Raw genomic sequence first — 57671 nt, forward strand, 5'->3', positions numbered from 1 at the left:
TCGTCCGCGATGATCAGGTCCGGCTCCAGGGCCAGCGCCATCGCGATCATGATGCGCTGGCGCATGCCGCCGGAGAACTGGTGCGGGTAGTCGCCCACGCGCTGCGCGGCGGCGGGGATGCGCACCCGCTCCATCAGCTCGATGGCCTTGGCCTTCGCCTCCTTGCGGGAGGCGCCCCGGTGCACCCGGAACATCTCGCCCAGCTGGTAGCCGACGCTCAGCACCGGGTTCAGCGAGGACAGCGCGTCCTGGAAGATCATCGCGATCTTCTGCCCGCGGATCTTCCGGCGCTCCTCGTTGGACATCTTCAGCATGTCCTGGCCCCGGAAGAGGATCTCGCCGGAGGCGACCCGGCCCGGGGGCATGTCGAGGATGCCCATGATGGTCTGGGCGGTGACGGACTTGCCGGAGCCGGACTCGCCGAGGACGGCGAGCGTCTCACCGGCGGCGACGCTGTAGTTCACGCCGTTGACGGCCTTGGCCACGCCGTCCCGGGTCTTGAACTCGACGTGCAGGTCGCGGACTTCGAGCAGCGGGGTGCCGGGGACCAGTCGGTCCTGGGCCACGGCGGTCTTCTCGGTCGCAGTGGTCATGGTGCGTGCCACCTCTCTCAGCGCAGCTTGGGGTCGAGGGCGTCACGCACCGCGTCGCCGAGCATGATGAACGCCAGCACCGTGATGCTGAGCATGCCCGCGGGGAAGAACAGTGCGAACGGGGCGGTACGGATCACCTTCTGGGCCGAGTTGATGTCGATGCCCCAGGAGATGGTCGGGTCCTGCAGACCGATGCCGAGGAAGCTCAGCGTCGCCTCGGTGGCGATGTAGCCGCCCAGCGCGATGGTCGCGACCACGATCACCGGGGCGATCGCGTTCGGCAGGATGTGCTTGAGCATGATCCGGCCGGTGCCGGCGCCGAGCGCCTTGGCGGCGGTCACGTAGTCGGCCTGCTTCACCGTGATGACCGAGCCGCGCATGACGCGGGTCATCTGGGTCCAGCCGAGCGCGACCAGCGCGAAGACCACGCTCCAGATGGTGCGCGAGGTGAAGGCGTTGAGCACGACGAGGGCGCCGAGCAGCAGCGGGATGCCGAAGACCATGTCGGTGACCCGGGAGATGATCGTGTCGACCCAGCCGCCGAAGTACCCGGCGAACATGCCCGCCAGCCCGCCGAGGATGGTGACACCGGCGGTCACGCAGATACCGACCACGACGGAGGCCCGGGCGCCGTACATCATCCGGGCGTAGATCGAGCGGCCCTGGACGTCGTAGCCGAACCAGTCGGGCTGGAAGAAGTGCGAGTAGTTCGGCTTGCCCAGGTAGTGCAGGCGCAGGTCGCCGGCGCGCGGGTCCACGGAGGTGAACAGCCCGGGAGCGATCGCGATCACGATCAGCAGCAGGATCAGCAGCGCCGAGACGATGAAGATCGGGCGGCGACGCAGGTCGTGCCAGGCGTCCAGCCCGAGGCTGCGGGCCTTCTCCTGCTTGGCCTCGACGGCCTCAGGCGCCCGCTGCGCGGGGATCTCGGTCTTGGTGTTGGTCAGGTCAGGCATACCGGATCCTCGGGTCCAGGACCGCGTAGAGCAGGTCGACGATCAGGCTGGCGGCGAGGTAGACGAGTACCAGGACGACGACGATGCCGGAGACGGTCGCGCCCTCGCTGCGGTTGATGGCGAGGTACAGCGCGTTGCCGATGCCCTTGACGTTGAAGATGCCCTCGGTGACGATCGCTCCGCCCATCAGGGCACCCAGGTCGGTACCGAGGAAGGTGACCACCGGGATCATCGAGTTGCGCATCAGGTGCGTGCCGATCACCTTGCGCTTCGGCAGGCCCTTGGCCACCGCGGTGCGCATGTAGTCGGCCTTGATGTTCTCGGCTATCGAGGTGCGGGTGAGCCTCGCGACGTACGCCAGCGAGAGCGAGCCGAGCACCATGGCGGGAAGCACCAACTCGCCGAGGTTCTCGGAGTGTTGGACGGTCGGCGTGACCCAGTCGAGCTGAGTGGCGAACACGTTCTGGAAGACGAAGCCCAGCACCGGCACGGGGATGGAGATCAACAGCAGCGTGAGGATCAAGGTGCCCTTGTCGAACGCCTTGCCTCGGCGCAGGCCTGCGAACAGCCCGATCGTCACACCGAGCACGATCTCGATGGCGAACGCCAGCAGCGCGAGCCGCGTCGTCACGGGGAGCGCCTCGGAGATCACGTCGGTCACCTTGCGGCCGGACATGGTCAGGCCGAAGTTGCCGGTGAACAGGTCACCCATGTAGTTCAGGTACTGCTGGCCGAGGCTCACGTCGAGCCCCATCCGATGCTTGAACGCGGCAAGCTGTGCCGGGTCCGGCGCCTTGTCGCCCCACATCGCCGCGACCGGGTCTCCGGGGAGCATGCGCGTCATCCAGAAGATGATCGTCACCGTACCCAGGAAGACCGGGATCATTTGGAGCAGTCGCCTCGCGACAAAGCGCCCCATCATGCCTCCATCCAATGCTCTGCCGGGCCGTCATCCCGTCACAGAGGTTCTATGGCGTGACAAGGCCGGTGCCGGTCCGCCCTTGTGGGGCGGAGGGCACCGGCCGTGTCGGTTCAAGCCGCGCGGTGCCGGCCTGATTACTTCTGCTTGACCTCGACCTGGGTGAAGACCGGGTCACCGAACGAGTCGAACTTCACGTTCTGGACGTTGTTCGAGTAGCCCGAGGTGGTCTTGTAGTACCAGAGCGGGATCGCCGGCATGTCCTTGGCCAGCTGGGCCTCGGCCTGCTGGTACAGCTCGGCGGTCTTCTCGACCGTGGTGGCCTTGTCGGCCTCGGCGGCGAGCTTGTCGAACTCCGGGCTGGAGTAGCTGCCGTCGTTGGCGGCGGCACCGGTGCCGTAGACGTCGCGCAGGAAGTTGGCGTTCAGCGGGTAGTCCTGCACCCAGCCGGTCCGCATCATGCTGTCGACCTGCTTCTTCTTGATCAGGTCGCGCGAGGTCTTGAAGTCGGGCTTCGGGTCGCCGAGGCACTCGACGCCGGTGGCCTGGCGGATGGAGTTGCAGACCGCGTCCACCCACTCCTTGTGGCCGCCGTCGGAGTTGTAGACGATGGTGATCTTGTTGCCGGGGACGCCGCCGCCCTCGGTGATCAGCTGCTTCGCCTTCGCCGGGTCGTACTTGCAGGCGTCGCCGCAGGTGCCGGCCTTGTAGCCCATGGCGCCCGGGGCGACCCAGCTGTCGGCCGGCTGGCGGGAGCCGTTCAGCACGGTCTTGGTGATGGTGTCGCGGTCGATCGCCATCGACAGGCCCTGGCGGACCTTGGCCTTGTCGACCGGCTTCCAGCCGTCCTGGTACAGGGCGAAGGAGATGTTCTGGATCGCGCCCTGGGCCTGGTCGACGGCCCGGCTGCCCAGGTCCGTCTTGTAGGAGGCGAGGTCGCTCGGGTCGACCTGGTCCAGCACGTCGACGTTGTCGGACACCAGGTCCTTGTACGCCGCCTCGGGCTGGGTGTAGTTCTTGAAGACGATGCCGCCGTTCTTCGGCTTGTCGAGGCCCGCGTACTTGTCGTACGCGGCGACGGTGATCGCCTTGTTGTGCTCCCACGAGACGAACTTGTAGGGGCCGTTGCCGACCGGGTTCTCGCCGTACTTCTTCGGGTCGGTGAAGAACGCCTTCGGCAGCGGCGAGAAGGCCGTGTAGCCGAGCTTGTACTGGAAGTACGAGACCGGGCCGGTCAGCTGGATGGTGAAGTGGGTGTCGTCGACGACCTTCAGACCGGACATGGTCTCGGCCTTGGCGTCACCGGTCTCCGGGTGGACGTCGGTGTAACCGGCGATGTCGGAGAACCAGTCGGAGTTGATCTGGCCGTTCTTGGTGTTGGCCGACCAGTTCCAGGCGTCCACGAACGAGGCCGCGGTGACCGGGGTGCCGTCGTGGAAGGTCCAGCCGGACTTCAGGGTGACGGTGTAGTTGGTGGCGTCGGTGGTCTCGATCTTCTCGGCCACCTGGTTGCGCAGCTTGCCGTCGGTCGGGTCGTAGTCCACGAGGCCCTTGAACAGCTGCTTGATGATGCGGCCGCCACCGACCTCCATGGCGTTGGCCGGCTGCAGCGGGTTCTGCGGCTCGCTGCTCTGGTAGCTGAACGTGCCGGCGGCGTTGACGGCGCCGTTGCCGGCGTCCCCACCACTCCCGCCGCTGCTGCCACAAGCGGTAGCTGCGAGGGCGACCGCGACTGCTGCGACGACCCACTTGGCCTGGCTGGCACCGCGCATGGGTGTGCCTCCTGAATCAGTGTTTCAAACGAGAGCGCACCGAGGGAGTTGGCCGGCGATGACCGCCGTGGCCGAACGGTGCTTTCCTCGCCCGAGGTTTCGGCGCGCACCCCTGCGCGTAACCCTTGACCCGAGCTCGACTGAACCCACTATCGGTCACACACGGATACGAACATGACCACTAGGGATCTCAATTTGGTCACATGGGTAGCCAACCGGTTTCGACAATCGGACATTTGCGACATACGCAGACAGGGTCGAAACGGACAGTCGGCATACATGACGGTCTGTCACGTTCGGATACCGAACGACCGGCCCGGGCACGGCTACGCGCGTCGACAGCAGAGCGTGAAAAAGCGCCGACCGGCCGCTCGTCCCGGAGGACGGACGGCCGGTCGGCGCCGGCTGGAATCAGTTCTTCTTGGCGCGCGAGGCCGTGCGGCCGCGCTCCTTCTGGTCCAGGACGACCTTGCGGATCCGGACGGTCTCCGGGGTCACCTCGATGCACTCGTCCTCGCGGCAGAACTCCAGGGACTGCTCCAGCGAGAGCTTGCGCGGCGGCACCAGGTTCTCGGTGGTGTCCGAGGAAGCCGCACGCATGTTGGTGAGCTTCTTCTCCTTGGTGATGTTGATGTCCATGTCGTCCTGGCGCGAGTTCTCGCCGACGATCATGCCCTCGTACACCTCGGTCGTGGGCTCCACGAACAGCGTGCCGCGCTCCTGGATGCCCATCATGGCGAACGGCGTCACGACGCCCGCCCGGTCGGCCACCAGCGAGCCGTTGTTGCGCATCCGCAGCTCGCCGAACCACGGCTCGTGGCCCTCGAAGATGGAGTGCGCGATGCCGGTGCCGCGGGTGTCCGTGAGGAACTGGGTGCGGAAGCCGATCAGGCCGCGCGAGGGCACGATGAACTCCATGCGGACCCAGCCGGAGCCGTGGTTCGTCATGGTCTCCATGCGGCCCTTGCGGGTCGCCATCAGCTGGGTGATCGCGCCGAGGTACTCCTCGGGGCTGTCGATGGTCATCCGCTCGACCGGCTCGTGGGTCTTGCCGTTGATGACCTTGGTGACCACCTGCGGCTTGCCGACGGTCAGCTCGAACAGCTCCCGGCGCATGGTCTCGACCAGGATCGCCAGCGCCAGCTCGCCACGGCCCTGGACCTCCCAGGCGTCCGGACGCTCGGTCGGCAGCACGCGCAGCGAGACGTTGCCGATCAGCTCGCGGTCCAGACGGTCCTTCACCATCCGGGCGGTGACCTTGTGGCCCTTGCCGCCCTTGCCGACCAGCGGCGAGGTGTTGGTGCCGATGACCATCGAGATGGCCGGCTCGTCCACGGTGATCAGCGGCAGCGCGACCGGGTTCTCCAGGTCGGCCAGGGTCTCACCGATCATGATGTCGGGGATGCCCGCGACGGCGCAGATGTCGCCGGGGCCGGCCACCTCGGCCGGCTTGCGGGTGAGCGCCTCGGTCATCAGCAGCTCGGTGATCTTGACCTGCTGGACCGAGCCGTCCCGCTTCATCCACGCGACCTGCTGGCCCTTGCGCAGCTCGCCCTGCTCGACGCGGCAGAGCGCGATGCGGCCGAGGAAGTTGTCGGCGTCCAGGTTGGTGACGTGGGCCTGGAGCGGCGCGTCCTCGTCGTAGGTCGGGGCCGGGACGTGCGCCAGGATGGTGGAGAAGAACGGCTCCAGCGAGTCGCTGTCGGCCGGGACGGTGCCGTCCTCGGGCTTGGTCATCGAGGCGACGCCGTCACGCGCACAGGCGTAGACGATCGGGAACTCGATCTGCTCCTCGGTGGCGTCCAGGTCCAGGAAGAGGTCGTAGGTCTCGTTGATGACCTCGTCGATCCGGGCGTCCGGACGGTCGGTCTTGTTGATGCACAGGATGACCGGGAGCTTCGCGGTCAGGGCCTTGCGCAGCACGAAGCGGGTCTGCGGCAGCGGGCCCTCGGAGGCGTCGACCAGCAGCACGACCGCGTCCACCATCGACAGACCGCGCTCGACCTCGCCACCGAAGTCGGCGTGGCCCGGGGTGTCGATGATGTTGATCGTGATCGGGGCGCCACCCTCCTTGGGGTGGTACTTGACGGCCGTGTTCTTCGCGAGAATGGTGATGCCCTTCTCGCGCTCCAGGTCGTTCGAGTCCATCATTCGGTCGTCGAGGTGCTGGTGGGCGGCGAAGGCGCCGGCCTGCTTCAGCATGGCGTCGACCAGGGTGGTCTTGCCGTGGTCGACGTGGGCGACGATGGCAACGTTGCGGATGTCATTGCGCGTGGGCATGCGGAGCGAACTCTCCCGAAATCGTGGGTTACGGCGCCCCGGCTGCGACCCTGCGACCTGACGACCCCTGTTGATCGCTGCCGCCGTACCGCCTGCTACTACCGGTCCACCTGCCGGGCACGACATGCCACGGCTTCCTCCTATCGTACGGGGAACCCCCCACGCGAGCCGAAACGGAGGGGTCCGGCGGGGTCAAGATCACAACTTGGCCGCCTCCTCTTCACCTCGAACCGCCCGGGCGGCAGGCTGGTGCGACCGTCCCCCGGCCCCGGAGTCACCCTTGCTGTTCACCCTGCTCGGAACCGTCTGCGCGCTCTCCGCACTGCTCGCCCTGCCCTCCCTGGCCGGCCGGCTCGGCGGCCTCGCCGTCCCCGGCATCACGCTGGGAGCGGGCCCGGTCCTGTGGGACGGTCTGCTGGGGCACCGCCAGGTCACGGTGCGGATGCTGCCGCTGGGCGTCAGCACCTCCACCCTGCCGCTGCCCGTGCGCCTGCTGGGGCCGCGGCTGTACCTGGCCCACCTCGCGGCGTTCGCCGCCACCCTGGCCGCCGGTGCCGGGGCGGCCGCCGCCGGCGGGGACGGCGGCTTCCGGTTCGCCGTCGGCCTGCTCCCGATCTACCTGCTGCTCGTCCTCGGCCAGGCCCGCCACCCGCTCACCACCGGCTGGGTGCTGTTCCTGATGCCGTTCCGCTCCGCCCTCCTGGGCCGGCTGACCGTCCACCCGGCCGAGCTGGCGGCCGGCGCGGCGCTGGACCGCGGCGACGCGGCCCGGGCCGCCGCCCTGCTCGCCGCGCGGCCCGCCGGCACCCCCGACGGCCTGCACGGCCACCGGATCCGGGCCGGCGTCGCGCTCGCCCGGGGCGACTACGCACAGGCCGCCCGGGAGGCCGTCGCGGCGTGCGAAGCGGTCGCGGACCCGAAGGCCGCAGTCTCGGTCCGGATGCTGCTGGCCGCCGCGCTGACCGGCGCCGCGGAGAGCGGCGAACTGCCGGCCGCCGAGTACCTGCCCCGGCTGCGCGACACCGCCGCCCGGGTCCGCGAGGGCCATCGCGCCGCCCTGCCGTACTTCCCGCTGGCCGCCGAACTGGCCCTGGCCGAGGGCCGCCGCGACGCGGCCGTCCGGGCCGCCCGCAAGGCCGCCGGCCTCGCCTTCAACCCGTTCTGGCGGGCCCAGGCCGAGTGCACCCACGCCGCCGCCCTCGCCTCCGTCGGTCGGACGGACGAGGCGAGGGCGGCGCTGGAGCGGGCCCGCACGGCGATGCCCGCGCTGGCCCGGATCGCCGTGGTCGCCGGCCGGATGGAGCTCCTCGTGGTCACCGAGGCCCGGCCGGTCAGCCCTTGAGGAAGCCCACGTCCTGGTAGCGGGGGCTGCCGAAGCCGTACGCCCCGGCGCCGGCCACGGTGTTGCGGACCGCGACCAGGTCGGGCCGCTGGTAGAGCGGGACGGAGTGCACCAGCTGCCAGATCCGGGCGTCGGCCTTCTGCAGCAGGTCGCGCTGGGCGGCCGGGTCCAGCTCGGCGGCGGCCCTGTCGAGCAGCTGGTCGATCTCCTCGCTGCCGGCCCTGGCGTAGTTCAGGCCGACCACCGGCAGTCCGTCCGGGCCGGGCCGCGGCTTGGCGTACAGCGCGCGGTCCTCGCCGCCCGGGTAGCCGGTGGCCGGCCAGGAGAACAGGGCCAGGTCGAAGTCGCCGGTGGCCAGGTGCTGCGTCACGAAGGTGTCCGGGGCGACCGCCTGCGGCTTGACCGCGATGCCGGCCGCGGTGAGCTCGGCTGCCAGCTCGTCGGCGGTCCGGCGGGCGGTGGCCGAGCCGTCCGGGATCAGCAGGGCCAGGCTCAGCTCCTTGCCGTCCTTGCTGCGGGTGGCGCCGTTCGCCTTCCAGCCCGCCTGGTCGAGCAGGTCGGCGGCGGGGGTGTCGCCGAGGGCGGAGCTGTTGTCCCGGTAGCCGTCCTGGTCGGCCATCAGCAGGTGGTTGCCGAGCGCGGCGGCCTTGAGGCCGAGCGGGCCGAGCGCCGCGGTGGCGGTCTTCTGCCGGTCCACCGAGCGGGCCACGGCGCGGCGCACCGCCGGGTCGGCCAGGGCGCCGCGGGAGGAGTTCAGGGTGAGCTGGGTGAAGGCGGCGGCCGCCGCCCGGTGCAGGGTGAGGCCGGGCAGCGCCTCGGCCCGCTTGAGGGCCTGGGCCGACGCCTCGGCGGCGGCCGCCGCGTCCGGCGGCGCGGCGGCGCCGGCCCCGGCGGCCGGCACGGCGTGGTCGACGGAGGCGGTCAGCGCGGCGACGTCCAGCCGGTCCTGGTCCAGCGCGTCCAGCCGGTCGGCGGCCGGGACGGCCAGGAAGTCCAGCTCCTCGGCCTTGGCCGGCTCCCCCCACCAGTGCGGGTTGCGGGCCAGCGCGACCTTGCCGCCGGCCGCGTCGTACCCCGCCACGGTGAACGGGCCCGCCGAGGTGCGGAAGGTGTCGGCCAGCGGCTGGTTGAAGGCCTCCGGGGTGCCCGTGACGGCCGCCGGGTACAGCGGGCTGAACAGGGCCCGCCAGGCGGCGTACGGCTGCGTCAGGACGACCTTGACCTCGTGCGGGTCGGCGCCCTGGGTCACCGACTCGATTCCGGCGTACCCGGCCGGGTGGTCGCTGTGGTAGGCCGGGTCGGTGCCGGAGAGCGCCTTCCACTGGGCGGTGAAGTCGGCGGCGGAGACCGGCGTGCCGTCGCTCCACACCGCCCTGGGGTTGAGCCGGTAGGTGACGGTCTGCGGGTGCTGCCCCGGCGGGGTGGACTCGGCGGACACCAGGTAGTCCGGGTCGGCGGTGGCCCGGGCGTGCGCGTCGAGCCGGAACAGGCTCGGCAGCAGGGCGCGGGCCACCAGCGCGGAGTCCGCGGTGGCCTCGGGCTGGTGGACGTTCAGGGTGGTCGGCACGGCGTCGACGGCCCACCGCAGGGTGCCGCCGTCCCGGACGGTCGACCGGTCGGTGCCGCCGAGGTCGGCGGCGGCGGTTGAGGGTGCGGGGTCGTCCGAGCACGCGGCCGTGGTACCGGCCAGCAGCAGGGCGATGGCCACCGCGACCACCTGGTTGGCGCGCATGCGCTCCTCCGTCGATAGTCGGCCGACCCGAACACACGGGTGGGATGACCACTGAAGGACACGCGCGGGCCCGCCACCCCCGCGACACGGCGGGGCGGCGGCGACAAGCACCCGCCCGGGCTAGAGCGAGAGCTCGAACCAGACGATCTTGCCCTTGGGCGTCCGGCGGCTGCCCCAACGCTCCGCCAGCAGGCTGACCAGCTGCAGGCCGCGGCCGCCCTCGTCGGTCTCCTGGGCCCGGCGCTGCCGGGGCTGGGAGTAGCCGTCGTCCCAGACCTCGCAGACCATCGTGCGGTCCCGCAGCAGCCGGAGCCGGATGTCGCCGCGGCCGTGCCGCAGCGCGTTGGTGACCAGCTCGCTGACCAGCAGTTCGGTGGTGTCGACCAGCTCGTCCAGGCCGCGGGTGAGCAGCCAGCGGCAGGCCAGCTCGCGGGCCTTGGCGACGGAGGTGAGCTCGGGCGGCAGCTTCCAGTCGCCGACCGAGTCCTCCGCCAGCGGCACGACCTTGGCCATCAGCAGGGCGATGTCGTCCTCGCCGTGGTGGGGGTTGAGCTCCTCCAGCACCTCGTCGCAGAGCTGCTCCAGCTCGCGGGAACCGTTGTCCAGGGCCTCCCGGAAGGCCCGCAGGCCCTCGTCCAGCTGGTGCTTGCGGGACTCCACCAGGCCGTCGGTGTAGAGGCCGAGCACGGTGCCCTCGGTGAGGGTCACCTCGACCTCCTCGAAGGGCTCGCCGCCGACGCCCAGCGGCAGGCCCGGCGGGACCTCGACCATCCGGGCCGGCTCGCCCGGGGCGAGCAGGGCCGGCGGCAGGTGGCCCGCGTTGGCGAAGACGCAGCGCTGCTTGACCGCGTCGTAGACGGCGTACACGCAGGTGGCCAGGTAGACCTCGGAGATCTCCTCGCCGGACTGGGTGTCGTCGCCCAGGCCCCGGGCGATCTCGTCCAGGGCGGAGAGCACCTCGGCCGGGTCTAGGTCGAGCATGGCGAGGGTGCGCACCGCGGTGCGCAGCTGGCCCATCGCGACGGCGGCGCGCAGGCCGCGGCCCATCACGTCGCCGATCACCAGTGCGGTGCGGCTGCCGGGCAGCGGGATGACGTCGAACCAGTCGCCGCCGACCTCGGTGTTGTTGTTGCTGGGCAGGTACCGGCGGGCGATCTCCAGGCCGCTGGCGGCCGGCTTGCCGGGGGGCAGCAGGCTGCGCTGCAGGATCAGGGCGCGCTCGTGCTCGCGGCGGTACAGCCGGGCGTTGTCCACGCAGACCGCGGCGCGGGCCACCAGCTCCTCGGCGATGGCGACGTCGCGGGCGTCGAAGGGCTCGCTGCCGATCGCCCGGGAGAGCTGGACCAGGCCGAGGACCTGGTTGCGGGCGACCAGCGGGACGACCAGGGTCGAGCGCAGCAGCGGGTCCGGGCCGGGCTGCGGCACGGTGGAGCGGCCGGTGCGCAGCGCGCGGGCGTGCGGGGATCTGGGCGGGTAGCAGAGCGTGCCGCCGGCCTCGGCGACCTGCACGGTGCCGCCCTGGGAGCCGAACACCGAGGAGGCGTTGCCGACGCTGCTGCGCACGGCGACCCGGCGCAGTTCGCCGCAGCCGTCCAGGACGCCGGGGCGGCCGGTCAGCGGGCCGGCGTCGCCGGTCAGCAGGGCGGTGTACAGGTCGACGTTGGCGACGTCGCAGAACTGCGGGACGATCACGTCGAGCAGTTCGTTGGCGGTGGTCTCCAGGTCGAGGGTGGAGCCGATGTGGCTGCTCGCCTCGTTGAGCAGGGCGAGGTTGCGGCGGACGCCGGCCGCCTCGCGCTCGGCGATGTGGCGGCTGGTGACGTCCTGCACCTGCCCGGCGACGCCCATCGGGTGGCCGGCCGTGCTGTTCAGTCGGTAGAGCGAGATCGACCAGGCGCGGTTCTCGTCGCGGCGGGCGAGCTCGCGGCCGTCGCCGACCGGCCGGGCGACCGGCACCGCGCCGCTGAACCGCAGGTCGAGGATGGGGGCGCCGGTGCTCAGCACCTTGCGCAGGGCGACCAGCAGGCGTTCGGCCTCGCCGGCCGGGAAGACGTCGGCCGGGCCGAGTCCCTGGAGGTCCGGCGGGGCCAGGCCGACGGCGCCGGCGAAGGCGTCGTTGACCCGCTGCAGGCGCAGCTGCGGGTCGAACAGGAAGAACCCGGTGGGGGTCTGGCCGAAGACCGCCTCGGAGGCGGCCAGTTCGGTCTCGATGGTGCGCAGCCGGCCCAGGTCGACGGCGAGGCAGGTGGCCCCGGGCGCGTCGCGGCCGGTGCTGGCGGGCATCACGTACAGCTCGGCGAGGCCCTCGCCGCCGGCCATGTCCCGGTACGGGGCGGTGCCGACCCACTCCTCGCCGCTGAGGATCCGCTCCAGCCGGGCCCGGCCGCGCTGCCACAGCTCGCGCGGGACGAACGTGGTGATCGGGTCGGCGCCGACGGCGTCGGTGGCGGGGAAGCCGAAGAACTCGGCGGCGCGGTCGCTCCACTGGCTGATCCGACCGTCCGGGCCGATCGCGAAGGTCGCGACCCGGATGTAGTCGTAGATGGACCCGGCCGCGCCGTGGCCCCAGCCGGGGGGAGCGGGTGCCGGTACCGGGCGGCGCGCCCCGATGGGGGCACCCGGCTGACCGGGCACGGCGGCATGACCGCTGCCACTCGTCGCGTTCCGCGCCGGGAGACTGTTCAACGGACCGACCCCTCCAACCCGTGCCCATCCGGATGTCGAGAAGACCGAATATTCGAAGTCCGAGTATTCATCATCCGGACGCGGGCGCACACGTCCCGGACATCACAACATCGAATCGGGCAGCTGAACCGCAGTCTCCGGAACGGGGACGAGTCGGCCGGCCGGCGGCGAAGGACGGCCGGATCTCGCCCCCGGGTGGCGTGAACCGGTCGTCCGGGTGCGGAGCTCACGCCTGCGGGTGGTCGTCGAGCAGGACGACCGGGTGGTCGGCGAAGGAGAGCTCCGGGTGGTCGCCGAGCGGGAGCTCGAACCAGACGGTCTTGCCCATCCCCTCGGCCCTGGCGCCCCAGTGCAGGGCGAGCCTGCGGACCAGTTCGAGGCCGCGGCCGCCCTCGTCGCCCTCCGCCGCGTGCCGCTCCCGCGGTGGGTCGGGCAGCGGGTCGGAGATCTCCACCAGCAGGGTCTCGCCGAGGGTCAGCCGGACCCCGATCGGGGCGCTGGCGTACCGGACGGAGTTGGTGACCAGCTCGCTGACCAGCAGTTCGGCGGTGTCGGTGAGGTGCTCCACCGTCCACTCGGCGAGCGCGCCGCGGACCAGCCGGCGGGCCCGGGAGACGGCGGTGGGCTCGGCCGGCAGCGTCCAGCCGGCGGTCGGCACCCCGGCCTGGCCCCGGCCGAGCCGGGCCAGCAGCAGGGCGACGTCGTCCGGCTCGCGGCCCTGCTCCATGGTGGCCAGCACCGCCTCACAGGCCTGCTGGATCGAGGCGTAGGGCTGTTCCAGCACGCTGAGCAGCCGGCCGAGCCCGACGTCCAGGTCCTTGTCGCGGGACTCCACCAGGCCGTCGGTGCACATCGCCAGCAGGCTCCCCTCGGGGATCTCCAGCTCGATCGACTCGAACGGGACGCCGCCGACCCCCAGCGGGGCGCCCGAGGGAAGGTCGAGCACCTGGCCGACCCCGCCGGGCAGCGGCCCGCCGGTGCGCACCGGCCCGTCGGCGTCCTCGCCCTTCGGCACGACCAGGACGGGCGGGATGTGGCCCGCCTTGGTGGCCACCAGCTTGCCGGTGGCGGGGTCGAAGACGGCGTACACGCAGGTGGCGAGGAGCGCCTCGTCGGGCCCCTGGGCCAGGTCGTCGGCCAGCTCGTGGACGTGCCGCAGCAGCACGTCGGGGGCGAGGTCCAGGCCGGCCAGGGTGCGGACGGCGGTGCGCAGCCGGCCCATCGTGGCGGCGGCCCGCAGGCCGTGGCCCATCACGTCGCCGACCACCAGTGCGGTGCGGTCGCCGGGCAGCGGGATGACGTCGAACCAGTCGCCGCCGACCTCGGTGCCGCTGCTGCCCGGGACGTAGCGGTAGGCGACCTCGACGCCGGTGGGCTGGGGCACCTGCTGGGGCAGCAGGGTGCGCTGGAGGGTGAGCGCGGCGGTGCGCTCCCGGGCGTACAGGCGGGCGTTGTCCAGGGAGGAGCCGGCCCGGTCGGCGAGCTCGACGGTGAAGGCCAGGTCGTCGCGGTCGAATCCCTCGCGGTAGCCGGCCCGGCTGACCACCAGCAGGCCGATCACGATGCCCCGGGCGCGCAGCGGGACGACCAGCCGGGAGTGCACCCCGAGGTCGTGGGCGGCCTGCACCTTCGGGTCGCCGGGGTAGCTGATGTCGCTCAACTCGTCGCTTCCCGAGAGCAGTTCGGGGACACCGCTGCGCAGCACCCGGCCGAAGGCGGAGTCCTCGGAGAAGGTGATCCGGGCGCCCCGGCGGAGCATCACCTCGACCTCGGGGCCGTCCTGGACGGAGGCCACGCCGAGTTGCAGCAGGGACGTCCGCCGGTCGTGGCCGTGCCGCGGCAGGTCGTCACCGTGCGCGACCGCCTGCAGCAGGATCACGCCGGCGTAGTCGGCCAGCCGCGGCACCACGGCGCCGGCCAGTTCCTGGGCGATCCGGGAGGCGTCCAGCAGGTCACCGACGCGTGAGCCGAACTCGTTGAGCAGCGACAGGCGGCGCCGGGCGTGCTCGACCTTGGCCACCGCCCGGTAGCGCTCGGTGACGTCCATGACGGTGCCGGAGATGCCGAGCACCCGGCCGGAGCGGTCGGTCATCCGGCTGTAGGAGATCGAGCGGAAGCCGGAGCGGGCGGTGAGCGGCGAGGCCAGCGTCACGTCGATCACCGGCTCGCCGGTGGCCAGCACCTGGCGCTGGATCGCGGTGATCTCGTCGGCGGCCCGCTCGGGCAGGGTCTCGCCGGTGGTGCGGCCGACGTGGTCCTCGGGCAGGACGCCGTTCATCTCGGCCAGGGTCTGGTTGACGGCGGTGTACCGCAGGTCGGTGTCGAGGATCGCGATGCCGAGCGGGGACTGTTCGAAGAGCGCGTCGCGGACGGCGAGGTCGCGCTCGACGGCCCGCAGGGTGCCCGCGTCCGCCAGCGCGACCTGGAGGAACGGGGTGCCGTCGCCGTCCACCAGCAGGGAGATCCGGGCCTCCACGCGGACCTGCGTGCCGTCGCGGTCGGCGAGCTCGGTGAAGCCGTGCCAGCGGCCCTGCCGCAGGGTCTCCTGGATCGCCGCCCGGGCCTGGGCGATCGGGTCGGGGTCGGTCATCAGCTCGTCGATCAGCCGGCCGACCAGGACCTCGCTCGGCCAGCCGAGCATCTCCTCGGCGGCCGGGCTCCACAGCACCACCCGGCCCGCGGTGTCCAGGATCGCGATGGCGACCTTGACCACGTCGAACAGGCTGCCCTCGGGTCGCTCGGCCGGCGGCCCGGCCGGCGGCTCGCCGTGGGCGACCTGCGGGCCGACGGCGCCCGGGTAGGCGAGCGTGGGCCGGCCCCGCACCGGGGTGCCGGGGCGGTCGGGGGCGGTGCGGCCCGCCGGGCGGTCGGCGGACGGGTCGGCGTCGGCGTCGGTGGCCCGGGAGGGGCGGAGCGGGCCGCGCAGCCGGGCCCGGGCGGCGGCGCCGCCGGCACGCACAGCGGATCCGGGAGAGCGCCGCGCCCCACGTCGGGGAAGGCCCTGGGGCCGCTCTCCCTCGCCGCTTCCCGTGTTCACCACCTACGGGGCCTCCGGCTTCCGGGCGGCGCACCGCGGCACGGCGCCGGGGTGCGGGCAGTCGCCGTCGCCGCGCCGGCGGCCGGGTGGCTCACCGATGGTGACGAATGCTGCCGAACAGTGACATACCCAGCAGAACCCGGCGCTATCCCGGCATACGGGTCGTCTTTACCGATTGGCCCACCCGGGCCGGTGGCCCCCGTCCGGGCCCCGTCCCGCGGGCCGGGCGAGCAGCTGCGCGACGTACGGGAGCACCTCCCGGTCGTGCTCCAGCCACTCGACGTCGTCCAGCTCGGCGGGGCCGAGCCAGCGCAGCTCGGAGTGGTCCTCCAGCGGCTGCGGCTCGCCGGAGAGCAGCTCGGCCGCCCAGATCCGCAGCTCCAGACCGGGCCGGACCGGCCAGCTGCCGGGCAGCTGCCGCAGCGCCCTGGCCCGTACGCCCAGCTCCTCCAGGAGTTCGCGCTCCAGCGCCTGTTCCTCGGTCTCGCCCGGTTCGGCCTTGCCGCCGGGGAACTCCCAGAAGCCCGCCACCGCGGGCGGGGCGCTGCGCCGCGCCGCCAGTACCCGGCCCCGGTGGATGAGGGCCCCGCCGACCACGATCCGCGTCTCCATGGCGGCCACCCTAGGACAGGCCCTGGGCCGCCTCGGCCTCCACCCAGTACAGCTGTTTGTGGCCGCGGGCCTCGAACTCGGCGGCCAGCGCATCGGCGGCCGCGCGGGTCAGGCCGGCCGCCACCAGGTAGCGGTTGCCGTTGTCGTCCTGGCGCATCACCCGGAAGGTCTCCACGGGACAGGACGGTACCGGGCCCGGCCCGGTGGGGGACGGGCCGGGCCCGGAGCAGGACTCCGACCATAGGCGCGGTCTGCTACCGGCGGGTACGGAGGTCGTTAACAGCAGGTAAGCCGGACGGCGGGCGTACGGTGCGCGGGAGCCGGACGGCCGGGCCCGCCGGGCAGTCGTGGCGGGTGGCGCGAGACTACCGGAGCACGCCCGGGATGGACAGGGCCCGGGCGAACTCCGGGCAAACGGCAGGCTACGGCGTCTCATCATTCGAGACGATGTCCGGCTGACGCGAACCACTCGCCCGGGTGGTGCGCCGGCGGGGAAGAATCGGGCCATGGGAAAGACGTACGAACGGATCGGCGACCGGCTGCGGGCGTTCATCGAGAGTCAGCCCGTCTTCTTCACCGCCACCGCGCCGCTCGCCGGCGACGGGCACGTCAACCTCTCCCCCAAGGGCCGCTCCGGCACCCTCGTGGTGCTCGACGAACTGACCCTGGCCTACCTGGACTTCGGCGGCAGCACCGCCGAGACCATCGCCCACCTGCGGGAGAACGGCCGGATCACGCTGATGTGGTGCGCCTTCGAGGGGCCGCCGACGGTCCTGCGGGTGCACGGGCACGGGGAGCCGGTGTTCCGGGACGACCCGCGGTTCACCGGACTGCTGGCGCGCTTCCCGCCCGAGGCGGACGGCGCGGGCCTGCGCGCGGTCGTGCTGGTCCGGGCCGAGCGGGTGAGCGACTCCTGCGGGTTCGCCGTGCCGTTGATGGACTACCGCGCCGACCGCGAGCTGCACGCCCGGCACTTCGGCCGCAAGAGCGACCGGGAGTTCGGCGAGTACTGCGAGGGCAAGCAGCACGTCGGCACCAGCCTCGACGGGCTGCCCGCCCTCCCGCTGCCGCTGCCGCCCCGGCCGGCCTGAGCCGGCCGGGGCGGTGGGGCCGCCGTCCGCGGATCAGGCGACGGTGAACCAGGTGGAGCGGGACTTCTTCCACTCGGGGTGGGTCAGGTCCTTGGCCTCGACACCGTCGTTGTACAGCACCGCCGAGCCGTCGTCGGTGATCAGCTGCGCGCGGGCGCCCGGCACGGTCAGGTCCGGCACGTCCACCACGGCCTCCCAGCCGCCCGCGTCGGCGGTCGGCAGGTCGGCCACCTTCACCGGGGCGTCGCCGCTCAGGCCGGTCCAGCGGTAGAGCGCGTACGGGTCGGAGTTGTCGTCCGCGGCCCAGGAACCGGCCACGATCAGGTACTGGTCGGCCGCGTTCTTGCGGATGTCGCGGATCGACAGGCCGCCGAGGTCCAGCGTGATCGGGGTGCCGAAGGTGGCGTGCACCGAACCGCCCGCCAGCCGGTCGATGTTGGTGACCGGCACCAGCAGCGCCTTGCCGCCGTTGGCCGGCGGCACCAGCGGGGCGCGGAAGCCCACGTAGGCGGTGGTGGTGGAGCCCGGCGCGAACTCCAGGCCCTCGACGTTGAAACCGTCGATCTGCTTGGGGATCTCGCCGGCGGCGGAACCGGCCGCGAAGCCGTAGCGGTTGCCGTTCGCCTTGTCCCAGGCGATCAGGTCGGCCCGCAGCCCCTTGTAGGAGCCGCCCAGCGCGAGCTGGGTGGTGGCGCCGGAGCCGGTGACGGTGGTGGTGAACAGGGTCGCCCGGTCGGCCTTGATCTCGCCGTCCTTGTTGTTTCCCAGCGAGCCCAGCCAGTAGATCGTGTTGCCGACCCGGCTGGCCGCCTCGATGTCGATCTCCTTGGACACCCCGAGGGCCGAGGAGAAGTCCCAGGTCCGCACCGGCGCGCCGGAGGAGTTGCGGTCGTACAGGCGCAGCACGTTGGACTCGTCGTCCGCGACCACGATGTAGCCGCCGCCCGCGTCCACGGCCGCGGAGGCGTCACTGGAACCGGTCAGGTAGCGGGCGTCCGCCGCGTACTGCACGGCGGCCGAGGCCGCGTAGTGCAGGGTCCTGGTGGCGGTCTTGCCGCCGAGGCCGGTGACCTTGATCGTCAGGTCGGTGTAGCCCACGCCGCGGGCGGCCACCGTCAGGGTGCGGGTGCCGGTGGTGCCGGCCACCGCCACGTCGGTGGTCTTCGCCACGGAGGTCCTGGTGCTGGCGGAGGCGGCCACGCTCAGCGCGGAGACGTCCGCGCCGCTCTGGGAGACCGTCACGGTGACGGTGGGGTCGCCGGTGGCGCCGATCGCGCCGGAGAGGTAGCTCGCCGAGAGGGAGATGACGGGCGTGCCGTAGCTCACCGCGGAGGCGGGGGCGGCGAGCGCGGGGAGGGAGGACAGCACGAGCGCTGCGGCGGCGATACCGAGCGAGCTGGGACGGGACACCTGTTGGCCCTTCGACTGACGTGGGGTGCGCGGTCCGGACCAGGGTGGGGGCGCCGGGCGAACGGCGGAGATACATCGACCGGCGGTCCGGCGAACAGCTCACCGCCACCCGTAACGTTGCGGACCAGCCGAACGATTGGACCCGACGCCCATGCCCGCCCCCCGGCCCCACGTACTGCTCAGCGCCGCCGTCTCCCTCGACGGACGGCTCGACGACGCCCGCCCCGAACGGCTGCTGCTCTCCAACGCCGAGGACTTCGACCGGGTGGACGGACTGCGGGCCGCCAGCGACGCGATCCTGGTCGGCGGCAACACCCTGCGCCGCGACAACCCCCGGCTGCTGGTCAACTCCCCCGCCCGGCGGGCGGCGCGGCAGGCGGCCGGCCGGCCCGCGTACCCGCTGAAGGTCACGCTCAGCGCGAGCGGTCGGCTGCCGGCGGGCCTGGCCTTCTGGCACACCGGCGGCGACAAGGTCGCGTACACCACCGACTCCGCGGCCCCGGGCCTGCGGGCGGAACTGGACGGCCTGGCCGACGTGGTGGGGGTGGGCCCGCAGGTCGGGCTCGGCGACGTGCTGGACGACCTCGGCCGGCGCGGGGTCGAGCGGCTGATGGTCGAGGGCGGCGGCAGCGTGCACACCCAGTTCCTGGCCGCGGGGCTGGCCGACGAGCTCCAGGTGGCCGTCGCCCCGCTGCTGGTCGGGCAGGCCGACGCGCCGCGCTTCCTCGGCACCGCCGACTACCCCGGCGGGCCCGCGCGGCGGATGCGGCTGCTGGAGGCACGTACGGTGGGCGATGTCGTTCTGCTCAGGTACGCCCCGAAGGAGTCCGCCCCGTGACCAGCCCCGACACCGGATCCCAGCGCGGCCCCGAGACCGGCGACCTGCGGTGGCTGGCCCGTGCCGTCGAGCTGTCCCGCAACTGCCCGCCCTCGGCGACGGCGTTCTCGGTCGGTGCGGTGATCGTGGACGCGGACGGCGAGCCGATCAGCGAGGGCTGGAGCCGCGAGACGGACCCGTCGGACCACGCCGAGGAGGCCGCGCTCGCCAAACTCGCGCCCGACGACCCCCGGCTGCGCGGCGCCACCGTCTACAGCTCGCTGGAACCGTGCGGGCAGCGCGCCTCCCGGCCGCGCACCTGTGCCCAGCTGATCATCGCGGCGGGCATCCCCCGGGTGGTGGTGGCCTGGCGCGAGCCGGACCTGTTCGTGGCGGCCTGCCAGGGGACGGCGCTGCTGACCGCCGCCGGTGTGACGGTGGTCGAGCTCCCGGAACTGGCCGAGGAGGCCCGCGCGGTCAACGCGCACCTGCTGGACGGCTGAGCCGGCGCCGCCGGACCGCCGGGCCCGGACGCCCACCGATTTTGTACCCTGGTGGAACAAACCAGCGCCCAGGAGGCCCCCGGATGTCCGCCGTCACCACCCTGCCCGCCCGTGCCCTGCTCTTCGACATGGACGGCACCCTGGTCAACTCGGACGCGGTGGTCGAGCGCTGCTGGCGCCGCTGGGCCGAAGCCCACGGGCTCGACGCCGACGAGGCGATGAAGGTCGTCCACGGCCGCCAGGGCCACCTGAGCATGGCCGTCCTGCTGCCCGACCGGCCGATGGAGCAGAACCTCGCGGAGAACCGGCAGATGCTGGCCGAGGAGACCGCCGACGTCGACGGCGTGGTCGCCGTCCCCGGCGCCGCGGCGCTGCTCGCCGCCGTCGACCGCCTGCCGCACGCGCTGGTGACCTCCGCCGACCTGGCGCTCGCCCGGGTCCGGATGGGCGCGGCCGGGCTGCCGCTGCCGGAGCTGCTGGTGACCGCCGAGTCGGTCGGCGCGAGCAAGCCCGACCCGGAGGGCTTCCTCAAGGCCGCCGCCGACCTGGGTGTCGACCCCGCCGACTGCGTGGTGTTCGAGGACTCCGGGGCCGGCATAGCCGCCGGCCGGGCCGCCGGCATGCGGGTGGTCGGCGTCGGCCCGCGCGCCGCCGCGCACGGGCCGACCGTCCACGTGGACGACCTCGACCGGATCGCCGTGGAGCCGCGCGAGGACGGCTCCCTCCTGCTCCGGATCGGCTGAGCCGGCCGGCCGCCCTCAGGAACCGGCGGCCGGGAACACCGCGTTGGCCAGCGCGAACACGTACGACAGGTTCGCCCCGCCGACGCCGGTCGGGTTGAGCGAGTAGACGATCTTCCGGCTCAGGTCCTTCGTGGCGAACACCCCGTTGGTGTAGCCCGGGCGGGAACCGGTCTTGCCCCACAGGTCGACCCCGTTCACCTGGACGTGCTCCAGGCCCTCGCTCATACAGGCGCGGCCGCCGTTGCCGTCCGGAGTGGTCGAGCAGTGGCTGTTCCCGCGGTTGGGCACGTCCGGCACGGTGAACAGCCGCTGCTGCTGGGCCCGGGGCAGCAGGCGGCCCTCGAACAGCGCCGTGAAGAAGCGGTCGAGGTCCGGCGCGCTGGAGATCAGACCGCCCTCCGCCCACGGCCACGGGCTCTGCTCGGTGACGTCCTCCTGCCGCGAACCCCCGTCCGGGCCCGGCACGGTGAGGTAGACCCGGGCGGTCGGACGGGCCAGCCGCAGATCGTCCGCCGCCGGGACGGCGGTGTCGCGCAGGCCCAGCGGGCGGATGATCCGGTTCTGCACCTCGTGCGCGTAGCTGTGGCCGGTGATCCGCTCGATCAGCAGGCCAGCCACGAAGGTGTTCATGCCGTTGTACTGCTGCGCGGTGCCCGGCGCGAAGCGCATCGACTCGCCCGCCAGGCCCGCCACCACCTCCTGCGGGGTGGCGCTCTGCGCCCGGTGCTCGACGAACCAGGCGTTGGTCCCGTCGCCCCAGGCCTCGCCGCTGCCCGTGGGCAGTCCGCTGGTGTGGTCCAGCAGCTGGGCGACGGTGATCGGCGGCCAGCCGGCGGGCAGCACGCCCGGCAGGTAGCACTGCACCGGGGCGTCCAGGTCCAGCCGGTGCTCACCGGCGAGCTGGAGCACCACGGTGGCCGTGAACACCTTCGAGATGGAGCCGATCCGGAACCGCCCGTCGACGTCGACCGGACGGCCCGTCACCAGGTCCCCGCTGCCCCAGGTGGTCTCCAGGGCGCCCGCCCGGCCCGACACCCGCAGCAGCGCGCTGGTCAGGTCGGCGTTCGGCAGCGCGGGCAGCGCCCGGCGGATCGCCGCGCCGTCCAGCGGCGGGAGCTTCGCGGCGGACGCGCCCCCCGCGGACGGGTTCGCTCCCGACGGACTCGCCCGTGGCGCGGTGGGCTCGGCCGCCACCGCCACCGCCGGCGTGGCGAGCGAGGCCGTCAGCGCGACGAGCAGCGCCCCCGCCGCGGCGGGCCCGGCCCAACGGGCCCGGTTCATCGTGGTGTTCATTCCTGCGTACCCCCGAACGACCGATCCGGACCGGCACCTCCGGTCCTGCGACCAGCCTGCCCGGGCCGACCCGCCCCGCCATCCGGGTTCGCCCCCGAACGAACCCCGGTCCGACCCGGACACGCCCCCGAGATCCGCCTGACGAGACGTCAGGGACGATCATTCCGCGATCCGTTCCGGCATGCATTCGATCGAACCGGGTCGCATCTGAACCCCCTTTGATAGCAAGGGAGTTCGACTATCATCGAGCAGCCCATAACAAACTCATGACGGTCGGACAAGAACGAGATTTTCGCCAACTGTCGTGCAGGATCCGGCTAACGTACACATCGAAGCGCGCGCCCCGTTCAGCCGAAGGGGCGCGGGGGGTGACATGGCACTGCTCGAACACGACCAGCCGTTTCTCCCTGCGCTGAAGCCCGCAGAGCGCGAAGCACTCACGGGCCTCGGCGGCAGACGGGTGTTCCCGCCCGGGAACCACCTGCTTCAGGAGGGCGAGCGCGACACGCACGTCCTCGTCGTACTGGAGGGCTGGGCCGTGGTGTCGACCGCGACCCAGCGCGGCACCACCCGGCTGACCCTCGGCCTGCGCGGGCCGGGTGAACTGCTGGGGGACATGGCTGCGCTGGACAACCGTCCGCGCAGCGCCACGGTGACCGCACTGGGGGTCGTCACGGCACTGACCGTGCCGGGTGACCGCTTCCGGCGTTTCCTGATCGACAATCCGCACGCCAGCGGCCTGGTGATGAGCCAGCTGTCGTCCCGGCTGCGGAGCGCGGACGGGGAACGCCGCTCCCTGGCCTCCCTGACCGTGCTCCAGAGGCTCTCCGCCAGGCTGCTGGAGCTCTCCCAGGGCAGCCCGTCCGCCTCCGGGGCGGGACGCCTCCCCGGCGTGGACCTCCCGCAGGAGGACCTCGCGGCGGCGGTCGGCGCGACCCGCGAGGCCGTCGCGAAGGCCCTCGGGCTGCTCAGGAAACAGGAGATCGTCCGTACGGGGCCCCGACGGGTGGAGATCGTCGACGCCGAGCTGCTCCGGTTGCTCGCCGCAGGGAGCGTCTAGCCCGGCGACGGCCGGCCGCAGTCGACCCGGGCCCGCCGCAGAACAGCACCAGGAACCAGAGATCGACCTCCTGCCGCATGTAAACGGTCACAGACGTCGGCGCTGCGCGCCCACAGACTCGGGACAGCGGCAGAGGCCCGTGGGAGGGGGACGGCAGTGAGTGACGACGACGTCGAACCCGCGACGTACCAGCTGGTGATCAGCGTGGACGCGCGGAGGTCCGGCGAGTACGACGACAGCGACAAGCCGGAGATGCGCAGGCAGCTCTACGGGGTGGTCCAACCCTCGTTCGCCAAGGCGGCGGTGCGGCCCGCCGACCTGCACCTGGAGGACCGCGGCGACGGCGTCCTGGCCGCCGTCGTGGCGACGGTCCCGCCGTCCGCCCTGCTCGGAACCTGGCTGGTGGAGGCGCACGAACGGCTCCGCGCGAGCAACCGCAGGCTGGCCCGCCCCCTGGGACTGCGGGTCGGCATGCACATCGGCCCGGTCCGCGCCGACCGGCACGGCGTGAGCGGCCGCGCCGTCGACCTCGCGTGCCGGCTGGCCGACTGCCAGGAGGCCAGGCTGGCCCTGGACGCCGCGCAGGCCGACCTCGTGTGCGTCGTGTCGGACCTGCTCTACCGCGACGTGGTGGAACCCGGCGGCTGGGGAATCTATCCGTCCGCCTACCGGCCGGCCAGGGTGCCGCTCAAGGAGGGCGAGGTCACCGCCTGGTTCCACGTGCCCGACCGGGGCCGGCCCCGGCCACCGGCCGCCGCGCAACCGCCCGAGCCGGCGGCGCCCACCCCGGCGCCCACCCCGTTGCCCACCCCGTCGGCGGCCCCGTCCGCGGCCACGCCGGTGCCACCGCCCCCCGGCAGGGCCGGGATCACCGTCGGGCGCGACATGCACCACCACGACCGGCCGGTGTACACCGCCCCCGTGCACTTCGGTGACACCCACACCGGCCCGGCACCGCGTCGGGAGGAGACCGGGAATGAGTGAGGAGGAGCCCCCCGCCGGCGAGTCCCCCGACCCCGCGCCACGCCCCGCCGACGCGGACCGGCAGGACGAACGGAAGCCGAAGGACCGCGGCGAGCCCGCCGACGGCGGCCGACGGGAGTCGGACCGGGCCACCGGGGACGACCCCGAGCAGGACGCCCGGGACCGCGCGGAGCGCGAGCGGGTGGAGAGCCGGTTCGCAGCCGTGGGCAGCGACCCGCGGGAGGAGGGCGAGGACACCCCCGTGGACGCGGCGGCGACCGCGGAGGCGCACCGCTCGGCCAGGGCGTCGTTCGACATCCGCCGCGACCAGCACAACTTCCACCGTCCGGAGTTCCAGAACGCGCACTTCGGCGACGTGAACCTGCGCCTCGACGCACAGCGCACCGCGGTGTTCAGCGGGCCGGTGCCGGAGGACGAACTGCTGCGGCTCCGCAGGGTGTACCAGCAGCCGGACGGTTTCGAGGAGTTGGCGCAGTCGCTGCGCTCCCGGCGGCTGCTGGTGCTCGGCGGCGCCCGGGGCGGCGGCCGTACCTGCACCGCGCTGGTGCTGCTCGACCGGATGACCGACCCCGATCAGGCCGGGTCGCCGGCCCCACCGCGCCCGCGCGTCTCCCGCCTCGACCCGCGGACCGCACCGGCCGAGCTCACCGGCACCGAGCTGGAGGAACACGGCCGCGGCCACGGCTTCCTGATGGAGATCCCGGAGAGCAACGACACCGCGCTGATGCCCGCCGAGGTCCACCTCGACGCGCTCGCGGCCGCACTCGGGGCCTGCGACTCGTACGCGGTCGTGGTCGTCGCGTCCGGCGCCGCGACCACCACCATGCTCTCGGGTCGCTACGGCAGGCTCTGCCCGGACGCCCCCGCCGACCGGCTCCTGGAGTCCCGGCTCCGGGAACGGCTGGAGGACCGGCCGGAGGGACGGTGGGAGGACCTGCCGGAGGGACCGCCGGGGGCCGCCGGGGGGCTGTCGGAAGCCGTCGCGCTCGCCCGCGATCCGGAGGTCGCCGCCGCCGTCGGCCTGGACGAACTGCGCCCGAGGGAGGTCGAGCGACTGGCCGACCTGCTGGCCGAGCACGCCCTCGGCACCCTGCCGCGGGACGGGCTGCTGGCCCGCTGCCGGGAGCTGGCGGACCACCAGGCCCACGAGTGGTTCGCCGGCCTGGACCGGGAGATCGGCGGTGAGAGCAGCCCGGGTGTGCCGTCGGCCGCCACCCTGATGTACCCGGCGGCCTTCCGGGTCGCCCTGTCGGTGTTCCACGGCTCCACCCACAGCATCGTGGCCGAGGCCGCCAACGCGCTGGCCTGGGAGATGGCGGTGGCCCGCGAGCCGGAGCGTTCGCCCGCACGGGCCCTGTTCTGCGACGACGAGTCGGTGACGCTCGGGCTGTCGCGCGCCGCGCTGGGCGAGGGACACGTCCTGGTGGCCGACGTCCCGGTGCCGGTGCGCACCGTCCGGTTCCGTGGCACGGCGCTGCCCACGGCCGTGCTCGGGGAGGTCTGGACGCGGCACCACGCCGCCCGGCCGCCGGTGGTGCGCTGGCTGCGCTCGCTCGCCGACGACCCCCGTCCCCAGGTACGCGTCCGCGCGGCCGTCGCGGCGGGCGAACTCTGCGTCCGGGACTTCGAGTACGGCTACGAACAGCTGCTGCGGCCGATGGCCACGGCGGCCGGCGCCAGACGCCGGATGTTCGCCGCCACCGCCCTGGACCAGGTCGTCCGCCACGACTCGCACCGGTCGGCGATCCGGGCGCTGATCCGCGCCTGGGCCAGGTCCGACTCCTCGTCGCTGCGCTGGACCGCCGCGGTGGCCCTCGGCTACGGCCACTGCACGGCCAGGGTGGGCTCCGCGCTGGACCTGCTCGCCCGGATCGGCCTGCGCAACGACGGCGAGCACCTGGCCGTGGCCTCGCACAGCACCGTCCTGCTCGCCGCCGGCTCCGACGACATGGCGGTCCTGCGCCGGATCGGCCAGTGGGTGCAGGGCCGTCGCCGGGACCGTCAGGACCAGGATCTCGGGCTGCTCAGCGTGGCCCGGCTGGCCGCCACCAGGGTCGGCGAGATCTGGGACGGCGAGGCCTCCCCCGACCTGGCGGACTACCAGAAGTGGCCGCTGGCGCTGGCCCTGGCAACAGCCCGGGAGGGACGCACCGTCCCGGTCGCCGACCTGTTGTGGCACGCCCTCCAGGTGCTGCGATCGCGCGCGACGGTGACCGCCTCGCTGGAGGTCTGGCTGCGCCGGGCCTGCTCGGAGGAGGGCGAGGCGCTGTTCACCGGCCTGGAGCGGTTGCTGCCGCTGCTGGTGGACGACGACGAGGACCGGGAGCGGCTGCGCTGGCTGATCAACCGGATGGTGGAGGACGAGGACGACCCCCTCCCCGCCGGGCAGGCACGACGGATCTGGCGGGCGGTCGAGTCGAGGCCGCTGACCAACACCCATCGGGAGAAGGAGCGGGTATGAACACCGAGCGTCGAGAACTCGCCCTCCCGGAGGAGCTCAGGGGGCCGTTCCAGGGCGAGTACGACCCCGCCGGGGAGTTCCGGCACCCCGGCTCCCAGCTGACCTCGGTGCTCTTCTACCGCAGCGGCGGCTACAGCGTGGTCAGCGCCATGGGCACGGAGCACTTCGACCGGCGCTGGGGGGCGAAGCCGTACACGGTGATCGAGGTCGCGCGCGGCCGGCACACCACCAGTTTCGAGCTCGACCTGCCGGCGTCGGGCGGCGCCTCGTTCTTCCGCGCCCAGGTCGACGTGCAGTGGACGGTGGTGGACAACTTCCGGGTGGTGGAACAGCGCGTGGTCGACGTGGCCGAGGTGCTCGGGCCGCAGATCAAGCAGCGGCTGCACAAGGTCTCCGAGCGCTTCGCGGTGGACGACGCCCAGCGCGCCAACCAGGCCGTGAACGCCGAGCTGGAGGCGGGGGCCTGGCGGAGCCTCGGCGCGGAGGAGGGTCTGCAGACCCGTGTCTACGTGCGGATCGCGGTGGACGCCAAGGCCGTGGAACAGGCGGACAAGTACCGCGACCTGCGCTGGGAGCAGCGTGAGGCCGAGGTCAGGCAGGAGACCGCCAGGCTCCAGGAACGGCACCAGAGCGAACTGCTGGCCCTGCGGATGGACTTCTTCCGGGCGATGATGGAGGGCGGCCAGGGGTCGCAGATCAACTACATGTTGGCGCAGGACCCGGCCAACGCCGGGGCGTTCCTGGAGGCGCTGCGTCAGGAGGGCCGTGGCGACCGGGCCGGAATGCTGGACCGGGTCATGCAGTGGGTCTCCGAGGGCGTGATCCAGTCCCCCGACATCGAACGCCAGGTCCGGCGGATGCTGTTGAGCGGCGGCCGGACGCCGGACGAGGCGGTCCCGGAGCTGCCCGCCCGGGTCGAGGTGAGCCGGATCCCGCCGGACGACGCGTTCCGGCACGACCCGGACCCCGGTCGCGACGGTGACGCCGGCCGCGGCCCGGCCGCCGAATCCTTCGACACGGACGACTGGGTGCCACCGCGGCAGCAGCCCGGGGGCGGCGGACCCGCCGAGGAGCCGGCGGCGCGTCCGTCCACCGCGGCCCGTGAGGAACGCCGGAAGAAGTTCGAGTGGTAGCCGATCCGGCGGCCGCCGCCGCCCCGGCGAGCACGGGCGAGGCGGACCGCTACGTCGCACAACGGCTGCTCGACACCGTCCGGGAGGACATCGGGCGCGCGGACAGCAAGGCCGCGGTCCTGCTGTCCGGCGCGTTGGCCCTGCCCGCGCTGTTGCTGGGCGGCGACCGGCGCCCCGGCGGCGTCGACGCGGTCGGGGTGGTGCTGTGGTCCTGCACCGCGGTGCTCTGGCTGTTCGGGGTCGGCTGCCTCGTGCTGGTCGTCCTGCCACGGCTCGGCACGGCCCGGCCCGGCCCCGGGCTGACCTTCTTCAGGGACTTCCTCCGTTCGGACGGGCCGGACGGGCTGGCGCTGCGGGTGAGCGACGCGGCCAGGGATCCCGTGCGCTGGCTGGTGGTCCAGACCGTGGACGTCAGCACGATCCTCGCCGCGAAGTACCGCTGCATCCGCTGGGCGGTGGCCACCCTGGCCCCGGCGGCGGTGCTGGCCGCCTGCGCGCTGGTCACCGGCTGACTCCGTCCGGGGCGGCCCGGAGCCCGTGGTGCCGCACGTCCCGCTGTTCACGTCAACGTCATGCAACGACGCCGGTGGTCCGGCCGTCGAACGAGCCCCTCGCGGGGCCGAGGGGGGTTGTCCCATGTTCCATGAGCTGTTCACCGTGCGCACCGGCGAGGGGTCGTGGTCCAGAGCGCGGCCGCTGCGGGCGGCTCCCCCGCCGCCGCGCCGGCCGGCCCTGCGCGCCGCCGCGCTGCTGGCCTCGCTGCTCTGCCTGTTCGGCACGCTTGTCTCCGCCGCGGGCGCCGCGCCCGCGGCGGAGGGCCCGGGCGGCGCCGCCACCATCGCCCCGATCAACTTCGCGATCGCGGTGGACGAGTCCGGCAGCATCCAGCCGCCGGACATGCTCCAGGAGCGGGACGCCGCCAGCCGCATCGCGCTCGGCGACGTCTCCGCCGGGTCCAAGGTCGACATCTTCGGGTTCGCCAGTGCGGACGACGCCTCGCAGCACCCGGTCGACACGGTCTGCCCGACCCTGACGCTCGACTCCATCGGGCGTGCCCAGGTCGGCGCGTGCACGGCCAAACTGACCATCCGGGCCCCCGGCACCGGCAGCGACACCGACTTCCCCGCCGCGATCCGGCAGGGCATCGCCGCCCTGCGGGACACCCCGGCCGGCACGCCCCGGGTGCTGTTCATCCTCACCGACGGGAAGCTCGACGTCAGCCACAGCTCCGCCTACGGCGACGAGGCCCACCGGGCCGCCGAGGGGGTGCGCCGCCTCGCCCTCGCCCTCGACGAGGCCCGGACCGCCCAGGTGCAGATCTGGCCGCTGGGCTTCGGTTCCGACGTGGACGTGGCCACCCTGCAGCAGATGGCGCGGGGCGGCTACCAGCAGTCGTGCCCGGGCATTCCCGACACCGCCCCCACCGCGCAGGACGTGCACCGCTCGGGGGACGTCGGCGCGGCTCTCGAACAGGCCTTCGCCTCGGCGCACTGCCTGCACCGCGAACCCACCTCCCGCGGGGTCTACCCGCCCACCACCCAGACGGTGCACATCTCCGCGGTGGCGACCGTCGGCGCCATCGTGGTCTCCAAGGGCGATCCCGCCGTCGCCGTGACCTTCACCGATCCGCAGGGCAGGCAGCTCAAGCCGGACGCACCGGTCTCGGGCACCCTCGACGGATCCGCGTACGACCTGGCCGGACGCGGGGAGTCGGTCGAGTCCCTGCGGCTCGTCGACCCGGTCCCCGGGGACTGGACGGTCCATCTGGACGCCGCCGAAGGGCACCGGGGCCAGCTCGCCACCGTGAGCGTGCTGTGGCACGGCGAGCTGCGGACCTCGATCACGCTGAATCCGCCCAATCCCCGCCCGGGCGGCACCGCCGTGGTCACCCTCCAGCTGCTCACCAGGAAGGACACCCTGCTCACCGACCTCGGACACCTCCCCCCGATGCAGGTGACGGCCGCCCTGGTCGGCAGCGGGTTCGCCGACCAGCCGCTGACGCTCACCGACGACGGGTCCGCGCCCGACGCCAGGGCCGGGGACGGCGCCTTCACCGGGACCGCCACGATCCCCGCCACCGCGGACGGTGCGATCCGGGCCACCGCGACCCTCAGCGCCGTCGGTCTCACGGCCGACCCCGACCGCAGCGAGGGGGGCCAGGTCGCGGTCGGCCCGCCGGCGGTCTCCTCCCGGCTGGTGCTGGCGCAGCGGAGCGTCCATCCCGGCGAGAGCCTGCACGGCACGCTGGAGTTGCGCAACGACAGCCAGCAGGCGCGCACGCTGGCGGTGTCGGTGCGCAACACGAGCGGCAACCTGCTGACCGTGGACCCGTCGTCGGTGGCGCTCCCGGCCGGTGCGTCCCAGCGTGTGCAGGTGACCGTCCAGGTGGCCCGCACCGCCGCCTTCGAGGCGGCGGCGGTGCCCACCACCACCCGGCTCGGCGGCACGCTCACGGTCGTCGACACCTCGGCCGGCCAGCCGCTGGCCCAGGAACCGCTGTCGGTCCCGATCACCCCCGTGCCCGGCTTTCTGGACGAGTACGGCACCGCCCTCGCGGTGGCCGCGGCCGCGCTGCTCGGGCTGGTGGTGGTGGCCGTGCTGGCCGTGCGGGTCAGGCGGCTCACCCACGGGGCGCACGGCCTGCACGTCGAGCTGAGCCTCGCCGACGGGACCGGGTTGAGCACCCTGCCGGCCGGGCGGACCGGCAAGGGCCACTGGTTCCAGTTCAAGGTCACCGGCACGGACGGCGACCACCCGACGCTGGTCGCCGGGCCCGGTGGCGGCTACGCGGTGCGCCGCGACCCGCGCGCCGGGGTCATGTTCCGCGCCGCGGGCACGGCCGACCAGCCGCTCCCGCTGGGCCGGCCGGTCGCCGTCGACACGGACCAGGGGCGCGAACTGCAGCTCTCCTTCACCGAGGGCCGGGCCGGCCGGCCGCCCGGGGCGGGCGGTCTGCTGGCCCGGCTGCGGAGACGGCCCCCCGGCCACAGCGCCCCCTCTGTGCTCCAGCCCCAGGCCGCCGGGTCGGTCGGCCTCGACGACGACTTCGACGAGTTCCTCTGACCGTGCGCCCGCCCGGGCGGGCCGACATGCCCCACACAAGGGAGAGACACACCGATGAAGGTCTTCCAGCCCATGCTGTTCGTCGGCCTGGGCGGCACCGGCGGACAGGTCGGCTCCGAACTGGAGCGCAGACTCCGGGCCGAACTCTGCGGCCCCGACGGCACCGCCCTCAGCCGGATCGGCGTCCAGCTTCCGTACCAGCTGCCGGAGTGCCTGCAGTTCGTCTACGCGGACTTCAGTGAGGCCGAGCTCGACCTGCTGCCGCTGAACAGCGTGGGCGATCCCGCGCTGCGGACCGCGTTCCGCAAGACCGCCCGGGTCACCCACGACCTGCTGCCGCCGGACGACAGCTCCTCGGAGGTCAACCGGGTCCTGCGGGCCAAGTTCCGCCGGGAGACCGAGAGCTGGCTGCCTCCGGAGCGGAACGAGCCGCGGGTGACACCGCTGAGCAAGGGCGCGGGACAGCTTCCGACCATCGGCCGGGCCGCGCTGTACGGCACGCTCCAGCACAGCCTCAAGCCGATCATGGACCCGCTCACCGAGGCCATCGACGCGATCAGCCGTTCCGGTCCGGCGCTGAGCCAGCTCGGCGGGAACCAGATCACCGGCTGCGACGTGTTCGTGTCCTTCTCGGTGGCCGGCGGGACCGGGGCCGGGATCTTCCTGGACTACCTCCACCTCATCGCCCAGGCCTTCAAGCAGAAGGGCTTCCGGGGCGTCAAGATCTACCCCCTGGTGGTGATGCCGTCCGCCTTCCCGGCCGAGGCCGGCGGCGGGCCCGAGGCCGAGCTCAACGCCGCGCGCTCGCTGGTCGACCTGTTCCGGCTGGTGGACGAGCAGAACCGGCCGGTGTCCAGCGCCCAGCTCGGCGACGTCGACGAGGCCGCGGGGGGACTGCAGATCAGGTACCCGAGGACCGGTCCGATCCGGATGCGCCCGGGGCTGATGCCGACCGGCTTCCTGTTCAGCCGCACCGCGGGGATCCGCCCGGACGACCTCCGGCGTTCCATCGTGTCGCTGGTGATGTCGCTGATCGGCACCGAGCTGGGCGACAGCCCGTCCAACGGCGGCGTGGCCCGGGAGAGCAACGACCAGACGTTCGCCTCCAGCTTCCTCAACCGGGGGCAGCAACGCACCGAGCGGGCGGCGTCGGGCATCGGGTACCGGGGGGTCTCCACCAGCCTGGTCGCCTCGCTCACCGTGCCGCTGGACGAACTGGCCGAGGTCATGTCCGCACGGATGCTGGCGGTGGCGGTGGACGCCCTGGTCGAGGAGAACCGTCCGTCCGAGCAGCCCCTGCGGCCGCTGCTGGAGCAGATGTTCACGTCCTGCGGGCTGTCGGACCTCTGGCACCGGCCGTACGAGGCGCCGCCGGACCCCGCGGTCCTGCCGCGCGGCGGGACGGCGATCGAGCAGGAACTCCAGGACCGGATCGTCCGGCTGGAGACCCAGGTGGACAACCTCAGGAAGAAGATCGCCCGCACCATGCCGGCCCTGGTGCACGCGTTCACGCCGCTCCAGGCGATGGACGAGATGCTGAACCGGGTGAACCCGTTCGACCTCGGACGCATCGTCATGGGCGAACGCTCGGACCCCGACCGGGCCGTGCAGCAGGGGCTGCTCGGCATGCTGCAACTGCGCAGCCGGCCACCGGCCCGGCCGTCCGGCGTGTCCGGGGAGAAGCCGCCGTCGGTGCCCCGGATCAGGGGCAGCCTGCTGGCCCGCTCCCGTTGGGCCGACCCCGAGGTGCAGGCCGCGGTGGACGAGCAGGACCGCTGGTACGCCTGGCGCTGCCACGCCGCCTGGCACTCCGCCTGGGCGGCCCAGCGCGGCGTCTGGGAGCACTCGGCGAAGGTCCTCGAAGGCGAGGTGAGGCGCCTGACGTCGGCGTTCCTCGGCCACATCGACGAGGAGAAGAAGACGCACAAGCGCGCGGTCCAGGAGCTCTACCAGGACCGCACCGGAGTCGCCTACCTGCTGCCCTCGCAGAGCGACCTGCGGGAGTTCTACGGCGACATGGCCGACCGCCTCTCCCGCCGTCACGGCCTCGACGAGAACGACGACGAGGCGACCCTGCTGCTCAAGCTGGTCGGCCCCGAGCAGTGGGCCGCGGCCGTGCAGGCGGTGCGGCGCGAGAAGCCCGAGGTCGCGGTGGGCAAGGTCAAGGCCGTCGTCGAGAAGCGGATCAAGACGCTCTTCGCCGAGCGCCTCCCGCACCAGGAGGAGCGGCCGCTCCTCCCGTCGATGGGCGTCCTGCTGGCCGCGGCCGCGGGTGACCGCGGCGCCGCGGCGGGCGTCGGCGCGGCCGCCCTCGCCGAGTTCGGCCACAAGATCAAGGGCCTGCTCCCGATCGGCTTCAGTCCCGAGGGCAACGGCCGGATGCAGGTCCTGATCGTCTATCCGCAGGCCCCGAACCGCCAGGAGGTCGAGGACTACCTGCGCCGGGTCCTGCCCCTGCCCAGGGACACCAAGAAGCTGATCGAGTTCCGCGGCGTGGAGACCGAGTCGATCACCGTGGTGCTGTTCCGCAGCGAGATGAGCATCACCGAGGTGCCGGAGGCCAGGGAGGTGCTGCGGAGCTGGGCCCGGGCCGCCCGCAGGAACGGCACCATGCTCAACTGGCGCCAGCGGCTGGGCTACCAGGACAACTGGCTGGCGAGCACCGAGGACGACCGGACCTACATCCTCTACCGGCTGCTCTGCGCGATGTGGAACGGCCAGGTCGAGGTCCTCGAAGGCGACCAGGACTCCCCGGAGCGGATCCGGATCTGGCTGACCACCGACACCCGGCAGGGCCAGCCCGGCATCACCCTGACCCTGGACGAGTACCAGGACGGCATGTCCAGCTGGGTCGGGCTGCTGCGGTCGTACGAGCGCTGGGCCCTGCTCGACGAGGGCACCATCGTGGACACCTACTGCAGCGTGCTGATGCAGACCACGCCGCACGGGCTCGACCGGCCGGGCAGCAAGCCGCACCCGCTCTTCGTCCACCTGGTCGAGAAGGTCGCCCCGCAGCAGCTCCAACTGCTCTCGCGCCGCGAGCAGTTCGACGATCCGAGGATCACCGCCTGGCTCACGCCGCTGCTGCGGTTCTGGTCGGTCACCCTCCCCGCCGCCCTGGACGTCGACGCCGACCAGCAGGCGTTCCAGGTGACCCTGCGGGACCTGCTCGACGCCTTCCGGGGCGGGGAACCGCCCCGCCGGCGCCGCAGGCCCGTCGAGGCCGGCCAGGACCGGCGCGAGGACCGGCGGCCCGCCGACGAGGACTTCGGGACGCAGCCCCTCGCCCCCGTCCCGCCGCCGCGGCCCGTCCGCGCGTACGACGACCCCGACGGGGACGACCTCGACGAGGACCGCCCCGGGCACACCGCGGACGGACACCGGGCCCCGGCCGACCACGACGGCGGGCGCCACGACGCGGGGTACGGCACCGGCCCGTCCGCCGCCGACCGCCGCGGCGGCACCGCCGACGCCTACCGCTGGGAACAGGAAACCGAGTGATCAACGACCAGGAGACCCCGTCACCGGTGGTCCAGCTGAACCTTCTGGAGGAACCGGCGCGGTTCGACGAGGACCACCGGCTGGAGGCCGCCGTCGAGCAGCGGCTCGCCCCGTTCGGCGTCACGACTCCCCACTCCTACCGCTTCCTCGTCCTCGACACGCCCGAGGGCCTGGTCCGCAACCAGTCCGTCTACGAGCGGCTGCTGCGCTTCCGGCGGGCCACCCGGATCAGCGTGCTCTGCCTGCTCGTCGGCGACCTGCCCCCGGAGGCCGGCGGCGGCGGGGAGTCACCGGCCCTGCACCGCCCGGCACTGCTCAGGACCGCCTCCGTCGGACTGATCTGGGCGGCGGACCTCAAGGCGGGCGGCCCCCGCGGACCGTCCGCCCGGACCGGCACCCCCGATCCGCAGGCGCTCCGCACGCTGGCCGGCCTGCTGCTCGGCCCCGAACTGTTCGACCGGGTGCTGCAACGCCTGACCGCGTCCTGCAACGGCGTCGCGGCCCCGGGCCTGCGCCTGCTCGAGTACGACCTCTCCCCCGCCGCGCGGGACCAGGCCTGGGGGAACGCCGCCGCGCGGTTCGTCGGACAGCCGTCGTACGGGAGCACGTCCGGCCCGCACGGGAAGGGCGGCGCTGCGAGCCTTCCGGAGCCGCTCGACCGGCTGGCCGGCGGCAAGGGTTCGGGCCCGGCCGGGGAGTACGCGCGGGGAGGTCCGCTGGAGGCCGTCCGGGAACGCTGCGTCGAGGCGCTGCGCACCGCGGGCCGGGCCCGGAAGGTCCTCGCCACCCAGGGCGGTCTGGTCTCCGGACGCGGCTCGGACGGCTTCACGATGGCTCTGGACGGTGCCAGGAGCGCCCTCGGCGACTACCTGGCGCAGGTGAACGGCGTGGTGGACCTGGGCGCGCAGCCGCCGGGGGTCGTCGAGGTCCGCGAGATGGTGCTGCGGCTGAAGGAGCTCGGGCTCGACCTGCCGCCGTCCGGCGTCACGCCCGAGCGGGCCGGCGAGGGACTGTGCGCACTCGCCGAGCAGCTCTTCGACGACGGGCTGACGCTCAGGGCCGTCGCCGACCGCTTCGAGGACTGCTCGGCGCGGATGATGCCGCACCAGGAGGACGCGCTCGCCGAGGCGCCCGGCCGCGCCTGTCCGCAAGCGCTGCTGGCACCCGGCGGCGGCGGGGTGCCGCCGGCCGTCGGGAGCCTGCTGGGCACGCGCGCCCTGACCTTCCTGGCGGGCGCGCTCGCCGGGCTGGGCGCCTGGCCCTGGGGGGCGGGCACGGCCGCCGTCGCGCTGCTCGTCCTCTACGGCGGGTTCCTGACCTCGCGCCACCTCCCGGGGGACGCGCCGCGGGCCCGGGCCGCCTTCGGCGGCCGGTACGTCGGGGCCCAGGGCACACTGGTCCTGCTCGGCGGCGCCGCCGGTGCGGCGCTGGGCACGGTCCTCGGGCTGCCCGGCTGGACCGCGTCGATCGCGCTGCCGGCCGGCCTCCTGCTGGCGTGGACCGCGGTCGTCCGGGCCTGGGACCGGGCGGTGGCGCAGATCTGGAAGGACAGCGGCGCGGCCGCCGTCCAGGCGGCGGTGCGCGCGCTCGACGAGGTCCTCGACCGGGCGGTCCGGCAGCGCTGGTGGGCCGAGACCGAACGGATCGACTGCGCCGAGGCCGCACGGTCGGTGTCGGTGGTGCTCAACACCCTCGCCGATCTCATCACCGCGACGGCCGACGCCGGAGTGCGCGACGAGGAGCAGCACCCCGACCCCGACCCCGACGCCGACGACCCGCTCGCCGACGACCGGTGGCCGGGCCCGGGTGACGCCCCCGAGCTCGACGTCCCCAGCTGGATGGCCCGGACCGGACCGGCCGGGCGACCGCTCAGGGCGCGCACGCCCACCGGCCACCCGGGCCCGGCGGCGGACGACCGGCCGCCGCCGTGGCTGGACCGGCAGAGCGGCGAGGGCGGGCCCGACCTGGTGCCCACCCTCAGCGGGGACTTCGCGGAGCTGGTGCGGCAGTCGCTGGCACCGCACTGGGACGCGCTGCGGGGCGGGCACGCCGCCTCCGGGTCGGAACGACAGGTCGCCAGGAAGGCCCGGGAGCTGCTGGAGGTCGCCCAGCGGCACCTGCTGCGCAACGGTGTCGTCCCGGCCCCTCCGTTCGCCGCGCCCGCGCGGGCCCGCAGCGGGCCGGCCGGGCTGCTGGGCCTGGGCCTCGACCGGGTGGTCGAGGCCGCGGGCCCGAACGCCGTTCAGAAGGAGGTGGTCCCGCTGGTGTCGACCAGGCAGCTGCCGCTGCTCAGCCGCGACCCGGCCGCCGTCGAGTGGATCCGGTTCGCGCCCTTGGCGGTCCGCGCCCAGCTGGACGGCCGTGGCACCGACGGGGACGGCGGGGCCGTCTGGACGTCCTCGGGCCGCCACGCGGGCCGGCTGCGGCTGACGCCGCTGCGCTCGGGATCGGTGCGGACGGTCATGGCCTACCACGACCCCGACCCCGGCCGGGACACCCACCCCGAGCACCCGGTGGCCGCGCCGGAGCCGCAGGTGGCCACGCCCGCCGCGCCGGCCGCCGAGCGCGAGCAGCCCTCCTCCGGGAGCGACCCGTCGGCGGAGGAGCACACGTGGTGAACACCCCTGACGTCCCCGTCCGGTTCACCGACCCCGACGGTCGCCGGCACACGGCGCGGCTCGTCCCGGGTGCGGACCTGCCCGGCCTGGTGCCCGCTCCCGCGGTCGCCCGCCGGGTCACCCTCGACCGCCGCTGGGACCTGGTGCAGGTCCGGCTGCCGTCGCCGTACGCCGGCACCGCCGACGCACAGCGCGCCTTCGAGGCCGAGGTGGGCGCCGCCCTGGAGATCAACGCCGCCCTGCGGGGCGGCGAGCACGAGGAACGGTTCCCGATCCCGGTGGGCTACGACATGGACGTGGCCGAGCCGTTCGTGCTGTACCTCGGTCCGCCGGGCGCACCGCTCCGCGCGGCGTCCGGGGTGCAGATCAGGGAGCAGCAGCTGATCCTGCGCGACCTGGTGCTCGCGGTCAGGCTGCTGGAGGGCCTCGGACTGGTGCACCGCGGCATCGCGCCCGACCACGTGCACTGGGACGGCGGCAGGACGCAGCTCTGGGGCCTCACCGCGGTCACCCGGGCCGGCGCCCCCCGCGCCTCGTACGGCACCGCCCCCTACGCCCCGCCGGAGCAACTGCGCGGGACCGGGGACACGGATCCGCGCGACGCGCTGTGGAGCGTCGCCCAGCTGATGTACGAGCTGGTGTCCCGGCGGCCCGCGAGCGCCCACGGCCGGCCGGACGACCTGGCCCGGTACCCGTCGCTGGCGGCGGTCCTCGGGCCGTTGCTCGCGCCGCTGGCCCAGGACCGGCCCGGCCCGGCGCAGCTCCTGGAAAGGCTCCGGCCGGGCTCCGACCCGGTCGGGACGGCACTGGCCAGGCCCGATCCGCTGGAACCGTTCCGCCGGGAGTTCGATGCCACCACCAGTCGCAAGCAGACGTCCCGGCGGGCGCTGCCCCGGACCGCCGGCGAGGGCCGGGGCGCGCGGGGCGACCGCTCCCCGGGCGGCACGGTCAGCTGCCCCTACTGCCTGGAGACGATGAGCTACGACGTCGGGAAGCTCTTCGTCGTCGACGCCCAACTCCAGTACCAGCAGCTGGACGTGACGGCCGAACGCAATCCGGTCCGGCTGCGCGACCTGCTGCGGCGGGCCGTCCAGAGGTGCCCGGGCGCGCCCGGTTCACCCCCGCACTACGTGCCGGTCCCGTACCTGACCAACGGACGGCCGCTGATCATCGCCATGGTCGGCAACTCCCACACCGGCAAGAGCCACCTGCTCGCGCAGATGATCGGGGAGGTGACGGCCGAGGCGCTCGCCCCCTTCGGACTGAGCTGGCAGTCCGTCAGCCCGCAGATCCACGCGGCGTTCTACAAGGAGCGGGTCGCCCCGCTGCGCAACGGCACCGAGCTCGGACACACCCTGCAGACCACCTTCGCGCAGTTCGCGGAGGCGGTCCTGATCACGGACCGCCACGGTGAGACCCGGCCGGTGGCCTTCTTCGACCTCGGTGGAGAGGACCTGCTCAAGACCAACGAACTGCTGAACTTCCTGCTGAACGTCGACGCCCTGGTCTTCACCGTCGACCCGCTGCTGGCGTTCGCGCTCCCCCAGCTGGACGAGGCGCGCGCCAACGACGAGGTGAAGGTCAGCCCGGGCGGGGACCCCACCTTCGAGACCGTCCTCGACCGGCTTCCGGCCCAGGACCCGCCGGTCGCCGCGCTGGTCGTCGGCAAGTCCGACCTGATCAGGTTCGAGAACCCGGTCAGGCACTGGCTCGACGAGCACGCTCGGGCGCCGTTCGCCGGGGACCGTCAACAGGACGAGAGCCGCGACGTGTACGCCTTCCTGCGCCTGCACGCCGAACGTCCCTGGCTGCGGCCGTTCGAGAGCATCCCGCAGTGCACCCTGCACTTCGCCTCGGCCACCAACGGCAGGGCGGAGGACGGCCACTACCCGCACGGGGTGCGGGCCAGGCGGGTCATCGAGCCGCTGCTGTCGGTGCTGTCCATGTGCGGCGTCATCGAGTCGACCGGAGAGACAGCCGCCGAGGTGGGGCCGTGAACACCACAGAACAGCACCCGGACCTGCTGCACCAGGTCTTCTTCCGCTGGCAGGGCAACACGCAGAGCCACCGGACCGGCATCGCCCCGGTCTCGTACTCCTGCGGGCAGGACGCGGCCTGGCGGCTGTACGAGGAACTGGCCCCGCTGCTACGGGTCGAGGGCGGGCCCGACCGGCCGAGCCTGGTGCGGACCGTCACCTCCACCGGCGAGGTGGTGCTGATCCACCGCACTCCGAGCCGCGAACCGGGCGGGCGTCCCACCACGGACTGCCACGCCCTGGTGGGCACGCCCGAGCAGCTGACCGTGTCCCACTGCATCGCCCTGGTCAGCTGGAAGTGGCCGCCGAAACCGGAGAGTTCCCGGCCCCCCGGGGACCCGCGGATCGGCCGGGTCCCGCTGGACACCCTGCGGGCCTCCTGGCAGGGGACCCTCCCACGGATCCGGACCAAGCTCGACGACTCGGCTCCACAGCTCACCGAGATCACGGCCGCCGTCCTGCGGGCACCCGGCCGCCGGCTGTCGATCAGGGCCGAACAGCTCGGCAACCCCTCGCACATCAACCCGGCCCCCGTCCTGCTGTGGGGCCTGCACGAGATCCTCGGCGACGGTTTCCTCCCGCAGTTCACCTTCGCGACCCTGGACACCACGGACGAGCACCGGCTGGGGATCGTCTTCGTCCCCGAATGGCGGGCCTCCGCCGCGGACGACCCGCTGCGCACCCGGATCCCGCTCACCGATCCGCCCGCCCCGCCCGCCCCGCCGAGGGATCACGCGGAGGCGATCGCCCAGGAACTGGTCCACCGGTACCTGTCCACCGTTCCCGGGCGGGGGCGGGGCATCGCGCACCAGCTCGCCGGCGTCTCCTGGAACCCGGCCGTCCCGGCGGAGGAACGCCTGCACCGGATCGGCGCGTTGCTGCGGCTGCGGCCGGACAGCACCGGGCCGAGCCCTGCACCGCCCGCCGTTCCCGTTCCCGCGCCCGTCCCCGCCCCCGAGGCCCGGCCGGTCGCCGACGACCGGCGGGAGCGGCCCGCCGGACGCACCTCCGGGCCGCTCACACCGGTGGGGACACCGGCGTGGACACCGGTGGACGGGGCCCGGCGCAACGACGAGCCGTTCGACCAGGAAGCCGTGCCCGCCCCCGTCCAACCGGCCGGGACCTCGACCCGGCCGGCCGGCACCGGCACCGGCACCGGCACCGGATACCAGCAGGAACCGGAGACGTCCGTCTACGCCGACACCCCGCAGACGCCGCCCGGCCCGCCCGACCCGCCCGTCCCCCTGCCCGCCCTCGCCGTACCGGCCCCCTTCAGCCGCCGCGCACACCTCCGGGAACGGCTGCTGCAGCGCCCGGCGGCCGACTCCGGACCCGAATCCGTCCGCCGCGGCCGGGCCGAACTCCTCCGGATCGACCGGGACACCCCCCACCACACGCTGCTGACGCTCCGGCACCGGCTCGGCAGGTTCCCCGACCAGCACCTGCTGGACCTGCTGGGGCAGCCCGGACTCCGCAGCCCCGCACGGCACGTGCTGCTCCAGGCACTCGCCGACCGCAGCGCCCACCGCACCCGCGAGGACGCCCGGACGCTCTGCACCCGTGTGCTCTCCGAACGGCTCTACCTCTACGCCGAAGCGGAGCAGCGCGACCCCACCGGCACCGACCCGGGCGCCGAGGCCGTCGACGAGACCGCGGTCACCACCGCGGCCTGGCTCTTCGCCTGGGCGGTCGCCCCCTACGCCCGCGACCCGGAACAACGCCCCGGCCTGGACTCCCTGCTGCACACGATCGGCACCTCGCCGAGCAGGTCGGATCGCGCCCTGCTGCTGCGCATCTCGCTCGCGCCGTACGACGGGAGCGTGCCGGACCTCCCGCCCCGGACGTGGCAGAAGCTGGTGGAGTACCTCGACCCCGAGACGGGACGGGAGGCCGCCCACCACCGCGAGCAGCCGCGCGGCGGCCCGCCCCGCGGACGGCCCGCCCCGCCGGGCGTACCGGCGGCCCGACGACCGCCCGACCGGTCCGCCGGCCCGGACCGCTCCGGCGGCTCCAACGAGCTGCTGGTCCTGGCCGTGGGCGCATCCCTGATCCTCGCCCTGATCGTCCTGGTCGTGCTGCTGGCCGGCTAGCCCACCTGCACTCCGCTGTGCGGAGAGGGGCGGACTCCGTGCAGTCCGCCCCTCTCCGTCGCCGACTGCGGGTCGGCGACCACCACGCCGTCCACGCGATCGACAACGGGGAGCTGGTGGTCCGGGTCGTTCACGTGGGGCATCGATCCACCGTCGACGAGACCTGATCGCCACTGGCCCTGCGTCGTCACATCCAGCACCCATCCAGCACGGTGAATCGAACTCGCAGCCGGCCGTCAGTAGTGGTAACGCGCGGCCAGAACGATGATCTCCCGATCCGTCACCAAGTAGACGAGGCGGTGCTCATCGTCGATCCGCCGCGACCAGGCCCCGGGCAAGTGGTACTTCAGTGGCTCGGGCTTGCCGATGCCAGTGAACGGGTCGCGCAACACGTCCGCGATGAGCTTGTTGATCCGGGCGAGCATCTTGCGGTCGTTCTTGAGCCAGGAGGTGTAGTCCTCCCGGCCGGTCTCCTCGAAGACGAGCCTCACGCGGCACCCTTCTCGCCATCCGCCGCATCAGGGTCGATGAGCTCCCCTTCGGAAAGCCCTATGCCGCCAAGGGCGTTCTCATACGCCTTGAGCAAGCGGCGGGCGTTCACCGGCGAGCGCAACAGGTAGGAGCCTTCACGCAGGGCGGCATAGTCCTCGGCCGAGACGAGTACGGCGTTTCCGTGCTTGGAGACGATCTCAATGGCCTCGTGATCGTCGTTGACCTTCTTGATCAACGGGAAGAGAGCCTTGCGCGCCTCGCTGGCAGTGATCGACATCGACTGAACTCCCTCCATGACTCAAGCAGACGCGGCGGGCCGAAGAAGTCAGCACCGCGTCAGCACGGAAAAGAGATCGGGGCCCGCCTCAGGGGAGGCGGGCCCCGTCCGACCTGCGTATTTGACAGATCAAGTCAGCTCAAAGCAATCATGCGCTCACACGTTGAAGCGGAACTCCACCACGTCGCCGTCCTGCATGACGTACTCCTTGCCCTCGATGCGGGCCTTGCCCTTGGCGCGGGCCTCGGCGATGGAGCCGGTCTCGACCAGGTCGTCGAAGGAGATGACCTCCGCCTTGATGAAGCCCTTCTGGAAGTCGGTGTGGATGACTCCGGCGGCCTCGGGGGCGGTGGCGCCCTTCTTGATGGTCCAGGCCCGGGTCTCCTTGGGGCCCGCGGTGAGGTAGCTCTGCAGGCCGAGGGTCTCGTAGCCGACGCGGCCGAGGGTGGCCATGCCGGTCTCCTCCTGGCCCATCGACTGGAGGAGTTCGAGGGCCTCGTCCTCGTCCATGCCGATCAGCTCGGACTCGATCTTGGCGTTGAGGAAGATCGCCTCGGCCGGGGCGACCAGGGCGCGCTGCTCGTCCTTGAAGGCCTCGTCGGTCAGCTCGTCCTCGTCCACGTTGAAGACGTAGAGGAAGGGCTTGGTGGTGAGCAGGTGCAGCTCGCGCACCGAGGTCGCGTCGAAGCCGACCTCGAAGAGGGTCTTGCCGGACTCCAGGACCTTCTGGGCCGCCTCGGCCGCCGCCAGGGTGGCCGCGGACTCCTTCTTCAGGCGGGCCTCCTTCTGGAGGCGGGGCAGCACCTTCTCGATCGACTGGAGGTCGGCGAGGATCAGCTCGGTGTTGATGGTCTCGATGTCGTCCTTGGGCGAGACCTTGCCGTCCACGTGCACCACGTCGGGGTCGACGAAGGCGCGGATGACCTGGCAGATCGCGTCCGACTCGCGGATGTTGGCGAGGAACTTGTTGCCCAGGCCCTCGCCCACGCTGGCACCCCGGACGATGCCGGCGATGTCCACGAAGTCCACGGTCGCCGGCAGGATCCGCTGCGAGCCGAAGATCTCGGCGAGCTTGGCGAGCCGGGAGTCCGGGACGCCGACCACGCCGACGTTCGGCTCGATGGTGGCGAACGGGTAGTTGGCCGCCAGCACGTCGTTCTTGGTCAGGGCGTTGAACAGGGTCGACTTGCCGACATTCGGCAGACCGACGATTCCGATCGTGAGCGACATGTAGCGATGTCCCGTGGGCTTGGAGGGAGGTGGAGCGGCACCGGTCCGGGCCGATCCCCCAGTCTACGGGGCGCCGTCGACACGCCCGGCCGGGCGCCGGTGCCTGTGGGTGCCCGGACGAGCCCGCTCCCGGATCCGGACACGGAAGAGGCAATCCGCAGGCATTACACAGTGTGGCGATGATCGGACCGTACGTTGGGCAGGTGGAGCAGAGCATCCGTACCCAGCCGCCCGGGCCGAGACGGCGGCCGCCGACAGGTGCCGCCGCCGAGGCCGCCGCACCGGGGCCCGCCGCGCCCCCCGACTCCCGCCTGCGCACGGCCTCCGGCGGCCGGTCCGCGCCCCGGCTGCGGCTGCGTCTGGCGGCCGACCGGCGCCGGCGGGGCGGTCCGCCCACCCGGCTGACCGGCACCGGCACCGGTGTGGCCGCGGTGGTGGCCACCCTGGTGGTCGCCGCGGCGGACCGGCTGCTGTTCGGCGATCTCGGGGTGCTGTTCGGACTCGGCTACCTGGCGGTCTGCTTCCAGGTCGCCGTCCGGGTCCGGCTGTCGGACCTGCCCGCCGCCCCGATCAGCGGCCCGATCGCGTTCGCGCTGGCGCTGGTGCTCTGGCAGCCGGTGGACGCGCACGGCGTCACCGGCCAGGTGGTGGCGCTGGCCAGCGGGCTGGCGCTGCGGGCCGGCTGGCTGTTCGCGGGCACCGGGCTCGCGGCGCTGATCGTGGCGGCCCGCTTCCTGGCCCAGCGCCGGATCCGCCGGCAGCGGTAGGCGCCGCGCGCCCTCCGCGCCGGCCGCGCCCCCGGGCGTCGTTCAGCCGGCCTTGGCGGCCGCCATCGCCGCACCGACGATCCCGGCGTCGTTGCGCAGCGTGGCCGGTACCACCTCGGCCTGGCGCCGGGTGAGCAGCGGCAGGAACTTCTCGTGCTTGCGGCTCACCCCGCCGCCGATGATGATCAGCTCGGGCGAGAAGAGCCGCTCCACCGTCTCCAGGTACTCGTCCACCCGCTCCGCCCACTGGTGCCAGCTCAGGTCGTGCTTCTCCCGGACGGCCGAGGACGCGCGGTGCTCGGCGTCCTTGCCGCGCAGTTCCAGGTGGCCGAGCTCGGTGTTGGGCACCAGGGCACCGTCCACGAAGAGGGCGCTGCCGATGCCGGTGCCGAAGGTGAGGACCAGGACCACCCCGCCGTGTGCGTGCCCGGCGCCGTAGGTGAGCTCGGCGAGGCCGGCGGCGTCCGCGTCGTTGAGCACGGTGGCCGGCAGTCCGAGGGCGTCCTGGAACATCGCGGCGGCGTCCAGGCCGATCCAGCGCTTGTCCACGTTGGCGGCCGTCCGGGTGCGGCCGCCGACGACCACGCCGGGGAAGGTGAGACCGACCGGCCCCGAGTGGTCGAAGTGCCGGACCACCTCGCCGACCGCCTCGACCACGGCCTCGGGCGAGGACGGGTGCGGGGTCAGGACCTTGTGCCGCTCCTGGGCGAGCGCGCCCGCCATCAGGTCGACCGGTGCGCCCTTGATCCCGGATCCGCCGATGTCCACACCGAATACCGCCGACGTCGCCATGCCGAAGCCACCCTCCGTTTTCCACAGCCTGTGCACAAACGTACGGGCGCAGGACCGCCCCCGCCTGCTGATACCCCGGCCCGGGCAGCACGACGCCCGGGACCTTGCGGGGCCCGGGCGTGGTGGGGACGGCGGTGCGGGGAGCGGCCCCGCGGCGGGTCAGAGCTTGCCGGCGGCCTCGGCGCGCAGGTCGCGGCGGAGCTCCTTGGGCAGCGAGAAGATCAGGTGCTCCTCGGCGGTCTTGACGGTCTGCACGTCGGCGTAGCCGCGCTCGGCCAGGAAGGCGAGCACGCCCTCGACCAGGATCTCCGGCACCGAGGCGCCGCTGGTCAGGCCGACCGTGGTGACGCCCTCCAGCCAGGCCTCGTCGATCTCCTCGGCGAAGTCGACCAGATGGGCGGCCTTCGCGCCGTACTCCAGGCCGACCTCGACCAGGCGGACGGAGTTGGAGGAGTTCTTGGAGCCGACCACGATCAGCAGGTCGGTCTCGGGGGCGATCTGCTTGACCACCACCTGGCGGTTCTGGGTGGCGTAGCAGATGTCGTCGCTGGGCGGGCTGACCAGCAGCGGGAAGCGCTTCTTGAGCTCGCCGACGGTGGCCATGGTCTCGTCGACCGAGAGGGTGGTCTGGGACAGCCAGACGACCTTGGACTCGTCGCGGACCTTGACGTTGGCCACGTCCTCGGCGCCGTCGACCAGGTGGATGCGGTCCGGGGCCTCGCCCATCGTGCCCACGACCTCCTCGTGGCCCTCGTGGCCGACCAGCAGGATGTCGTAGTCCTCGGAGGCGAAGCGCACGGCCTCCTTGTGCACCTTGGTCACCAGCGGGCAGGTGGCGTCGACGGTGGCGAGCTTGCCGGCCTTGGCCTCGTCGTGCACGGACGGCGCGACGCCGTGGGCCGAGAAGACCACGATCGAGCCCTCGGGTACCTCCTCCGTCTCGTCGACGAAGATCGCGCCCTGCTTCTCCAGGGTCTGCACGACGTACTTGTTGTGGACGATCTGCTTGCGGACGTAGATCGGCGCCCCGTACTGCTCCAGGGCCTTCTCCACGGCGATCACGGCGCGGTCGACGCCCGCGCAGTAGCCCCGGGGGGCGGCGAGCAGGACACGGCGCTGAGCAGTGGTGGACATGGCTCCATCGTACGGGCGGCGCCGCGCCCGCCCGACTCGCGTGGCCGCTCGGGCGGGCCCGGGCGGCACCGGACGGGGCGTCGCGGGTGCTGGAGGCGCCGCGGCGGGGCCGCGGGGGCGCCGGTCCGGCGGGCGTGTCGCGACGGGTCGGGCACTCGGGGGTGCGGCCGGGCGCCGGTGTGGGTGGGCGGCGCTAGCCTCGTACGCATGGCCAACTCCAGCTCCCCCGAAGCACCGATCCCGGTCGGCAAGGTCTCCGCGCTGATCGGGAGCTGGATCGACCGGCTGGGCGAGGTGTGGGTCGAGGGGCAGATCGCGCAGCTGAACCGGCGGTCGGGCGCCGGAATGGTGTTCCTGACCCTGCGCGACCCGGGCCGGGACGTCTCACTGACCGTCACCTGCTTCCGTTCGGTCTTCGACCAGGTGGCCGAGGTGGTGCAGGAGGGCTCCCGGGTGCTGGTGCACGCCAAGGCCGAGTGGTACACCGCGCGCGGCTCGCTGTCGCTGCGGGCGTCCGAGATCCGGCTGATCGGGCTGGGCGAACTGCTGGCCCGGCTCGAACAGTTGAAGAAGCGGCTGGCCGGTGAGGGGCTGTTCGCGGCGGACCGCAAGCGGCCGCTGCCGTTCCTGCCGCACCGGATCGGGCTGGTCACCGGCCGCGGTTCGGCCGCCGAGCGCGACGTGCTGGAGGTGGCCAGGCGCCGCTGGCCGGCCGTCCGGTTCGAGGTGCGCAACGTGCTGGTGCAGGGCGCCGGCGCGGCCGGCCAGGTGGCCGCGGCCGTCCGCGAGCTGGACGCCATGCCCGAGGTGGACGTGATCGTGGTGGCGCGCGGCGGCGGCAGCGTGGAGGACCTGCTGCCGTTCTCGGACGAGGAGCTCATCCGCACGGTCGCCGCGGCCGGTACGCCGGTGGTCAGCGCGATCGGCCACGAGCCCGACCAGCCGCTGCTGGACTTCGTCGCGGACCTGCGGGCCGCCACCCCGACCGACGCCGCCAAGCGCGTGGTGCCCGACGTCGGCGAGGAGCTGGCCCGGGTCCACCAACTGCGCGACCGCGCCCGCCGGCACATCACCGCCCGGGTCGAGCGCGAGCAGGCCGGGCTGGAGGGGGTGCGCAGCCGGCCGGTGCTGGCCGCGCCGCACCGGCTGGTGGAGGGCCCGGCGGCCGAGGTGACGGCGCTGCTGGAACGCTCCCGGCGGGTGCTCGGGCACCGGTTGGACCACGCCGAGACCGACCTCGGACACACCCTGGCGAGGGTGGTGGCACTGTCCCCACTGGCCACGCTGGAGCGCGGCTACGCGGTGCTGCAGCAGGCCGACGGCACGGTGGTGACGGATCCGGCGCAGGTGTCGGCGGACGAGCGGCTGCAGGTCCGGGTCGCGAAGGGCGGCTTCGGGGTGAGCGCGGACGTGAGCTGAGCCCGGGCGCGGACGCGGGGTGAGCGCCGCCGCGCTGTCGGCGCGAGGCCCTACGCTGGCGCCATGGCAGAGCAGCAGAGCACGGTCGGCGCCGACGACAGCCTGGGGTACGAGCAGGCGCGGGACGCGCTGCTGGAGGTGGTGCGGCGGCTGGAGGGCGGCGGCATCCCCCTGGAGGAGTCGCTGGCCCTGTGGGAGCGCGGCGAGCAGCTGGCCAAGGTGTGCCAGCGCTGGCTGGACGGCGCGCGGGCGCGGTTGGACGCGGCGCTGGCCGCGGAGGAGGGCGCACCCGGGCCGGAGTGAGCCGGGCGGGCACGGCCCCGGGAGTCCACGTGACCCGGATCACATCCCGGGCGAGGAATTGTTTAACATTCACAGACCGTTGTGGACTGGCGAACGGCGCACTGCGCCGCGAAAGCTTCCTCCACAACGCTCCGTGACAAGGTGACCAGCATGACTCTCGCCCTCGACGCCGCCGCCCAGGACCTGCTGTTCCGCGAGGCCCGCACCGCCAACACCTTCACCGACGAGCCGGTGAGCGACGAGCAGGTCCAGGCCATCTACGACCTGGTCAAGTACGCCCCGACCGCGATGAACCAGCAGCCGCTGCGCATCACCCTGGTCCGCAGCCCCGAGGCCCGCGAGCGCCTGGTCACCCTGATGTCGGACGGCAACAAGGCCAAGACCGCCGCCGCCCCGCTGGTCGCGATCCTCGCCCAGGACAACGAGTTCCACCACGAGCTGCCGACCCTGTTCCCGCACTTCCCGCAGGCCAAGGACGTCGTCTTCGGCGAGCGCCCGGCCCGCGAGGCCTCGGCCGCGATGAACGCCACCCTGCAGGCCGCGTACTTCATCATCGGCGTCCGCGCCGCCGGCCTGGCCGCCGGCCCGATGCTCGGCTACGACGCCGCGGGCATCAACAAGGAGTTCTTCCCGGACGGCGACCACTCGGTCGTCACCGTGATCAACATCGGCAAGCCGGGCGAGGACGCCTGGTACCCGCGTTCGCCGCGCCTGGCGTACGACGAGGTCGTCACCACCGTCTGACCCGCACGCGCACGGCGAAGGGCCCCCGGGATCGCTCCCGGGGGCCCTTCGCCGTACCCGCCGCGCGGGGTGGGCCGGGGGCTACTTCAGCGCCTGGGCCAGCTGCGCGAGCTCCTCGTACGAGGCACTGCCGGTGACCACCGTGGTGGCGGCGCCGTCCTGCCGGGCCAGCCCGCGGTAGCGGTCGCCCTGGTAGCGCTCCCAGTCCCGGCCGGCCACCGGGGCGCTGCCGTCGGCCGCGCCGCCGGGCACCACGGCCGCCAGCACGTCGGCCTTGGCCGCGTTGCTCTGCTCCACCGCCGCGTACTCGCCGGAGGGGGTGACGAAGCCCAGGTGCCAGACGTTGTGGCCGCTCTTGTCCTTGCGGTACTCGACCGAGGTGGCCCGCCAGGTGTCGCCCAGGCCCTCGGGGCCGAGCACCGGGTAGGGCGCCGCGCGCTTGGCCGAGGAGAGCGCCGACCGGTAGTCGACCTGGTGCACCCCGTCCCCCGCCGAATGCGGGATGAACAGATACCCGACCGCCACCACGCCACCGACCGCCAGCATCGACAGGACCATGTCCCGCACCGACTGCCGGCTTCTCATGCTGCTCTTGCCTGCCACCCCCACATGGTGACCCATCGCGGGCCGGACACCGGCACCCGGGGTCCCCGTGACGGGTGAACCGGCCGGAACCCGTCCGTCGCCGCAGGTCGGCGAGGAGTGCGCCACAGACACCCGTCCGGGGGGCAGATACGATCGCACCACCCTCACCACGGCGTTCGACGCAGGCAGTAGTCGAGCGCTCACTGGCCGTCGCGTACAGAGAGGTAACGACGATGACCACGCAGTTCTCGCACAACCTGCCCAGCGCCCTGGAGGTGGCCCCCGAGGCTCCCGACCGGAACCTCGCGCTGGAGCTCGTCCGGGTCACCGAGGCCGCCGCCATGGCGGCCGGCCGCTGGGTCGGCCGGGGCGACAAGAACGGCGCCGACGGCGCGGCCGTGAAGGCCATGCGCACGCTCGTCTCGACCGTGTCGATGAACGGCATCGTCGTCATCGGCGAGGGCGAGAAGGACGAAGCCCCGATGCTGTACAACGGCGAGCGGGTCGGCGACGGCACCGGCGCCGAGTGCGACGTCGCCGTGGACCCGGTGGACGGCACCACGCTGACCGCCAAGGGCATGGGCAACGCGGTGGCCGTGCTCGCGGTCGCCGACCGCGGCACCATGTTCGACCCCAGCGCCGTGTTCTACATGGACAAGCTGGTGGCCGGCCCCGAGGCCGCCGACTTCGTCGACATCACCGCGCCCGCCGCGGTCAACATCCGCCGGGTCGCCAAGGCCAAGGGCAGCGCCGTCGAGGACGTCACCGTGGTGGTCCTGGACCGTCCCCGCCACGACGGCCTGGTCAAGGAGATCCGCGAGGCCGGCGCCCGGATCAAGTTCATCTCGGACGGCGACGTGGCCGGCGCCATCATGGCCGCCCGCGAGGGCACCGGCGTCGACCTGCTGATGGGCATCGGCGGCACCCCCGAGGGCATCATCGCGGCCTGCGCCATGAAGTGCATGGGCGGCGTCATCCAGGGCCGGCTGTGGCCCAAGGACGCGGCCGAACGCCAGCGCGCCCTGGACGCCGGGCACGACCTGGACCGGGTGCTCAGCACCGACGACCTGGTCAGCGGCGAGAACGTGTTCTTCGTCGCCACCGGCATCACCGACGGCGAGCTGCTGCGCGGCGTCCACTACCGCCAGGAGACCGCCACCACCAGCTCGCTGGTGATGCGCTCCAAGAGCGGCACCATCCGGCAGATCGACTCCACCCACAAGCTGTCCAAGCTCCGGGCGTACAGCGCGATCGACTTCGACCGGGCCAACTGACCCGTCGGCGAGCACAGTTGCGGCGGCCCCCGGAGCACCGGGCGGCCGCCGCAGGCGCGTTCAGCCGGCTATCCGGCGCTCCACCCCGACCCGGCGGGCGTCGCGCAGCTCGCCGTCCCGGCGCCGCCGGCGGCTCAGCACCACCCGGCGCTCGGCCGCCGTCAGCCCGCCCCAGACCCCGTACGGCTCCGGCTGGGCCAGCGCGTGCTCCCGGCACTCCAGCAGCACCGGGCAGCGGGCGCACACCCGCTTGGCCTGCTCCTCGCGGGCCAGCCGGGCCGCCGTCGGCTCCTTGGAGGGCGCGAAGAACAGCCCGGCCTCGTCACTGCGGCAGGCCGCCCCGGTGTGCCAGGGATTGTCGTCCAGACGGTCGTGCTGCTGCGGTACCGCGCCCGCCGGACTGCGGCGGGCGGCAACGGCACCGGGGGCACTGGACTCGATCGGATGCAGCACGGCGTACTCCTGACCAGGCTCAAGACTCGGGGGGAAGGCTCGCGCCCCTGTCCGGCTGCCCCGCGCTCACCCCGCCGCGGCGTCGGCGCGCCGACGCCCGGGATCTCAGCCTCACAGGAACGATGTGCGAGAGGAACTACCCCGCCGCCGCCCGATTCATGCACACCGCACGCAATCGACCACGGCCTGCACTCGGCACAACGTCCGGTGCCACCTGGCCAGTTGACGCTCCCACCGGCCGGGCCGGACGGCCCGGCCGGCGCCCCGATCAGCCGTCCAGCTGCTTGCGGACCCACTCGCGGAGCTTCTTGCCGCGGCGCGGCCGTGCCTCGCAGCCGCCGAAGATCGCGGCGCCCTTCACCACCACCACCGGGGCGTACGGGTCGGCCGAGGTCTGCTCCTTCACGTCGAACCCACCGAAGATGCCGACGCCGCCGCCGTGCAGGCTGACGTTCTCCGGCACCTTGATGTCGACCCCGCCGAAGATCGCGACCACCTCGATCACCACCTCCGGCGACTCGAAGACCGCGTCGCTCAGGTCGATGTCCACCCCGCCGAACACCGCGACCGCGCGCAGGTGCGAACCCACCCGCCAGCGGCCCTTGCGGCTGGCCCCGCCGAACACCGCCACCATGCTCGGCGACTCCGTCCGGGCCGGCGGCCGGGCCTCGGCCGACGCCTGCGGGGTCCCGCCCGGCGCCTTCTCCATCGAGATCCGCGCGTGCCCCGGGAGGTCCCTGGTCAGCGGGACCAGCTCGCCGAAGGTCTTGGCGCCGTAGGCCGCCTCGATCCGCTCGGAGTGCTCCTCGACGGTCAGCCGGCCCTCCGCGTAGGCGTCCCGCAGCAGCTCGGCGACCCGCTCGCGGTCGGCGTCCGACGCCCGCAGCTCGGCCTCGGCGACCGGCGCCGGATCCGGGCGCGCCGGGGGCACCGGATCGGCCTTCTTCATGGGTACGGGCTGCTGCCCCGGGGCGTCCTGTGACGGCGAGTTGTCCACGGAGGAAGACTAGCCAGTCGGCCCCCTCCCGAACGAGAGTTTCATTCGCCCGGCGTGACCCCGATCACGCAGGCTCACCTTCGCACGGGCCGCCGCGGCGCTGCGCCTACCCTGGAGGGTGCTTCGTCGACGCAGCCGAAAGACTTGAGGACCTCCCATGGCCGCCACGCCAGAGTTCGCCTACCGTGACCTGCTCCCGATCGGTGACGACACCACGCCGTACCGCAAGATCACCTCGGAGGGCGTCTCCACCTTCGAGGCGAACGGCCGGACCTTCCTCCAGGTCGAGCCGGAGGCCCTGCGCCGACTCACCGCCGAGGCGATGCACGACATCTCGCACTACCTGCGCCCGGCCCACCTCGCCCAGCTGCGCCGCATCCTGGACGACCCGGAGGCCAGCCCCAACGACCGGTTCGTCGCGCTGGACCTGCTGAAGAACGTCAACATCTCGGCCGGCGGCATCCTCCCCATGTGCCAGGACACCGGCACCGCGATCGTGATGGGCAAGCGCGGCCAGAACGTGCTCACCGAGGGCGGCGACGAGGCGGCCATCGCGCGCGGCGTCTTCGACGCGTACACCGAGCTCAACCTGCGGTACTCGCAGATGGCCCCGGTCACCATGTGGGACGAGAAGAACACCGGCAACAACCTGCCGGCCCAGATCGAGCTGTACGCCACCGACGGCGGCGCGTACAAGTTCCTGTTCATGGCCAAGGGCGGCGGCAGCGCCAACAAGTCGTACCTGTACCAGGAGACCAAGGCGATCCTCAACGAGGACTCCATGCTCGCCTTCCTGGAGCAGAAGATCCGCTCGCTGGGCACCGCGGCCTGCCCGCCCTACCACCTGGCGATCGTGGTCGGCGGCACCAGCGCCGAGTTCGCCCTCAAGACCGCCAAGTACGCCTCCGCGCACTACCTGGACGAGCTGCCCACCTCCGGCGACGCCGCCACCGGCCACGGCTTCCGGGACCTGGAGCTGGAGGCCAAGGTCACCGAGCTCACCCAGAAGATCGGCATCGGCGCCCAGTTCGGCGGCAAGTACTTCTGCCACGACGTGCGGGTGATCCGGCTGCCGCGGCACGGCGCCTCGCTGCCGGTCGCGATGGCCGTCTCCTGCTCCGCCGACCGCCAGGCGCTCGGCAAGATCACCGCCGAGGGCGTCTTCCTGGAGCAGCTGGAGACCGACCCGGCCAAGTACCTGCCGGACACCACCGACGAGCACCTCGACGACGAGGTCGTCCGGGTGGACCTGAACCAGCCGATGTCCGACATCCGGGCGCAGCTGTCCCAGTACCCCGTCAAGACCCGGCTGTCGCTCAGCGGCACCCTGGTGGTCGCCCGCGACATCGCCCACGCGAAGATCAAGGAGCGGCTCGACCGCGGCGAGGGCATGCCCCAGTACCTCAAGGACCACCCGGTCTACTACGCCGGCCCCGCCAAGACCCCCGAGGGCTACGCCTCCGGCTCCTTCGGCCCGACCACGGCCGGCCGGATGGACTCCTACGTCGACCAGTTCCAGGCCGCCGGCGGCTCGATGGTCATGCTCGCCAAGGGCAACCGCTCCAAGCAGGTCACCAAGGCCTGCGGCGAGCACGGCGGCTTCTACCTCGGCTCGATCGGCGGCCCGGCCGCCCGCCTCGCCCAGGACTGCATCCGCAAGGTCGAGGTGCTGGAGTACCCCGAGCTCGGCATGGAGGCGGTCTGGCGGATCGAGGTCGAGGACTTCCCGGCCTTCATCGTCGTCGACGACAAGGGCAACGACTTCTTCGCCGAGGTCACCGACGGGCCGCTGATCACCAGCCTGCGGGTGCGCTCCGCGCAGTAGCGGGCATGGTCGCTCCGCGGAGCGACGGAGTGGCGGACGGCGCCGCAACGCGCGTGCCCCGCACCCGGATCGGGTGCGGGGCACGCGGGCCTGGCGGTCAGGGGTGGTTGGTGACGTTGCCGAGCGGCTCGTAGACCTCGCCCGACCTGGGGCCGGCCTTCGCCGGCTGCACCACGGGCTCGTCCCCGGGCTCGTCGGTCAGGCCCTCCAGGACCTCCAGGATCGGCTGCGGGTCGATCTCGGACGGCGTGTACTCGGACGGCGTGGCTGCCACCGCGGGGGTGGGAACGACCGTCTCGGCGGTCGCGTTCTCGTTGTCAGCCATGAGGATTGGCCGCCTTTCGGTTCATCAGGTCACGCCCGCCGGATCGGATCGATCTGGGGGCCCGGACAGTATCCTAGGGATCGTTAAATGTCCTATAAACATCGCGCGGTCTGTTCACTTCTCCAGTGTTTGCGCCGCCCGTTCTAAGCTGGCGCCTCACACTCGGCAGGCGAGCTGAACGCTCGGAAATCATCACCAAAGCCATAGGGGATCTCATGGAGCGTCAGGAGAAGTCGCACCCGGGCGCACTGCGCTTCCAGGTGCTCGGCCCGCTCCAGGCCTGGCGGGACGGTCGGCAGCTCCTGCTCGGCTCCCCTCAGCAACAGGCGGTCCTCACCGCCCTCCTGCTCAGCCACGGCAGGCCCGTCACCACCCAGGACCTGGTCGACGGCCTCTGGGGCGACCGCCCCCCGCCGCAGGCCGTCGCGGCCCTGCGGACATATGTGTCGCGCCTGCGTTCGGTGATCGAGCCGCACCGCGAAGTGCGCGCACCGGCGGAGCTCCTGATTTCGGTCAGCGACGGCTATGCCTTGCGAATTCCCTCGGAATCTCTCGATCTGTCCCTTTTTGATGGGATGTTCGGCAAAGCCTCCGCAGCGCGCGCCGCGGGCGATTCCCGCGAGGCCCACCGGCTGCTCGTCGACGGCCTGAGCCTGTGGAGCGGCCGCCCGCTGGCCGGCGTGCCCGGACCCTACGCCGACGCCCACCGCGTCCGGCTGACCGAGCGCCAGGCCACGGCCCAAGAGGAGCGCTGCGCCGCCGCGCTGGACATCGGACTGCACGCCGAGGTGATCGGCGAACTGAGCTCGCTCGCCGCCGAACATCCGCTCCGGGAGCGGCTACGGGAACTGCTGATGCTCGCCCTGTACCGCTGCGGCCGCCAGGCCGAGTCCCTGGGCGTCTACGCGGACACCCGCAAGCTGCTGATCGAAGAGCTCGGCGTCGAGCCCGGCACCGGACTGGCCACGATGCACGCCCGGATCCTGGCCGCCGACCCGGGCCTGATGGCGGCACCGGCCGCCGCGCCCCGGGCCGAGGAGTCGCCGACCTTCGTGCCCCCGGCCCAACTCCCGGCCGACGTATCCGACTTCAGCGGCCGCGGCAAGCTCGTCGACGAACTGCGCGAGATGGTCGGCAGCGGCACCGGTCAGGCGGTCGTGGTCACCTCGCTGGCGGGGATCGGCGGCGTCGGCAAGACCACGCTGGCCGTCCACGTCGCGCACAGCCTCCGCTCGGAGTTCCCCGACGGCCAGCTCTACGTGGACCTCCGCGGTGCCGGTGCGTCTCCGGCCGACCCCGCGGTCGTGCTCGGCTACTTCCTCCACGCGCTCGGCGCGCCGGAGACCCCGGACTCGGTCGAACAGCGCGCCGCGCTCTACCGTTCGCTGCTCGCCGACCGGCGGATGCTCATCCTGCTCGACAACGCCAGGGACGCGCAGCAGTTGATGCCGCTGATCCCCGGGGTGTCGGGCAGCGCCGTCCTGGTCACCAGCCGGTCGAGACTGGCCGAGATCCCCGGTGCGCACCTGGTCGACGTCGAGGAGCTGACGCCGGACGAGGCGCTGGCGCTGTTCTCCGCGATCGTCGGCGAGCAGCGGGTCGCGGCCGAGCCCGACGCGGCGCTGGCCGTCGTCAAGGCATGCGGGCTGCTCCCGCTCGCGGTCCGGATCGCCGCGGCCCGGCTGGCCAGCCGGCCGCGGTGGAGCGTCTCGGACCTGGCCCGCCGCTTAGCGGACCAGCGGCGGCGGCTGCATGAGCTCCAGCTCGGCAACCTCGCCGTGGAGACCACCATCGGCCTCGGCTACGGCCAGCTCCGGCCCGAGGAGGCGCGCGCCTTCCGGCTGCTCTCCCTGGTCGACGCCCCGGACCTGCCGCTGCCCGCGGTGGCCGCCCTGCTCGGCACGACCGAGACGGACGCCGAGGCGCTCGCGGAGGCACTGGTCGAGGCGAACATGCTGGAGTGCTTCACCCCCGGCCGCTACCGCTACCACGACCTGTTGCGGCTCTACGCCCAGCGCCAGAACGAGCGACTCAGGGACACCGCCGAGCAGGACGAGGCCCTGCTGAGGCTGCTAGACGTGCTGCTCGCCACCATGCGCAACGCCTCCCGGCTGATCGAGCCGGACGACCTGCTGCCCGAGCTGCTGCACGGGCTGTCCGCGCCTGGCCTCGACCTGGCCGACGGCACGGCGGCCCAGGACTGGCTGCGGGCCGAGCTGCCGCTCGTCCTGGCCGGGGTGGAGGCGGCGGTGCAGGGGCCGCCCCAGCTGCTGCGCCCGGCCGTCGACCTCTTCATCATCCTGCGCTCGCTCATCGAGGACCCGACCCACGGTCCGCGGATCCGCGGCGCGCTGCAGGCCGCCGAGGGCAACGCGCAGTCGTACGGGGACTCCGCCGCGCTGGCCCGGATCAGGTTCGCGGTGGGCTTCCTCCAGCACGTCGCCGGCGAGTTCCAGCACGCCGAGGTGTCGCTGCGGGAGAGCCTGGCCCTGCAGGGCCCGGAGGACGTCACCCACCTGCGAATCTCGGCCGCCAACCTGCTCGCGATCGTGCTCAGCCTCGGCGACCGCTCCGCCGAGGCGCTGCCCTTCCTCGAACAGGCCCACGCGATCAGCCGCCGTCTCGGTGCCGTCGTCAGTGAGGCGCGGCTGCTGGGCAACATGGCCAGGGCCCAGGTCGGGCTGGGGAACCACACCGCGGGCGTGGCGTCCGCGCGCTCTGCGGTCACGGCCGCCCGGGCATCCGGGAACGTGCCCTGCCTCGCCGACACCCTCTACCAGCTCGGCGTGGTGCTGCGTTCGACCGGATCCGCGGCCGAGGCCGCCGGGCACCTGCGCGAGGCGTACGAGCTGTACCGGACGCAGCAGCACCGGATCTGGGAGGGCTACTCGCTCGCCCGGCTGGCGTCCTGCCTGCTCGTAGACGAGCGGCACCGGGAGGCCGCCGAGGCCGCCGAGGAGTCGCTGGCGATCGCCCAGGAGATCGACGCCGCGTACTGCCAGGGGCTGGCCAACGCCGCGCTCGGCGAGGCCCTCCTGAAGCTCGGGCAGCCCGCGCGTGGGCTGGCCTGTCTCCAGGAGGCGCACTCGGTCTTCGCGCGGCTCGGTGTGCCCGAAGCTCTCCCCGTGCAGAGCCTCGTCGACGCGCAGCGGCACACCGAGCCCCTCGCACCCCCCGCGCCGTGACCTGCCCCCCGACAGGTGCATCCCCCAGCGTCCGCGTTCCCGCAGCCCCCCGGCTGCGGGAACGCTTTGGCGCTTCCCCGGCGCTGAGCTCACTGTGGCAGAGGCCGATTGACGTTCGATAAACGGCGGTGGCGCTGGCGTCGTCGCAGGTCAGAGGGGTTGGCCTGTGCGCCATGCGGCGTGCGCCAGGGATCTGCACCACCCTGCGGGCAACCGAGTGCTTCCACCGCCGGGCCATATTCACCCCAAGGGACACGAGTTGGCCGGAAAGGGACCCCATGGCGCAGTGATCACGCATATTCTCGAAGGCCGGTGCACACGCCGACCGGCCCGCGCGGACCGGTTCGGAGCAGTGGATACGGGGAGCGTGACGGCCGCCGCGGGCAGGGCAGCGGGCCGGTCGGCGGCCAGGGTGGAAAGGTGCCTTGCGAATCGTGACGACCGGACAGATATCCGACCCCGCCCAGGGCCACGGCCCGTCCTCCGCGAACGCCCGGGCCCGGGCCCACGCACAGCTCTGCCGGCGCCGGGCCGAACGCGCGTTGCAGGCCCTGGCCTTCGACCCCATAGGGCCGCGGTACAGCGAGGCCTTCCCGACCAAGTCCGGGCAGCTGGCCTGCGGCGAGTGGCTACTGAGCGAGCTGGAGCCCGGCGCCCGGGTGCTCGACATCGGGTGCGGCTCCGGCGAGCCGACCCTGCGCCAACTCGTCGACGGGGGACTGACGGTGACCGGCGCCGACCTCTCGGACGGCATGCTGGGGCTGGCGCGGCAGGCCGTCCCGGAGGCCGCGTTCCACCGGATCGACATGTACGATCTGGCCACCCCGCGGGCCGCCCGGGCCTGGGGTGCGCCGGAGCTGGGCCCCGCCGGCCAGGGGAGCTTCGCCGCGGCCACCGCGTTCTTCTCGCTGATCCTGCTGCCGCAGGACGAGATACCCGTGGTGCTCGGCCGGATCCGTGATCTGCTGCGCCCCGGCGGGCTGCTGGCCCTGGGCATGGTGGAGGCGGACCTGGACAACGCGCCGCTCCCCTTCCTCGGGCAGGAGCTGAAGATCAGCGGCTACCTGCGGGAGGACCTGGCACGCACACTGGCCGGGGCGGGCTTCTCGGTGGAGTCGGGTTCCGGCCATCCGTACGC

43 protein-coding genes and 1 pseudogene (2 of these 44 running past the window's edge) are annotated in these 57671 nt (G+C 73.2%); 23 read left to right on the forward strand and 21 right to left on the reverse strand.

The genetic code is table 11. The features are described from left to right. The 5 genes from ACIOFR_RS24250 to typA all read right to left on the reverse strand — a co-directional run. Positions 1-593, reverse strand: the 5' portion of a protein-coding gene (locus tag ACIOFR_RS24250) for an ABC transporter ATP-binding protein (RefSeq protein WP_401000622.1). Its footprint begins 460 nt before the window's first position; the window shows 593 of its 1053 coding nt (coding positions 1-593); the start codon lies at positions 591-593; its stop codon lies off the left edge, out of view. Positions 594-610: 17 nt separating this feature from the next. Continuing rightward, positions 611-1549 carry an ABC transporter permease gene (locus tag ACIOFR_RS24255; RefSeq protein ID WP_401000624.1) on the reverse strand — a complete coding sequence of 313 codons (939 nt, stop codon included), beginning with the start codon at positions 1547-1549 and terminating at the stop codon, positions 611-613. Beyond that, entirely contained in the window at positions 1542-2468 is a 927-nt protein-coding gene (locus ACIOFR_RS24260; RefSeq protein WP_401000626.1) for an ABC transporter permease, read from the reverse strand. Before ACIOFR_RS24260 ends, ACIOFR_RS24255 begins: the two co-directional genes overlap by 8 nt. A 137-nt stretch (positions 2469-2605) precedes the next feature. Next, positions 2606-4240 carry an ABC transporter substrate-binding protein gene (locus tag ACIOFR_RS24265; RefSeq protein WP_401000628.1) on the reverse strand — a complete coding sequence of 545 codons (1635 nt, stop codon included), beginning with the start codon at positions 4238-4240 and terminating at the stop codon, positions 2606-2608. A 411-nt stretch (positions 4241-4651) separates the two neighbouring features. After that, complete coding sequence (gene typA, locus ACIOFR_RS24270; protein ID WP_401000629.1) at positions 4652-6520, reverse strand: translational GTPase TypA; 1869 nt, start codon at positions 6518-6520, stop codon at positions 4652-4654. A gap of 280 nt (positions 6521-6800) precedes the next feature. Here typA and ACIOFR_RS24275 point away from each other — a divergent pair, with 280 nt between their 5' ends. Further along, the gene (locus ACIOFR_RS24275; protein WP_401000631.1) at positions 6801-7862 is read left to right on the forward strand and encodes a hypothetical protein; all 1062 of its coding nucleotides are present in this window, start codon (positions 6801-6803) and stop codon (positions 7860-7862) included. Here the strand turns inward: ACIOFR_RS24275 and ACIOFR_RS24280 are convergent. The 5 genes from ACIOFR_RS24280 to ACIOFR_RS24300 all read right to left on the reverse strand — a co-directional run bounded on the left by ACIOFR_RS24280 (position 7852) and on the right by ACIOFR_RS24300 (position 16085). Then, the gene (locus ACIOFR_RS24280; RefSeq protein ID WP_401000633.1) at positions 7852-9594 is read right to left on the reverse strand and encodes an ABC transporter family substrate-binding protein; all 1743 of its coding nucleotides are present in this window, start codon (positions 9592-9594) and stop codon (positions 7852-7854) included. The genes ACIOFR_RS24275 and ACIOFR_RS24280 overlap by 11 nt on opposite strands. 120 nt (positions 9595-9714) lie before the next feature. Next, positions 9715-12228 carry a SpoIIE family protein phosphatase gene (locus tag ACIOFR_RS24285; RefSeq protein ID WP_401000635.1) on the reverse strand — a complete coding sequence of 838 codons (2514 nt, stop codon included), beginning with the start codon at positions 12226-12228 and terminating at the stop codon, positions 9715-9717. Between the two features lie 277 nt (positions 12229-12505). Next, positions 12506-15238: a SpoIIE family protein phosphatase gene (locus ACIOFR_RS24290; protein WP_401000637.1), complete on the reverse strand. Its 2733-nt coding sequence runs from the start codon at positions 15236-15238 to the stop codon at positions 12506-12508. A gap of 246 nt (positions 15239-15484) precedes the next feature. Continuing rightward, positions 15485-15928: an NUDIX domain-containing protein gene (locus ACIOFR_RS24295; RefSeq protein ID WP_401000639.1), complete on the reverse strand. Its 444-nt coding sequence runs from the start codon at positions 15926-15928 to the stop codon at positions 15485-15487. A gap of 10 nt (positions 15929-15938) precedes the next feature. After that, positions 15939-16085, reverse strand: a complete 147-nt coding sequence (locus ACIOFR_RS24300) for an SPOR domain-containing protein (protein WP_401000726.1) — start codon at positions 16083-16085, stop codon at positions 15939-15941. Between the two features lie 349 nt (positions 16086-16434). Between ACIOFR_RS24300 and ACIOFR_RS24305 the strand changes: the two genes are divergently transcribed. After that, positions 16435-17019 (forward strand): pyridoxamine 5'-phosphate oxidase family protein, encoded by a 585-nt coding sequence (locus tag ACIOFR_RS24305; RefSeq protein ID WP_401000641.1) that lies wholly within the window; start codon positions 16435-16437, stop codon positions 17017-17019. Between the two features lie 33 nt (positions 17020-17052). On the opposite strand, the gene ACIOFR_RS24310 is transcribed toward ACIOFR_RS24305, so the two are convergent. Beyond that, positions 17053-18405: a DUF3616 domain-containing protein gene (locus ACIOFR_RS24310; RefSeq protein ID WP_401000728.1), complete on the reverse strand. Its 1353-nt coding sequence runs from the start codon at positions 18403-18405 to the stop codon at positions 17053-17055. A gap of 175 nt (positions 18406-18580) precedes the next feature. Here ACIOFR_RS24310 and ACIOFR_RS24315 point away from each other — a divergent pair. Together ACIOFR_RS24315 and ACIOFR_RS24320 are read left to right on the forward strand one after the other, a co-directional pair. Next, a pseudogene (locus ACIOFR_RS24315) lies at positions 18581-19749 on the forward strand (dihydrofolate reductase family protein). 83 nt (positions 19750-19832) lie between these two features. Beyond that, on the forward strand, positions 19833-20492 hold the full coding sequence (locus tag ACIOFR_RS24320; protein WP_401000643.1) for an HAD-IA family hydrolase: 660 nt from the start codon (positions 19833-19835) through the stop codon (positions 20490-20492). A 15-nt stretch (positions 20493-20507) separates the two neighbouring features. Here ACIOFR_RS24320 and ACIOFR_RS24325 read toward each other — a convergent pair whose 3' ends face one another. Then, positions 20508-21785 carry a serine hydrolase domain-containing protein gene (locus tag ACIOFR_RS24325; protein ID WP_401000645.1) on the reverse strand — a complete coding sequence of 426 codons (1278 nt, stop codon included), beginning with the start codon at positions 21783-21785 and terminating at the stop codon, positions 20508-20510. A 373-nt stretch (positions 21786-22158) separates the two neighbouring features. On the opposite strand from ACIOFR_RS24325, the gene ACIOFR_RS24330 reads away from it, so the two are divergent. The 11 genes from ACIOFR_RS24330 to ACIOFR_RS24380 all read left to right on the forward strand — a co-directional run bounded on the left by ACIOFR_RS24330 (position 22159) and on the right by ACIOFR_RS24380 (position 40898). Continuing rightward, positions 22159-22845: a Crp/Fnr family transcriptional regulator gene (locus tag ACIOFR_RS24330; protein ID WP_401000647.1), complete on the forward strand. Its 687-nt coding sequence runs from the start codon at positions 22159-22161 to the stop codon at positions 22843-22845. A 156-nt stretch (positions 22846-23001) separates the two neighbouring features. Next, the gene (locus tag ACIOFR_RS24335; protein WP_401000649.1) at positions 23002-23829 is read left to right on the forward strand and encodes a hypothetical protein; all 828 of its coding nucleotides are present in this window, start codon (positions 23002-23004) and stop codon (positions 23827-23829) included. Then, complete coding sequence (locus ACIOFR_RS24340) at positions 23822-26290, forward strand: hypothetical protein (RefSeq protein ID WP_401000651.1); 2469 nt, start codon at positions 23822-23824, stop codon at positions 26288-26290. The genes ACIOFR_RS24335 and ACIOFR_RS24340 overlap by 8 nt, the downstream gene beginning before the upstream one ends. Beyond that, positions 26287-27423 carry a hypothetical protein gene (locus tag ACIOFR_RS24345; protein ID WP_401000653.1) on the forward strand — a complete coding sequence of 379 codons (1137 nt, stop codon included), beginning with the start codon at positions 26287-26289 and terminating at the stop codon, positions 27421-27423. Before ACIOFR_RS24340 ends, ACIOFR_RS24345 begins: the two co-directional genes overlap by 4 nt. Then, on the forward strand, positions 27417-27935 hold the full coding sequence (locus ACIOFR_RS24350; protein ID WP_401000655.1) for a Pycsar system effector family protein: 519 nt from the start codon (positions 27417-27419) through the stop codon (positions 27933-27935). The genes ACIOFR_RS24345 and ACIOFR_RS24350 overlap by 7 nt, the downstream gene beginning before the upstream one ends. A gap of 124 nt (positions 27936-28059) precedes the next feature. Continuing rightward, entirely contained in the window at positions 28060-30486 is a 2427-nt protein-coding gene (locus ACIOFR_RS24355; protein ID WP_401000657.1) for a choice-of-anchor X domain-containing protein, read from the forward strand. A 54-nt stretch (positions 30487-30540) separates the two neighbouring features. Further along, the gene (locus ACIOFR_RS24360) at positions 30541-33987 is read left to right on the forward strand and encodes a tubulin-like doman-containing protein (protein WP_401000659.1); all 3447 of its coding nucleotides are present in this window, start codon (positions 30541-30543) and stop codon (positions 33985-33987) included. Continuing rightward, positions 33984-36605, forward strand: a complete 2622-nt coding sequence (locus tag ACIOFR_RS24365) for a hypothetical protein (protein ID WP_401000661.1) — start codon at positions 33984-33986, stop codon at positions 36603-36605. Before ACIOFR_RS24360 ends, ACIOFR_RS24365 begins: the two co-directional genes overlap by 4 nt. Continuing rightward, the gene (locus ACIOFR_RS24370; protein WP_401000663.1) at positions 36599-38602 is read left to right on the forward strand and encodes a hypothetical protein; all 2004 of its coding nucleotides are present in this window, start codon (positions 36599-36601) and stop codon (positions 38600-38602) included. The genes ACIOFR_RS24365 and ACIOFR_RS24370 overlap by 7 nt, the downstream gene beginning before the upstream one ends. Continuing rightward, positions 38599-40731: a hypothetical protein gene (locus tag ACIOFR_RS24375; RefSeq protein ID WP_401000664.1), complete on the forward strand. Its 2133-nt coding sequence runs from the start codon at positions 38599-38601 to the stop codon at positions 40729-40731. Before ACIOFR_RS24370 ends, ACIOFR_RS24375 begins: the two co-directional genes overlap by 4 nt. A gap of 38 nt (positions 40732-40769) precedes the next feature. Continuing rightward, the gene (locus ACIOFR_RS24380) at positions 40770-40898 is read left to right on the forward strand and encodes a hypothetical protein (protein ID WP_401000666.1); all 129 of its coding nucleotides are present in this window, start codon (positions 40770-40772) and stop codon (positions 40896-40898) included. 69 nt (positions 40899-40967) lie between these two features. On the opposite strand, the gene ACIOFR_RS24385 is transcribed toward ACIOFR_RS24380, so the two are convergent. The 3 genes from ACIOFR_RS24385 to ychF all read right to left on the reverse strand — a co-directional run bounded on the left by ACIOFR_RS24385 (position 40968) and on the right by ychF (position 42730). After that, complete coding sequence (locus ACIOFR_RS24385) at positions 40968-41222, reverse strand: Txe/YoeB family addiction module toxin (RefSeq protein ID WP_401000668.1); 255 nt, start codon at positions 41220-41222, stop codon at positions 40968-40970. Next, the gene (locus tag ACIOFR_RS24390) at positions 41219-41500 is read right to left on the reverse strand and encodes a type II toxin-antitoxin system Phd/YefM family antitoxin (RefSeq protein ID WP_401000670.1); all 282 of its coding nucleotides are present in this window, start codon (positions 41498-41500) and stop codon (positions 41219-41221) included. The genes ACIOFR_RS24385 and ACIOFR_RS24390 overlap by 4 nt, the downstream gene beginning before the upstream one ends. A gap of 156 nt (positions 41501-41656) precedes the next feature. Beyond that, complete coding sequence (gene ychF, locus ACIOFR_RS24395) at positions 41657-42730, reverse strand: redox-regulated ATPase YchF (RefSeq protein WP_401000672.1); 1074 nt, start codon at positions 42728-42730, stop codon at positions 41657-41659. 203 nt (positions 42731-42933) lie between these two features. Between ychF and ACIOFR_RS24400 the strand changes: the two genes are divergently transcribed. Further along, on the forward strand, positions 42934-43497 hold the full coding sequence (locus ACIOFR_RS24400; RefSeq protein WP_401000674.1) for a DUF6542 domain-containing protein: 564 nt from the start codon (positions 42934-42936) through the stop codon (positions 43495-43497). A 42-nt stretch (positions 43498-43539) separates the two neighbouring features. On the opposite strand, the gene ppgK is transcribed toward ACIOFR_RS24400, so the two are convergent. Both ppgK and ACIOFR_RS24410 read right to left on the reverse strand, forming a co-directional pair. Beyond that, complete coding sequence (gene ppgK, locus ACIOFR_RS24405; RefSeq protein ID WP_401000676.1) at positions 43540-44289, reverse strand: polyphosphate--glucose phosphotransferase; 750 nt, start codon at positions 44287-44289, stop codon at positions 43540-43542. Between the two features lie 159 nt (positions 44290-44448). Beyond that, positions 44449-45423, reverse strand: a complete 975-nt coding sequence (locus tag ACIOFR_RS24410) for a 4-hydroxy-3-methylbut-2-enyl diphosphate reductase (protein WP_401000678.1) — start codon at positions 45421-45423, stop codon at positions 44449-44451. A gap of 207 nt (positions 45424-45630) precedes the next feature. Between ACIOFR_RS24410 and xseA the strand changes: the two genes are divergently transcribed. From xseA to ACIOFR_RS24425, 3 genes are all read left to right on the forward strand, one after another. After that, positions 45631-46842: an exodeoxyribonuclease VII large subunit gene (xseA, locus tag ACIOFR_RS24415; RefSeq protein WP_401000680.1), complete on the forward strand. Its 1212-nt coding sequence runs from the start codon at positions 45631-45633 to the stop codon at positions 46840-46842. Between the two features lie 63 nt (positions 46843-46905). Beyond that, positions 46906-47145, forward strand: coding sequence for an exodeoxyribonuclease VII small subunit (locus ACIOFR_RS24420; protein ID WP_401000682.1), 240 nt, complete (start codon positions 46906-46908; stop codon positions 47143-47145). A 150-nt stretch (positions 47146-47295) separates the two neighbouring features. After that, positions 47296-47889, forward strand: coding sequence for a malonic semialdehyde reductase (locus ACIOFR_RS24425; RefSeq protein WP_401000684.1), 594 nt, complete (start codon positions 47296-47298; stop codon positions 47887-47889). Between the two features lie 81 nt (positions 47890-47970). On the opposite strand, the gene ACIOFR_RS24430 is transcribed toward ACIOFR_RS24425, so the two are convergent. Then, positions 47971-48492, reverse strand: a complete 522-nt coding sequence (locus ACIOFR_RS24430; protein ID WP_401000686.1) for a DUF4245 domain-containing protein — start codon at positions 48490-48492, stop codon at positions 47971-47973. Between the two features lie 215 nt (positions 48493-48707). On the opposite strand from ACIOFR_RS24430, the gene glpX reads away from it, so the two are divergent. After that, positions 48708-49748, forward strand: a complete 1041-nt coding sequence (gene glpX, locus ACIOFR_RS24435) for a class II fructose-bisphosphatase (RefSeq protein WP_401000688.1) — start codon at positions 48708-48710, stop codon at positions 49746-49748. Between the two features lie 60 nt (positions 49749-49808). On the opposite strand, the gene ACIOFR_RS24440 is transcribed toward glpX, so the two are convergent. Then, a complete protein-coding gene (locus ACIOFR_RS24440) occupies positions 49809-50201 on the reverse strand; it encodes a WhiB family transcriptional regulator (protein WP_401000690.1) in 393 nt (130 codons plus the stop codon). A gap of 268 nt (positions 50202-50469) precedes the next feature. Beyond that, a complete protein-coding gene (locus ACIOFR_RS24445; protein WP_401000730.1) occupies positions 50470-51150 on the reverse strand; it encodes a DUF1707 domain-containing protein in 681 nt (226 codons plus the stop codon). 205 nt (positions 51151-51355) lie between these two features. Here ACIOFR_RS24445 and ACIOFR_RS24450 point away from each other — a divergent pair, with 205 nt between their 5' ends. Continuing rightward, positions 51356-53023, forward strand: coding sequence for a fumarate hydratase (locus tag ACIOFR_RS24450; RefSeq protein ID WP_401000692.1), 1668 nt, complete (start codon positions 51356-51358; stop codon positions 53021-53023). A gap of 97 nt (positions 53024-53120) precedes the next feature. Here ACIOFR_RS24450 and ACIOFR_RS24455 read toward each other — a convergent pair whose 3' ends face one another. Further along, positions 53121-53348 carry a hypothetical protein gene (locus ACIOFR_RS24455; RefSeq protein ID WP_401000694.1) on the reverse strand — a complete coding sequence of 76 codons (228 nt, stop codon included), beginning with the start codon at positions 53346-53348 and terminating at the stop codon, positions 53121-53123. A gap of 215 nt (positions 53349-53563) precedes the next feature. Here ACIOFR_RS24455 and ACIOFR_RS24460 point away from each other — a divergent pair, with 215 nt between their 5' ends. Continuing rightward, on the forward strand, positions 53564-56533 hold the full coding sequence (locus ACIOFR_RS24460) for a BTAD domain-containing putative transcriptional regulator (protein WP_401000696.1): 2970 nt from the start codon (positions 53564-53566) through the stop codon (positions 56531-56533). Between the two features lie 542 nt (positions 56534-57075). Further along, on the forward strand, positions 57076-57671 hold the 5' portion of the coding sequence (locus ACIOFR_RS24465) for a class I SAM-dependent methyltransferase (RefSeq protein WP_401000732.1). It continues 64 nt past the right edge of the window; 596 of the gene's 660 nt are visible here — the first part of the coding sequence; it begins with the start codon at positions 57076-57078; its stop codon lies beyond the right edge, outside the window.

It is taken from the genome of Kitasatospora sp. NPDC088346 (assembly GCF_044740765.1).
In the GTDB taxonomy this organism is placed as follows: domain Bacteria; phylum Actinomycetota; class Actinomycetes; order Streptomycetales; family Streptomycetaceae; genus Kitasatospora.

What these genes read in the sequence shown, in the direction of transcription:
- ACIOFR_RS24325 (WP_401000645.1), bottom strand. Translation starts at nt 21,785, where the DNA reads ATGAACACCACGATGAACCGGGCCCGTTGGGCCGGGCCCGCCGCGGCG.
- ACIOFR_RS24265 (WP_401000628.1), bottom strand. Translation starts at nt 4,240, where the DNA reads ATGCGCGGTGCCAGCCAGGCCAAGTGGGTCGTCGCAGCAGTCGCGGTC.
- xseA (WP_401000680.1), top strand. Translation starts at nt 45,631, where the DNA reads ATGGCCAACTCCAGCTCCCCCGAAGCACCGATCCCGGTCGGCAAGGTC.
- ACIOFR_RS24450 (WP_401000692.1), top strand. Translation starts at nt 51,356, where the DNA reads ATGGCCGCCACGCCAGAGTTCGCCTACCGTGACCTGCTCCCGATCGGT.
- ychF (WP_401000672.1), bottom strand. Translation starts at nt 42,730, where the DNA reads ATGTCGCTCACGATCGGAATCGTCGGTCTGCCGAATGTCGGCAAGTCG.
- ACIOFR_RS24320 (WP_401000643.1), top strand. Translation starts at nt 19,833, where the DNA reads ATGTCCGCCGTCACCACCCTGCCCGCCCGTGCCCTGCTCTTCGACATG.
- ACIOFR_RS24355 (WP_401000657.1), top strand. Translation starts at nt 28,060, where the DNA reads ATGTTCCATGAGCTGTTCACCGTGCGCACCGGCGAGGGGTCGTGGTCC.
- ACIOFR_RS24445 (WP_401000730.1), bottom strand. Translation starts at nt 51,150, where the DNA reads ATGAAGAAGGCCGATCCGGTGCCCCCGGCGCGCCCGGATCCGGCGCCG.
- ACIOFR_RS24300 (WP_401000726.1), bottom strand. Translation starts at nt 16,085, where the DNA reads ATGCGCCAGGACGACAACGGCAACCGCTACCTGGTGGCGGCCGGCCTG.
- ACIOFR_RS24305 (WP_401000641.1), top strand. Translation starts at nt 16,435, where the DNA reads ATGGGAAAGACGTACGAACGGATCGGCGACCGGCTGCGGGCGTTCATC.
- ACIOFR_RS24410 (WP_401000678.1), bottom strand. Translation starts at nt 45,423, where the DNA reads ATGTCCACCACTGCTCAGCGCCGTGTCCTGCTCGCCGCCCCCCGGGGC.
- ACIOFR_RS24340 (WP_401000651.1), top strand. Translation starts at nt 23,822, where the DNA reads ATGAGTGAGGAGGAGCCCCCCGCCGGCGAGTCCCCCGACCCCGCGCCA.
- ACIOFR_RS24425 (WP_401000684.1), top strand. Translation starts at nt 47,296, where the DNA reads ATGACTCTCGCCCTCGACGCCGCCGCCCAGGACCTGCTGTTCCGCGAG.
- ACIOFR_RS24455 (WP_401000694.1), bottom strand. Translation starts at nt 53,348, where the DNA reads ATGGCTGACAACGAGAACGCGACCGCCGAGACGGTCGTTCCCACCCCC.
- typA (WP_401000629.1), bottom strand. Translation starts at nt 6,520, where the DNA reads ATGCCCACGCGCAATGACATCCGCAACGTTGCCATCGTCGCCCACGTC.
- ACIOFR_RS24330 (WP_401000647.1), top strand. Translation starts at nt 22,159, where the DNA reads ATGGCACTGCTCGAACACGACCAGCCGTTTCTCCCTGCGCTGAAGCCC.
- ACIOFR_RS24295 (WP_401000639.1), bottom strand. Translation starts at nt 15,928, where the DNA reads ATGGAGACGCGGATCGTGGTCGGCGGGGCCCTCATCCACCGGGGCCGG.
- ACIOFR_RS24360 (WP_401000659.1), top strand. Translation starts at nt 30,541, where the DNA reads ATGAAGGTCTTCCAGCCCATGCTGTTCGTCGGCCTGGGCGGCACCGGC.
- ACIOFR_RS24255 (WP_401000624.1), bottom strand. Translation starts at nt 1,549, where the DNA reads ATGCCTGACCTGACCAACACCAAGACCGAGATCCCCGCGCAGCGGGCG.
- ACIOFR_RS24260 (WP_401000626.1), bottom strand. Translation starts at nt 2,468, where the DNA reads ATGGGGCGCTTTGTCGCGAGGCGACTGCTCCAAATGATCCCGGTCTTC.
- ACIOFR_RS24345 (WP_401000653.1), top strand. Translation starts at nt 26,287, where the DNA reads ATGAACACCGAGCGTCGAGAACTCGCCCTCCCGGAGGAGCTCAGGGGG.
- ACIOFR_RS24460 (WP_401000696.1), top strand. Translation starts at nt 53,564, where the DNA reads ATGGAGCGTCAGGAGAAGTCGCACCCGGGCGCACTGCGCTTCCAGGTG.
- ACIOFR_RS24420 (WP_401000682.1), top strand. Translation starts at nt 46,906, where the DNA reads ATGGCAGAGCAGCAGAGCACGGTCGGCGCCGACGACAGCCTGGGGTAC.
- glpX (WP_401000688.1), top strand. Translation starts at nt 48,708, where the DNA reads ATGACCACGCAGTTCTCGCACAACCTGCCCAGCGCCCTGGAGGTGGCC.
- ppgK (WP_401000676.1), bottom strand. Translation starts at nt 44,289, where the DNA reads ATGGCGACGTCGGCGGTATTCGGTGTGGACATCGGCGGATCCGGGATC.
- ACIOFR_RS24390 (WP_401000670.1), bottom strand. Translation starts at nt 41,500, where the DNA reads ATGTCGATCACTGCCAGCGAGGCGCGCAAGGCTCTCTTCCCGTTGATC.
- ACIOFR_RS24280 (WP_401000633.1), bottom strand. Translation starts at nt 9,594, where the DNA reads ATGCGCGCCAACCAGGTGGTCGCGGTGGCCATCGCCCTGCTGCTGGCC.